The organism is bacterium SCSIO 12827 (genome assembly GCA_024397995.1).
GTDB lineage: Bacteria > Pseudomonadota > Alphaproteobacteria > Rhodospirillales > Casp-alpha2 > UBA1479.
Map to the genome: position 1 here is coordinate 915,015 of CP073746.1, position 57,671 is coordinate 972,685.

The window sequence follows — 57,671 nt, forward strand, 5'->3', positions numbered from 1 at the left end:
CGCGGGACCCGGTAGGAATGGCCTTGCCGTCCTTGCCCTTGTCCGACTGGCGGCTGTCCAGCACGACGATCTCGGGATGTCCCGGCATCAGGATGTTTGTCAGATGTTGCGGCATCAGGTCGCCGAACAGACGTGCGGCGTCCAAGAGCCGTTCGGGCGTGAAATTCTGCCCGCGCACGACCATGACAAGGCGCTCGCTCAGCGCCTTCTGCATGGCGGACAAGTCTTCCGATGCGACCGGACCGCTGAGGTCGATACCTGTCGCCTCGACGCCAAAGGTCGACGACAGGGGATTAAGAGATACAGACATGGGCGTTTCCTCCGATACCGCCCGGCTTTTCCCGCCGGGTCGGATCAAATGCGCCCCCCTGAGAGCATGATAATCACGCCGGCTTGCGCGGCGCAATGCCTGGAATGGGCGATCAGCGTCCTTCGCGCCACCAGGCGGCCATCAGGGTGCCGAGCGCCAGCACGGCCAACAGCAACCCGGACAGCAGCGGAATGTCTTTCAGCCCCGTCACCACATAAGCCTTGTGGGCGACCAGCCCGACCCAGCCGCGCCCGGCCAGATCGCGCCCCGGGTCGACGCGGCGCACGTCGGGCACGCCGTCCGTGAGCCAGCGCACGGACCCGCCGGTGATGTCCGTGACCGGTGTCAGAAGCGCGTCCGTGGCGCGCAGGTCAGACAGTTCCAGCGGGTTCAATTCGCCCGAGGCGACCAGGGCCTGATGCTCGCCGTCGCTTAGTCGGTAGAGCCCGATTTCCGCCGCTGCCAACTCCCCCCGCCACAGGCCGGGCTGGGCGTTCTTCAATTCTAGTTCCTGAACCTCTCCCGATGGCGCGGTGACGGTCACCTTGCTGACGGCGTCCTTAAGGCTGCGCCGCTCCACGGTTAATTTCCCGGCGCGCACGCGGGCGTGCAGGGCCTCTTCCTCAAGATCGGGTTCACGCATCAGCCAATGGGACAGACGGCGCAGCAGTTCGCCCTGCGGCCCGCCGCCGTCGTAGCCCCGCGCCCACAGCCAGATGTGGTCGGACATGACCTGCGCCACGCGGCCCTTGCCGACGCGGTCCAACAACAAGATCGGCTTGTCCTGCAAACCGGTCATCAGCGACACGCCGGCCGAGGCATCTCCCGGAATCTGGCGGAACCAGCGGCCCCAAATGGGATCCGCCTTGGGGTCGATGCCGGGCCGCACCAGGGCCGCGGTTACCGGATGGCGCAGGCCCGTGTCGGACACCCGGGGCCGGAACCCGGATTCCAGCACCTCGCCCGTGGGGGCGGCCGGCAGGATTTCCCGCAGCGGTGTGTGATACAGGCTGGCGCGGCCCGCAAATTCCGGTCCCACGGCCATCAACAGGGCGCCGCCCTGGCGCACCCTGGCGGCGATGTTGGCAAGATGCTGGGGCTGCAGCACGCCGCGCTTGAGATAGCGGTCGAACACGATCAGGTCGAACTCGTCCAGGCGCTCGACAAACAGTTCGTGGGTCGGAAAGGCGATCAGCGCCAGTTCGTTGAGCGGCGTGAAGTCGTCCTTGTCGGGCGGACGCAGGATGGTGAAATGGACCAGATCGACGGAAGGGTCGGACTTCAGCAGATTGCGCCAGGTTCGTTCCGCCGCATGGGGCTGGCCCGATATCAGCAGCACGCGCAGGCGGTCGCGCACGCCGTTGACGGACACCAGCGCCCGGTTATTGACCGTGGACAGCTCGCCCTCGGCCGCCTCCACCGACATTTCGGCCAGCGACGGTCCCGCGTGTTCCAACTTGAAGGTAAAGGTCTGATCCTCACCCACGGGAACCAGGGCGGTCGTGCCCTCGGTCCCGTCGATCTTGAATTCGACCCGGGCCGTGGGCCGGGCCGTGGTGCCGTCGTTTTTGGCGTGCTTGTCCTCGATCCGGTAGGTCAGGGTGACTTCCTTGCCGACGATGCCGTATCCGGGGGCGTTCTTGATGACCAGGCGGCGGTCGATCTCGTCGCGCTTGCCGGTCAGCAGGACGTGCAGCGGCCCCCGCACGCCGGGCACCTTGCCCTCGGCGATGTCCTTGGGCAGGTCGTGGACCTGGCCGTCGGTAATGATGACGGCACCAGCGAAACGGTTCGGCGAGATGTCGGCTGACGCCGTCGCCAGGGCTTCCATCAGGCGCGTGCCCGGGCGGTCGTCGGTTGCGGAATCGGTGATCTCGACAATGCGGTAGTCCAGGTTTTCCTGGCGGTCCATGGCGGCGACCAGGGCTTCCTCGGCGTCGGAGCTTTGCTTGCGCCGCTCGCCCGTCTTCTGGCTCGACGTTCGGTCGATAACGATCAGCGCCTCGTCGGGCTGTGCTTCGCGCTTTTCGTTGACGATGCGCGGATCGGCCAGGGCCAGCAGCATTACGCAAAGGAACAGGAAGCGGAACAAGGATCCCGCCGCCCGCCGGTACAAACCCACGGTGAGCAGCGCCAATCCGGCGATGCCCAACAGCAGCAGCACGGGCACCGGCACCAGGGGGGAGAACTGTACGGCGGCTGCGGACATCATTGGCCGAGCCTCCGGATGATCGCCGGCAGGTGTACCTGGTCGGCCTTGTAGTTGCCGGTCAGAACGTACATCACCAGATTGATGCCGAAGCGGAAGGCCAATTCACGCTGCCGCTCGCCGCCCGGCACGGCGGGGAAAAGGGCCTGCTGCGTGTCTTCGTCCAAGGCCCAGGCGGCGGCCCAGTCGTTGCCGCCGGCCAGCACCGGCGACACGCCGTCGTTGATCCGCGCCCCCGCCCGTTCGACCCACAGGGCGCTTCCGGTCCAGCGTCCGGGAAAATCCTGCAACAGATAGAATGACCGGGTCAGGACATGGTTGGCCGGGGCAACTACCAGGGGCGGGATGTCGAGCTTTCGCGCCAGGGCCCGCAGTTCGCCCAGGTCCGCGCCCCCGGCGCGGTCGCGGGTGTCGAACAGGATCGTGCCGCCGTTCTGCATGTAGGCGTTGACCTTGATCCGCGCTGTTTCGGTCATGTCGGCGGCGCCGGCCGTCACGGGCCAGTACATCAGCGGGAAGAACGACAAGTCGTCACGGTCCGGATTAACCCCTTGCGGGTCCGACAGTTCCGCTGCCGTGCGCCGGCGCACGATCAGGCTGAGGCCTGTCAGGCCGAGGCGGCTGACCCGGTCCGTTTCCGCGTCGCCGGTCAGGACATAAGCCAGACGCGTCTGGGTGCTGTTTTCCAAAGCATAAGCGTCCGTACCGGACAGCGGAGCGGGAGTGGCAGCGCGCGGCGCCACGGTGATTTCCTGAGCCATCGCCGTGCTTGCGGCGCCCCCGGCTAGCGCCAGGGCCAGCAGCGGGGCGGCCAGGCGCGGCACCCGCAACAGGCCGCGCAGCCACAGGCTGATGGCGAAATCGGCCAGCGACAGCATGGCGGCCAGAATGAACAGCCAGGGCCGGATGTCGATGGCCGGGCTGCCGCCGTAGATCGTGCGCTCCGCCGTCACCGAGAGCTCGCCGAGCGGCATCGGCACCGCCGCGTCGCGGCCCAGGTTCAGGGCCCGGCGGTCATTGCCGCGGCCGTACAGCCCCGGCGGGTGCAACGGCGACACGGGTGTTTCGGCAAAGGTGTCCTGGGCGATCGAGCCCGTGTCGGGCGGCGCGTCGCCCAAGGCACCATAGGCATCCAGCGTCTGGATCGGTTCCAGCGGCGGTCCGTGGCCCGTGTCGACCACCCCCTGGCTGAGGCCGACCAGACGTTGCAGCATTTCGACCAGCAGGCCGGACAGGGCCAGGTTGGACCATTGCGTGTTGGCCGTGGTGTGGAACAGCACCAACCAGCCCTTGCCCTGGCGTTCGGCGGTGACCAGGGGCGTGCCGTCGGATAGCCGCGCCCAGGTCTTGCGTTCCAGGTCCAGCGACGGCTGCGCCAGAACCTGACGGGTCACCGTGACATCGGACGGCACGGCCAGGCCGTTGAATGGGCTTTCCGCGCCGAAGGGGGCCAAGCTGGCCGGCTGGGTCCAGGACATGGCGCCGCCGATGACCCGGTCACCCCGGCGCAGCGGTACGGGAACCAGGGGCGTGTCGCCGCCCTGGACGGCCTGGCCGCTGGTCGCCTGGGCCAGCAGCGGCCCGGCGAAGCGCAGCGCGACGCCGCCGTCCTCCATCCAGGTCTTGATCGCCACGCGGTCGGGACCGGCGATGGTGCCGGGATCGGGAAAAATCATCAGGGCAAGCTGGCGGCGCAACAGGCCGCTGATGGTGCCCTGGCGGACTTCGCTGAACGGCTCCAGCGCCCGGGTCAGGTAAAACACGGAGGACAGCAGCGGCAGTTCGGCCCCGCCGTCACCGGTCACGATGCCGACCGGGCGCCGTCGCCAGCGTTCGTCCAGCAGGATCACGGCGGCCGCCGATCCGGCGTCTTCCAGATCCAAACGGACCAGCTTGTTGGCCATTTCCGCCGGCAGGTCGAGGCGCACTTCGGCGGCGGCGTCGCCGGCGTTGAACAGAATTTCTTCCCGCGCGATCAGCCGCCCGTCGAGGGCGAAGGCGCGCAGGAATTGGGTTTCCTCGGCCCGCGCGTCGGCCCGTTCCACCCGCAGTGTGATGGCGCCGCCGTCCAGCACGGGCGGGCGCAGAACCTTGGGCATCACCGTGCCGGGGCCGTCGGTGACGACGGTCAGCGTCCCGAACCTGGCCAAACCCTGGGCGAAGGCGTCGGCGGCTCCGTGGTCAAGCCCGTCGGACAACCAGACGACCTGGGCGCTGCGGTCCTGGGGAAGAAGACCTTGGTCCATCGCTTCAAGGGTTGTCACGTGGTCGGACGGCCAGGGCCGCGGCTGCAGGGTCTGGGCGAATTCCTGGGCTTGGCGCGGGGTGAATACGTGCACCCTGTCCGTGCCGGCCCCGGCCGGCGGGGCGGCCGTGGTGACGATGGTCACCGGGCGGCCGTCGCGCGCCGCCTGATCGGTCAACTGGATCAGCAGGCGCTGACGCGTCGGCCAGCCCTTGGCGGCGGACCAGCCGTTGTCGACGGCCAGGACCAGCGGGCCGGAGCCCTGCCATTGGGTGGCTTGGTTGATCAGCGGGCCGGCGGCGGCCAGGACCAAAAGGGCCGCGATGGCGAGGCGCAGAAGGATCAGCCAGGGTGGTGTCTTGGACGAGCTTTCCTCGCGCGTGACGAGGCCCAGGAGCAGGCGGAACGGCGGGAAGGTGACCCGCGTCGGCGCCGGCGGGGTCAGGCGCAGCAGCCACCAGATGATTGGCAGGGCCAGCAGGCCGAGCAGCGCCCAGGGGGCCAGAAATGCGAAGGAGCCGAAGGCGAGCATGGGGTCAGATACCTCCCCCGCCTAGTGCCGGATGACCTGAGACAGCAGCTGATAAAGCGTCATCAGCACGGTCTCGGGCGGGCGGTGAGTCATATGGCGGGTCAGGCTCCATCCGAAGGACCGCGCCACGGCGTCGAGGCCCGCCTGATGGTGGGCCAGTTCCTCGCGGTAGGCCTGACGCACGCTTTCGACGCGCCCGATCATGATGCGGCCCTCGCCCTCCGGCCCTTCGAATTCGACCCGTCCGTCGAACGGCAGGGTTTCTTCGGCCGGGTCTAGAATCTGTACCAGATGGCCCTCGACCCCGTGGTCCGACAACCGCGCGATGGCTTTGCGGGTCTCGCCGAGCGGGGCCAGGAAATCCCCGAACAGGACGACGCGCCCATGGCGCGGTACGAATTCCGGGCCGGGCAGGCTGCCGGTGGCGCCCGTCTCGGCGCGTTCCAGGGCGGTCGCGATGCGCAACAAGGTGTTGCGGCCCGTAGAGGGGATCATGCCGGTACCCATCAGGGCGATGCGTTCACCCGCGCGGACCAGAAGCGAGGTCAGGGCGACGGCCAGAACCTTGGCCCGCCAGCCCTTGGACAGAGGCCCGCCGTCGGACGCGTAATCCATGGAGGGTGATCCGTCGGCCCACAGCCATACGCTCTGCGCAGCCTCCCATTCCATTTCACGGACATAGACCGGGTCGGACTTGGCCGATTGCCGCCAGTCGATCAGCTGCGTCGAATCACCGAACTCATAACGCCGGAACTGCCAGAACGTTTCACCCTGGCCGACCCGCCGTCGGCCATGCACGCCCTGGCTGACCGTGGACGCCACGCGCTCCGCCGCCACCAGAAGCGGCGGCAGTCCCGAGGCCGCGGTTTCGGCCTGGTGGTGAAGGTCGGGTCTGTCCAGCGGGTTCGCCATGCGTTGTTCGCCCTTGGGCCGCGTTGCGCCGATCGCCTCCTATTCGATGATCTGGCAGAGACGGTCGATGATCTGACCGACGGTCACGCCCTCGGCACGGGCGCCGAAGGTCAGTGCCATGCGGTGGCGCAGGATCGGATGGGCCAGGGCGTAGACATCTTCGACCGAGGGCGACAGGCGGCCCTGGATCATGGCGCGGGCACGAACCCCCAGCATCAGGGCCTGGCTGGCGCGCGGCCCCGGGCCCCAGGACACGTAATTGCGGATTTCCGGCAGGTCCGAGGCATCGGGGCGACCGGCACGGACGACCTTCAGAATCGCCTCGGCCACGCTTTCGCCCACCGGTACGTGGCGGACCAACGTCTGCGCGCGCATCAGGGCCTTGGGGTCCATGACCCGCTTGGCGTCCTGGGTGTCGGCGCCCGTCGTCTTGATCAGGATTTCCCGTTCCGTTTCCAGATCCGGGTGGGTCACGTCGACCTGCATGAAGAAACGGTCGAGCTGCGCTTCGGGCAAGGGGTAGGTGCCTTCCTGTTCCAGCGGGTTCTGGGTGGCCAGCACGTGAAACGGCTTCGGCAGGTCGTGGTACTGCCCGGCGACGGACACCCGATGTTCCTGCATGGCCTGCAGCAGGGCCGATTGGGTGCGCGGGCTGGCGCGGTTGATTTCGTCGGCCATCAGCAGTTGGCAGAACACGGGCCCCTTGACGAAGCGGAAGCCGCGCTTGCCGCTTTCGCTTTCCTCCAGAACCTCGGAACCCAGGATGTCGCCGGGCATCAGGTCGGGTGTGAACTGGACGCGCTTTTCGTCCATCCCGAATACCTTACCCAACGTTTCCACCAACCGGGTCTTGCCCAGGCCGGGCACCCCGACCAGCAGGCAATGGCCCCCGGCCAGCAGGGTGATCAGGGTTTCTTCGATAACCGTTTCCTGGCCGAAGATGACCCGGCCCACGCCGTCGCGGACCTTGGCGATGTCGTCGACCAGGCCGTCGATGGCGTCAACCAGGTCGTCGGTGTTGCCACCGTCCCCGGTTGCCTTATTCTTGGTGTTGGTCGTCACGGAAGACGCCTCCGTTCAATGATATAAGAGAACAGGACGGGGCCGACCCCGTCCACCAGAGATCGCGTAGCTGCGGATAGCGTATCATCGAAACCATGTCTGAAAATACACCCGATCTTCGTTCCTTTATCGGCGCCGTGCCGCCCGCCGGAGACCTCGCGGGGCCCGTGGGTATTCCCCTTGGTCCGCGCCAGTCCCTGTGCGGCGACATCGACATGCGCATCGGCCTGGACGGTACTTGGTATTATCTCGGCTCTCCCATCGGGCGGAAAGAACTGGTCAAACTGTTTTCCACGGTTCTGCACCGCGACGATGCGGGTGACCATTGGCTGCTGACCCCGGCCGAGGCCTGCCGCATTCGGGTCGAGGACGCGCCGTTTCTGGCCGTCGTGGCTGAGGTCACCGGCGGCGGCCAGGCCCAGAACGTCACTTTCCGGACAAATATTGACCAAACCGTGGCGCTTGGCCCTGATCATCCGTTGCGGGTCGATATCGATCCGGAAACCCAGGAACCCCGGCCCTATGTGGGCCTGGATCGGGGGCTTGAGGCCCGCCTGACGCGGTCGGTCTATTATCAACTGGTCGATCTCGCCGTTGAAGAAATTGCCGATGGAGCGCACATGTACGGTATATGGAGTGGCGGCCGGTTCTTTTCCATCGGCCGCGTGGAGGAATGATGGCAGGCATGAGGACCGGCGGCACATGACACCCGATTGGCTGATCGACCGGTTTGATGCGCTGGACTGCGATCCCGAGGTCTTGCGCGGCGACCACGACCTGAATCCCGGCATGGGCATACTGCCGGACCTGACCCCGGCCGCCGTGCTGATCCCGTTGGTCGAGCGCGAAACCGAGCTCACCACCTTGTTTACCCAGCGCACGTCGCATCTGAAGCATCACGCCGGGCAGATCAGCTTTCCCGGCGGCCATTCCGACCCGGAAGACACCTCGGCAGAAGACACGGCGCTGCGCGAGACGGAGGAAGAGGTCGGCCTGCATCGCAGCCGTATCCGCGTTATCGGGCGGCTTGCCCCCTACATCACGCGCACGGGCTTTTCCGTCATTCCCGTGGTCGGGCTGGTCACGCCGCCGTTCGACATCGAACCTGACCCGCACGAGGTCGAGGATGTATTCGAGGTGCCGCTCAATTTCCTCATGGACCCGGCCAACCATCAGCGCCACAAGCGCGAGGTCAACGGCACGCGCCGTGATTTCTACGCCATGCCCTATCAGGAGCGTTTCATCTGGGGAGCCACGGCGGGCATGGTCAAGAATCTCTATGACGTGCTGGTCGGTGACGGCCCGGACCCCAATTTCCGCCGTGATTTCCAGGGCGCGAGGCCGGCGCCATGATCCGGCTATTGCTCAATTACGTGATCCCTCTGGTGCTGCCCACGGCGGCCTATCTCGCCTGGGTCTGGTATTACCGCAAGCGGGCGGAGGCGCTCGGCGGCCAGCCGCCGGAGATCACCCGGGGCGGGCTGTTCTGGTGCATGGTCGTGGGCCTGGGCCTGATGATCGTGACGCTTCTGGTGCTTGCCGCGGTCACCGGCGCCGATCCCGGGGAGGGCGGGTATCAGTCGCCACGCCTTGAGGACGGCCGTATTATCCCCCCCAAATTCAACTGAGTAACGCTGGGCGGATGTCCGGTGTCGGAATGGGACTTGAGTGAGCGCGGTGGAAGACGAGTACGTCGAAATCCGGGGCATCAGCCGCGAACCGCTGGGCAAGCTGGCGATCGACGGCTGGTTGGCCTGGCCGGAAACCCGGCGGCTTGCAGACGTGCTGGGCAGGGATCAGCTGCGCTTCGTCGGCGGCTGCGTGCGCGACGCCATTGCCCACCGCCCGGTGACCGATGTCGACGCGGCGACGCCGCTGCCGCCCGAAGAGGTCATGGCGCGGCTTGAAGCCGCCGGGATCAAGGTGATTGCCACGGGCCTCAAGCACGGCACGGTGACCGCCGTGATCGGTGCGCGAAAATTCGAGATTACGACACTGCGCCGCGACGCGGATACGGACGGCCGCCACGCGCGGGTCGAATTCACGGACGATTGGATCGAGGACGCCAAACGCCGCGATTTCACCATCAACGCCATGTCCTGCACACCTGACGGCGATGTCTACGATCCGTTCGAAGGCATGCCCGATCTGGCTCATGGGGTGGTCCGCTTCGTCGGCCGGGCCGGCGACCGGGTGGCGGAGGACCACCTGCGCATCCTTCGCTTTTTCCGGTTCTGGGGCGGTTATGGCCGCCCACCTGCCGACCGCAGTGCGCTGACCGCCTGCCGCGCGAACGCGGCCAAGCTCAAGGAACTTTCGGGCGAACGGCTGCGCAACGAACTGTTGAAGATTCTCACGGTGCCGCAACCGGCCGAGGTCGTGCGGTTGATGCAGGGATACGGCGTGCTCGACCATATCCTGCCCGAGGCGGGTGAGGTCACGCGCCTGCGCCTGGTCAATTGGCTGACGACGCGGGGCGTGCTGATGGACGGTGTCGGTCCCGACCCCCTGCGCAATCTGGCGGCCTTGCTGGACACGGATGCCGATGGGGCATCGGCCGTCGCCCAGCGCTTGCGCCTGTCCAACGCCCAGGCGGACCGTCTGCTGTCCCTGACAGCACCCGCCGTGGCGCCGACTCTGGATCAGGCTGCCCTTGACCATGAAAAATTGTTGCGCCGCATCGGGCCGGAAACCTTCCGCGATCTGGTGATCCTCGGCTGGGCTGCCGAGATCGGCGCGGCGACGCGCCTGCCGGCTGCGCGGTCGGCGGCCTGGCGCGAACTTCTGGCGGCGGCGGTCGGCTGGCGGGGGCGGGAACTCCCCATCAAAGGGGGGGACCTTATCGACTTGGGTCTTGCCCCGGGCCCCTGTGTCGGCGAGGTTCTCGGCCGGGTCGAAACCTGGTGGGAAGACGGTGGCTTCAAAGCCGACCGCAGTACCTGCTTAGCCAAGGCCAAGGACCTGATCGGGAGAGAAGAATGACCCAACTGCGCATCTGCTTCGTCGGCGACAGCCTGACCAACGGCACCGGTGACCATGCCTTTCTGGGTTGGCCCGGTCGGATATGCCGGCGCGAGGTCCAGGCCGGCCATAACATCACCTGCTACAATCTGGGCATCCGGGCCGAGACGACGGAGATGATCCGCAGGCGTTGGCGGGCCGAATGCACACCGCGTCTGCTCGACAGTTTTCCGGGGGCCTTGGTGTTTTCCTTCGGCACCAACGATACGGCGGAAGAGGCGGGGCAGACTCGTGTCGCCGCCGGACGGTCGATCGAGAACGCACGGGCGATGATCGCCGAGGCCATGGACTGGAAGCCGACCTTGTGGATCGGCCCGCCACCGATTGATGAGAGCCAGCAACCGTTCCAGGCCGGGCCCGGATCACCCGTGCGGATGTTCAGCAATGCCCGCATCGCAGATTTATCCGCTGCCTTCGCCGCTGCCGCCGCCGACATGGGGGTGCCCTATCTGGACCTGTTCACGGCGCTGTCCGGGGACATTGCCTGGGGCGACGCGGTGGGTGACGGGGTGCATCCGCCGGACAACGGATACACGATCATCGCCGACCGCGTGGCCGAATGGGATGCTTGGCGGCGGTGGTTTGCTGCCTGAAACAGCGCTGCGTAAGGCGCGGAACGTCTAGACCATTATGGCTATGACCTCCGGCTATGTTGACACTCAAGGGCGTACGCGCGAGCATTCGATGGTCGTTTCCCTTTGGGATTGTCGTATTTACTTAAGTCGGGCAAATAATAGATTCGCCTCGAACAATATCGGGTGGAAAACACGGGCATGATTGAAATTACGAATGCCTGTATTGCTGTTGAAAATTTGACGACACCCGAACTGCGCGAATTTTTTTCTTATTGGGAAAACTTGCGCGGCGCCAAGTTCGCGCCATCTTGGACCGATGTCGAACTGATCGATATGCCGGCCAAACTGCTGCCTTACCTGGCGGTGGTTGAGGTCCGCCCCGCCCCGCTGGATTTTGTTTATGCGTTTTACGGCACCGGTTACATGGCGCTGAAGGCGCGGGATTTGACGGGCCGCTCCATCATGGAAACGCGTCCCAATGAGAACGCGCAGGTAATTTTCGAGCAATACCGGCGCACCCTTGAAGCCCGCAAGCCGCTGGCGTTCCGCCGCACGGTCGCGGGCGCCATCGCGGGCAAGAACGGAAATCCGACGCAGACCACCTTGCGGTTGCCGCTGTCAGCCGATGGCGAAGGGGTTCAACGGATCATGTCGCTGAGCGACTTGCGGGACAATCCGGCCATGCGTGATTTCTACGAAACCTATGGTCGTGACCGCCCCCACCGCCCGGCCGCCATGATAAGCGGCGCCCACGCCGGTTAGGCAAAGCCTGACCATTAAAAGCGCGCCAACCAGTCCAGGACAATGGCCTGTTCCGCCCGTTCCGCCGCGTCGATCCAGGTAAGGGCATCGGCCTGTGCCGTCGGCCCGTTGCGGGCGGCATCATCCAACGCATCATAGTTGAGCCGCGCCGTCGGGTCGGCGATATAGAGGGCGAAGACCTTCGTCCGCCCGTCCGCCCCCATGAGGTATCCCACCAGTCCCTTGGCGTAGTGGAGCGTGCCGGTCTTGGCCCAGATGCGCCCGGCGGCGGTCTCGGTCAGGAACCGGTCGCGGAACGCCTTGCGGAACCCGGCCGTGGGCAGCAGGCTGGCGAACGGCCAGCCGCCATATCGCCGTCCGTGGGCAAAGCGCAGCACCGCCGCCATCTGGTTGGCCGTGACGCGGGCATGACGCGACAGGCCTGAATGGTTGGGCAGGTCCCAGCCCCGCCAATCGACATTTTTGACGGTGCCGCCGACGGCCTTCCGCAGCCAGCCGGACAGCGCGGCGGCCGAGGCGTCCAGGGTATCCGGGCGCCCACCCAGCAGGCGGGCTGCGGTCAGGCCGACCAGTTCCGAGACGAGATTGTTGGAATGCTCCAAGCCCAGTCGCGCGACCTCGGCCAGCGGCAGACCGGCGATTGCGGTGGCGACGCGGCCACCCTCGGATGTCGGTCCCGGTTGTGGGGCCGGCAGGTCGATCCCGGTTTGCGCCGCCAACCGGCGGAACAGTTCCGCCGTGGCCCTTCCCGGCGCCTTCACGGGCAGGAAGCGGTCACCGTCCAGGCCGGCATCGGCGCCCAGCGTCCAGGCGCGGCCGTTCCATAGAAGTTCGCGGCCCGGGCCTTGTGGGTGGTCATCGGGGGTCGCGCGGTGGCTGTCCAAGGGCGGCAGGCGGGTCAGTGTGGGGGGTGATCCGTGCCCGTTCCGATGCCATTTGAGGCGCCAGCGGTTGAAGTCGACCGAAAGCGCGCTGATGCCCGGGTTGTAGCGGGCCTCGGCCGGCTGGTCCGGGTTGATGGCGGGCAGGGCGGGCAGCAGGGTTTCGTCATAGAGGAAGCGGCCCGTGAAGCGTTTCAGGCCCAAGTCACGAAGCCGCACCGCCAGGCCGTACAGGTCCTGCGGCGTCAGCAAGGGGTCACCACCGCCGGCCAGCACCAGATCGCCCGTAAGCGTTCCGGCGGCATCCGGCGCACCGGTCGCCAGCACGCGGGTCTGGAAGCGGAAATCGGGGCCCAGCAATTCAAGAGCCGAAACCATGGTCGCGATCTTGGCGGTGGAGGCGGGGGGCATCGGCCGGTCCGCCGCTTGGGCCGCTGTTACGGCGCCGGTTTCGGCGTCGATGACGACGAAGGAGATCTCGGCGGTCGGCCCCAGGGCCGTGACGGGATCGGTCTCGACTGCTGCCGGCGACCCGGCGCAGGCCGTCAGCGCCAGTGCGCAGATCGCCGGCAAGGCCAGGCCCCCCGTCTTCCGGGGGGCGCCAAGGGATTGAAATGCTTTAACTTGCGATGATCTGTCCATTACACTAGGGGCCAACAATAACCGGCGAAATGGAGGGATGCATGCCCTATGTGGTGCGTGACGGTGAGGGCAATGTCCGCGCGGTCTTCGATTCACCGGTCGACGGCGCGGAAGAGGTCGCGCCCGACGATCCCGATCTTGGCGCGTTCATCAACCAGAATGCCCAGACCGGCATGGTCCTCGACGAATGGGTCCAGTCGGATTTGGAACTCGTCCGCGTCGTGGAAGATTTGGTCGAGGTTCTGATCGACAAGGGCGTGTTCATGTTCAACGAACTGCCGGGCGGCGCACAGCGCAAATTGAACACCCGCCGTGGACGCCGTAAGGAAATGGACCTGATGGAAAGCCTGTTCGGCGAGATGGCCCTGCCCGAGGACGAACAGGCGGGCGGCACGGTCATCGATATTCCCGAAGACGGTGATGACAATTCGATTTTGTAACAATATACCGGCTGAGGCGGTCGGTGGCGGTATCTTTGAATTGGCCGCATCAGACTGGATTTGAGTGTCGAGGTGGGAATGGCCCATCTGGAAAATCACAAAGTGATGACCACCGCGGACCTGGACGATCTGCGTGATACGGTCAACCGGTTGGCCGGTCCGCACTCGTTTGAGGTCAGGGGGGCGCATCAGGCGCTGCGGGCCGACATGTCGGCCACCACTGTCGGCGACCTGGGTCTTTTCCATCTCAGCTTCGGCGATGTCGAGATCGAAGTCTCGTCCGAGGAGAACGACGCCGACGCCTTCGCCGTCTGCCTATTGACCCGCGGCGTAGCGCGCGTACGCGAAGGCAAGACGGAAATCGACGCGACCGGGGACCGCGCGGTCATCCGAGATTTGAGCAGGGCGATCAGCGGATGGGAGAGAGACTTCGCGTCGTTCGGTCTGGTCCTGCCAAAGGAACGGTTGCAGGCTCAGGCCCGGGCGCTGGTCGGCGAGGGGGTGGGCGTGTGCGACATGGACTTTCGGCGATCGGTCGACTTGACCACGGCGAAGGGAAGCATGTTCGCGCAGACGATCCGTTATGTGGCGGACATGATGGACGGTCCATTGCGGGAATTGGACAATCCGCTGTTGGTAAGGCAGTTGGAAGACCTGCTTCTGACCCAGGCTCTGACGCTGCTGCCCAACACCCTTCAGGATGAGGTGCTCGGGCGCCCGCGCGCGCGTGCCATTTCCCTGCATGTTAAACGGGCACGTGATCATATCCAGGCCCACGCCGACACGCAGCTCAGCCTGGCGGACCTGGCCGCCGTCGCCGGATGCAGCTACCGGACCCTGCAAGAATCCTTTCAAGGCGCCTACGGAATGTCGCCCATGACCTATCTGCGCAACGTGCGCCTGCATCGGGTTCGTGCCGCGCTGCTGTCCCAAGACGGACAAGGTAGCGTTGCGCAAATCGCGTCCACATGGGGCTTCGCGCATATGGGCAGATTCGCCCAGGACTACCGCCGCCAGTTCGGCGAACTGCCGTCGGAGACCCTGCGCCGCGGGAAGTAGCCATTTAACGCGGTCGATATCCGAATAACGCGCGAAAATCCCACAGCACTCGTCTTCGGGCTTCCGGCGGTGGATCGCCCTCTTTTATCTTCCCTCGAAAGAGTCTGCGAAGGCTCGTAAATGCGGGGGGCGGTCATATCCCCATAAAAATAAAACATTGTGCTCATGGTGCGCCGTCCATGCGGATGGACAGGCGCTCACGGTTCAGGTCTTGCACAAGAAAGTCTTACAAAAGGTGTCAATCATGGTTTCTTTTGGAACGTGCGCGCGTCATTCCGGGCGCGGATTTGCCTTGGCATTCATGGGCATACTGCTTGCGGCATGGGTGTCTTTGACTGCCGTCGAGGTGTCGGCGGAGACCCTGCCGGGCCGGCCCATCTGCGGTGGCGCCGTCGGCAACCAGATCCAGCCCGCCTGCGATCGCCAACCGGCGAAATTTATCAGCAAGGCCCGCCGTGATTGCCCCCGGGGCTCGTTCTTCGATATCGGCACCTGGGCGTGCTTCCAATGCCCGCCGGGATATCAGCGCACGGCCAACAGCGTGACCGAATGGGATGCCTGTTCCAAGGACGTGCCCGACCAGACCGCGCGGGCCAAGTACGAAAGCCGTGCGTCCTGCCCGCCTGGCGCCTTCGTCGATCCGCGCAACGGTGGCGAATGCTGGTCCTGTCCGTCGGGTTACGGCCGCACCCTGGCGGCGGTTGATGCCTGGGACGCCTGCGGCGCCGTGTTGAAGGATGCCAAGGCGGCAACCTTCCGCGGCAAGGCCTGCAAGAACGGATGGTATGATCCGCGTAAGGGCGGCGAATGTTGGTCCTGCCCGCGGGGCTTCATCCGCACGGCGGCGGCGGTCGATCAGCACAACGCCTGCCTGCGCGAGGTCGACCTGCAGCCCGCCAAGCGCACCGCCGCGCTGACCTGCGAGGCCGGCGACCATTTCGATCTGATCGACGGCGGCACCTGCTGGCGCTGCCCAACGAACTACGTACGCACGGTGATGGGCGTGAAGACCCGTGAAGCCTGCGAGAACCTGAGCCTTCAATGGGACGTGCCCAATCGCAACCTGCCCGGCCTGTTCCGTCTGAAAGGGGCGGAGGCGCTTGCCATCGAGATCATCCGAGATCGTGATCAGCTGAACCTGATGATCGCCCAAGGCGCCAAGGATTTGAGCAAGAACCCGGATGTCTGGGTCAAGGAGGCCTGGGAGACCATGGCCAAGGATCCGGCGCAAAGCGGGTTTCTGTCCACGGCGATCCTGATGAAGGCGGTCAATGCGTTGGAAAAACCGGCGGCGAAGCGGTCATCGGCCGAACGCGACCTGATCCAGGAGATCGAGACGGGCATCCGCGAAAACCGCATCTTCCTGGCCGATCAGGCGCGGCAGATGTACGAGAACTGGATTCACATGCGGCAACTGACCCTGGCGGCCAACGCCAAACGTGGCGGCATGAGTTCCGTTGCCGCGCGTATCGGCTCACCGTCGGATTTCCATACGATGATCTCTAAAACCGTACGCGGTGCCGCCGCGCCGCTCGCCAATCTGGGGATCGGCATCGTCGCCATGAGCAATGCAACGCGGCATATCCCCACCTTCAAGGTGTTTGCGCCGCATGGCGGCAAGCTGATCAAGCAAGTCCTGTATACGGGCGAGAAGGTGGCAAAAGTGGTGATCAAGAAAGGGGTCACCACGGCCGGCAGCAGTGCCGCCAACATTGCGGCGGCGGCGGCGGGGCCGATGGCGATCCTGACCGCGACCATGATCACCCTTCAGATGGGGATCGAGGAAATCGCCGAAAGCGAAAAGATGCGCATCACCATCGCCGACAACCTGCGTCTGGCGGCCCAGCAGGTGCGTCTGGAAGAATTCATCCAGCAGAAAGACGGCTTCGAACAGGTCATGCACCATTGGGGCATTATCACCTCGGCACCGTCCAAGCCGTCTCCGGCGTTCTTCGCGGCGGTGAAGGGCAGTGCCGGACCGAGCCAAGTGTCGGGTCCCGGGCAGATCAATATCACGACCAACCAGGTAACGATCCCAAAGCCGGGCAGCAGCAGCGTGACCATCCAGCATGGAACGTTCAAGTTGGCGTTGAATGCGAAGCCGAGCCTGTGTCTGGGGTCGTCAGACGGTAAATCGTTGAAGCTTGTAGGATGCGCGGACCGGGCCGCCGTGATGTGGAACCAAAATGGTGATGTGCTGCAGGCGCCCGGTGGAAAATGTATGGACATCGCAGGAGAAAGCACCCGGGCGGGCGCCCAGATCATCCTGTGGAACTGCCATGGCAAGGCCAACCAAAAATGGCAGTTTTCGTCGCGGGACGAGCTTGTCTCGGGCCTGGCCGGGCAATGCGCCGACGTGCCCGGCGGTCGCCTAGTGCCGGGCAACGGGTTGCAGACCTGGGAATGCAATCGCTCGGCCGCACAGAAATGGAAGAAACTGCCCTAGTGGCGGGAGCCGGATGCCCGTTCAGGCATCCGGCTTCTTCCCCTGAGTCACCAGATAATAGCCGCTGCCCGCGAAATGGGGCAGGGGGCTGAGCTTGGCCAGCAGACCCTTGCGTCGGAGATCGAGCAATAGACGGCCGATGGGCTGGAACAGGGTTTCCCCCGTGTCCGGCCCGGCCGGGTCCAACCGCACGATGACCGAACGTGCCGCGCGGAACCGCGACCGTTCGATCATACGTTTCACGGATTCCGTGGCATGGGCAAGGTCGAGCCCGCAGAGGTCGAGCTCGTACTCTGCCGTGTCGTCGTACCCGACCAGGCGTTTCAGGTCGACGTCGTCCAATTCGGGCAGGTCATCATCGGCCACGCTTGGGTTTCCTCGTCAGCAGCCCAGGGCGATGGCCAGATCTTCGACGCTGTCGACGATCACGTCATAGTCGCTGGTCGCTTCGAAGTCCTTGACCTGATCGACGCCGTATTCCGTTGGCCGGTTGATATAGGCCGTGCGCAGGCCTTCCTTGCGCGCCGCCTCCAGGTCGTCGTTATGGGCGGCCCCCATCATCACTTCTTCCGGTTTGACGCCCAGCAGGCGCACGGCGTTGCGATAGACCTCGGGGTCGCGCTTGTAGGCCATGTGCATGTCCGACGAATAGATGAAGTCCCAGGGCAGGCCCGCATGTTTGGCCATGTTGGCCAGCAGCATCAATGACCCGTTGGACAGCGGCGCGATCAGGAACTTGGTTTTCAGGCGCAGCAGACCGGGGATGCTGTCGGGCCAGGGCGACAGGCGGTGCCAGAACATGTTGAGATCGGCCTTTTCGTCCTCCGTGAAACGGTCGGCGATGCCGAATTCGACCAGGATCTCGTCCAGGCGTTCGCGGTGGATGACGTCCAACGGCGTCCAGGCACGCTGACCTGAAATCACCCGATGCAAGCCCGGCCGATAGCCGGCCCGCCAGGCCCGGGCGAAGGCTTCCCAGTCGACGCCCTCGATGCCCTTTTTCTTGGCCAGGGCTTCGCCCATGCGGGTGACCGACCCGCGCCAATCGGTGATCGTCCCGAAGGTGTCGAACACGACGGCCTTCACGTTGTTGAAATCTTTCTGGTCCGCCATGCTGCGACCTCCGTCTTGGTATGCCCACCCCGGCAATTCACATAGCGGGTTCTGGGACGGGATGCCAGCGTCGCTGTCGGGTGGTGCGGTCACGCAGATGTGCGGGCTGTTGCCTGCGGGAATCGCTTTACGCCGTTCCTACGGCGGTGTTTCATATGTTCATGGGCACACGTGGATGGGCGGCGTGCGTGGCGGCAATGCTGACGATGGCGGCGCCGGGCGAGGCCAAAGAGGCCAAGGACGTCGACCTTGAACTGGTGCTGGCCGTGGACGTTTCGGGCAGCATCGATGATGACGAAGCGCGTTTGCAGCGCGAAGGTTTCGCCACGGCCATCACCAACCCGCATATCATGCGTGCCATCCGTTCGGGCCCCTTGGGCCGGGTCGCCGTGATGTATGTGGAATGGTCGGGACTGGACCGCCACCACATTGTCGCCGACTGGACCGTGATCGCCAATGAAAGCGACGCCCGCGACTTCGCCGAAACCATATCCGACGGGTCGCCGTTCCGCGGGCAGTGGACCTCGATCTCAAACGTCATCGACCAGAGCATGAAGTATCTGGAGAACAGCCCTTACCGGGGCGCGCGCCGGGTCATCGACATTTCCGGCGACGGCGAAAACAACAACGGCGATCCCATCATGGGGGCCCGCGACCGCGCCATCGCCGCCGGTGTGACCATCAACGGTCTGCCCATCATCAACGGGCGCACCGGCCCCAACGGCATGGCGCCCCCGGAAGACCTGGACGGTTATTACCGGGATTGCGTGATCGGCGGGCCGGGGGCGTTCCTGGTGGTCGCCCGCGGGTTTTCCGACTTCGCCCGCGCCATCCGGCGCAAGCTGTTTCTGGAACTGTCGGGCTGGCAGCCCGCCCCCCGGCGCGTGCGGGCAGCGCTGCGGCCGAAGGTTGACTGCCTGACCGGAGAGAAACGCACGCTCCGCGAATTGCAGGAACTGAATGACATCCAGAAGGACCGATACAAGGGCGGGCCCTCGAAGGCGCATTGAGGTAGGATAACGGCCATGTGGATTATGCGTCTGTTTCCGATGGTCTTGGCGGCGCTCGTGGCAGGGATGCCCGGCGCGGCCCGCGCCCTTGACGTCGACCTGGAACTGGTGCTGGCCGTGGATGTTTCCGGCAGCATCGAAAAAGACGAAGCCGAACTGCAGCGTGAGGGCTTCGTGCAGGCATTCCGCAACGAGGCCGTGATCCGCGCCGTCACCAGCGGCGAACACAAGCGCATCGCCGTCACCTACATTGAGTGGGCGGGCGTCAGCCATCAACGCATGGGCATTGACTGGCGCATCATCGACAGCGCCAAGGCGGCACATAACTTTGCCGCTGAGTTGTCCAATCTGCCCTTCGCCTCGGCACTTTGGACCTCCATATCAGGGGCCATTGATTTCGGCATGGAGCGCCTTAGCGCCAGCCCCTATCGATCCAAGCGCCGGGTCATCGACATTTCCGGCGACGGCGCCAACAACCATGGCGAGGCGGTTCTGCCGGCCCGCGACCGCGCGGTGCGCCAGGGCGTGACCATCAACGGCCTACCCATCGTCAACGGCCGGCCCAGCCCCTTCGGCATGCCGCAGTTGCCTAATCTGGATTGGTATTTCGAGGACTGCGTGATCGGCGGGCCGGGTGCCTTCATCGTCGTCGCCGACGGTTTTGCCGACTTCGGCCGTGCCATCAAGCGCAAATTGATTCGCGAGATCGCGGACCTGGGCGGGCCGAAGACGACGCGGGGCCTGTACCACCCGGCACGCCTCGACGCGCGCCCGCCCTGCGACGCAGGCGAACAACTGCTTCTGGAAATGGACGATACTTAGACTTCGATCTCGCCGCGCATCACCGCCGCGCAGGCACCGCCGACGCGGATCGCCGTGACCGTGCCGCCGGCGACATCGGCCGCGGTTTCGATCAGCGACGGGCGGCCCATCTCGACCCCCTGGATGATCCGGTAATCATAACTGCCGTCGCCCGTCGTCAGCGTGCCGAGCAAACCCGTCAAGGCCGCCGCCGCCGCACCTGTGGCAGGATCTTCGGCAATGCCCAGGCCTGGTGCGAACATGCGCGCATGGAAGGTCCCGGGGGCATTGGGGGCGGGAACGTAGACAAAGATATGGCCGCCCATGGCGGGATGCCGGGCCATGACGTCGGCGTTGCCCCGGGCCCGGCCCAGAGCGTCGACTCCGTTCAGCCGGGCGATGGGAAAAGTCATGCCGGCGGACCCAAGCAGCGGCGGATGGGCCGAGGTATCGATATCGGCGGGGTCCAGGTTCACGCAGGCGGCGAAATCCGCGGGTGAGAATTCATCCGTGTGGGAAAACCCCTGGGGCGCCGTCAAGCGTGCCCCCACCGGTCCGTCCGGTCCCGTTCGGATGTCGACAAGGACCAGACCGGCCGCTTCCTCGAACCGCAGGATTGATCTCAGGGGCTTGCCGAACAGGCGGCCCTCGCGGGCCAGCACGAAGGCTGTGCCGACGTTGGGGTGCCCGGCGAAGGGCAGTTCACGGCCCGGGGTGAAAATACGCACGCGGGCCGTGTTGGCCGGATCCGCGGGCGGCAGCACGAAGGTGGTTTCCGACAGGTTGAATTCGCGGGCGACGGCCTGCATCGTGTCGTCGGAAAGGCCCTCGGCGTCCAGCACCACGGCCAGCGGATTGCCACCGAAGGCGCGGTCGGTGAACACATCGACGGTGGCGAAGCGGCGTTTCATCACGGGGCCTGCATACAACTGACGGGCGACTTGAAAATTGACCAAGGTCAACATCCGGTCAAGAAACACATTGTATGGGTACAGGGAAAAACCCCCGTATTTGTATAGGCTAGAGCCATTACCAAGAGGAGCCAAATGACAAAAACATCATATGTAACCGGCAAGGAGGCCTTCTTCGGAGACGACGAGATCATCGTGTCGAAGACGGACCTTAAGGGGCACATCACCTATGCCAACGATGTGTTCCTGAAAATCGCCGGCTATACCGAGGCCGAGGTGCTTGGCCAGCCGCACAACCTTATCCGTCATCCCGACATGCCGCGCTGCGTCTACAAACTGCTTTGGGATACGATTTCATCAGGGGCGGAAATCTTCGCCTACGTGAAGAACCGCTGCAAGAACGGTGACCACTATTGGGTGTTGGCCCATGTCACGCCGTCGTTCGACGCGAATAAGGCCATCGTCGGCTACCACTCGAACCGCCGCGTGCCCGACCGCCAGGCGTTGGAGCGCGTGATCATCCCGCTGTACCGGGACTTGAAGAAAAGGGAAGACGCCTTCGAGAACCGCAAGGACGGTATGAACGCCGCCTTCGATGACATCACCGCCCTGCTGCAGGGCAAAGGCGTCGCCTACGACGAATTCATCGCCACGATTTAAGTTTTCCCAATCTCTTTTTGCACAACCGCGCGACGCAGTACCGCGCACGCCCGTGCCTTTGGCCCGGCATACCAAGCCGAAGGAACGTCAGTCCGTGTTTATGTTCACCAACCACAAGAAGTCGAAAATCGCCGAGGCTTTGAGGGTCTGCAACGCCGTCGCCGACGGTGATTTCGAAGCCCGCATCATCGGGATTAACGACCGTGACGGCGAGATCGCCGAACTTTGCCATGCCATCAACCGTTTGATCGACCGCACCGACGCCTATGTGCGTGAATCCACCGCCAGCCTGGAATATGTCAGCCAGAACAAATACTTCCGGCGCATTCAGGAACGCGGCATGGTGGGTGCCTTCCGCACGGCGTCCCGGGCCATCAACACGGCCACGCAGTCGATGCAGGACCGCATCAATGCCTTCCGCGAGGTGACCAGCGATTTCGAAACCCGCATGGGCGGCGTGACCGAGGCTGTGTCCGCCGCCGCGACAGAACTCGAATCCTCCGCCGGCGCTATGAGCGCCACGGCTTCGGCGACCAGCGAGCAGGCGGCGACCGCCGCCAGCGCCGCCGACCAGGCGACCGCCAATGCGCAGACCGTTGCCTCGGCGGCGGAAGAACTATCGAGCTCGATCTCTGAAATCGGCCGCCAGGTCACGCATTCCACGTCGATTTCCCAATCGGCCGTGGCCCATGCCCGCGAGGCCGACACCCGCATCGAAAACCTGTCTCAAGGGTCGGAACGCATCGGGGAGGTGTTGAAGCTGATCGCCGATATCGCGGACCAGACCAATCTTCTGGCGCTTAATGCGACCATCGAGGCCGCCCGCGCCGGCGAGGCCGGTAAGGGGTTCGCCGTGGTCGCGTCCGAGGTCAAGAACCTGGCCAATCAGACGGCCAAGGCCACCGATGACATTGCGGTTCAGGTCGAGAACATCCAAACGGTGACCGCGGAGACGGTGACGTCGATCGCGGAGATCAGCGCGACCATCGACCGGATGGAAGAGGCTGCCGCCAATATTTCCGCCGCCGTCGAGGAACAGGATGCGGCGACGCGCGATATCGCGGTCAATGTAGAACAGGCCGCCGCCGGCACGGCGGAAGTCACCCGTAACGTTTCATTGGTGACCGAAGGAGCGCAGGAAACCGGTTCCGCCGCCCAGCAGGTGCTGGCCGCATCGGGCGAACTGGCGCGGCAGTCGACCGTCCTGGAAAGCGAAGTTCGGGGCTTCCTGGATCGCTTGCGCGCGGTTCTTTAACAGCGGTCAGTCGGCGGCGTCCGCGTAGGCCTCCAGCGGCGGGCAGGTGCAGACTACGTGGCGGTCGCCGTAAACGTTGTCGACACGGCCCACGGGCGACCAGTACTTACCGTGATAAAGCCCCGGCACCGGGAAGGCCGCCTGTTCGCGGCTGTAGGCATGGGCCCAGGCGCCGGCCGTCACCGTATCCACCGTATGGGGGGCGTTGACCAGGGGGTTGTCGTCGGCGGGCCAGTCACCGGCACCGACCTTTTTCGCTTCCTCGGCGATGGCGATCATGGCTTCGACGAAGCGGTCCAGTTCCTCCTTGGGTTCCGATTCCGTCGGCTCCACCATCAACGTCCCGGCGACGGGCCAGGACATGGTCGGCGCGTGAAAGCCGTAATCGATCAGCCGTTTGGCGATGTCGTCCACGGTGATGCCGTGCTCGTCCTTCAGCGGTCGGGTGTCGATGATGCACTCATGAGCGACGAAGCCCAGCTTGCCGGTGTAGAGACAGTTGTAATACCCGGCCAAGCGCTTGGCCACGTAGTTCGCGTTGAGGATCGCGACCTGGGTCGCCCGCATCAGTCCTTCGCCACCCATCATGGCGATATAGGCCCAGGAAATCGGCAGGATCGACGCCGACCCCCAGGGCGCCGCCGACACGGCGCCCACGGTTTTGGCACCCCCGGCGGCGGGCACCACGGGACTTCCCGGAAGGTACGGCGCCAGGTGTTTCTTGATGCCGATGGGGCCGACGCCCGGCCCGCCCCCGCCGTGGGGGATGCAGAAGGTCTTGTGCAGGTTCATATGCGCCACGTCGGGGCCGAAGGTCCCCGGGCGGCACAGGCCGACCATGGCCTGCAGATTGGCGCCGTCCATGTAGACCTGACCGCCGTTGGCATGAATGATGTCGCAGATTTCCTCGATCGCTTCCTCGAACACCCCGTGGGTCGAGGGATAGGTGACCATCAGCGCCGCCAGCGCGTCCTTGTGCGTCTCGGCCTTGGCCTTGAGGTCGGCGACGTCGACGTTGCCGTGATCGTCGCAGGCGACGACGACCACCTTCATGCCCGCCATGACGGCGGAGGCCGGATTGGTGCCGTGGGCGCTCGACGGGATCAGGCAGACGTCGCGCGCGCTGTCGCCGCGGGCCAGATGATAAGCCCGGATGACGAGCAGGCCCGCGTATTCGCCCTGGCTGCCCGCGTTGGGCTGCAGGGACACTGCGTCGAAGCCCGTGATCTCGCACAGCATGCGTTCCAGGTCGTCGATCATTTCCTTGTAGCCCTGAACCTGATCGGCGGGCGCGAAGGGGTGAATCTGGCCGAACTCGGGCCAGGTGATGGGAATCATCTCGGCGGCGGCGTTCAGCTTCATGGTGCAGGAACCGAGCGGGATCATCGCCCGGTTCAGCGCCAGGTCCTTGCCTTCCAGTTTGCGCAGATAGCGCATCATGGCGGTTTCCGACCGATGGCCGTGGAACACGGGATGGTCGAGGAAGCCCGTCGTGCGGGCGAGGTCCTTGGGAATGCCGCCGGGGGCGTCCAGGTCGAGCTTGGCGTCCGTGACGCCGAAGGCGGCGAGCACGGCCAGAACGTCTGCCTCATCCGTCGTCTCGTCCAACGCCATGCCGACCCGACCGTCACCGAAGTCGCGCAGGTTGATGGTCTTGGCCCGGGCCGCGGCGATCACCATGTCCGCCTTGCCCTTGTCGCCCAGGTCGGCGGTCAGGGTGTCGAAGAAGGTATCGTTGGCGAGCGTCACGCCGCCCGCCTTCAGTCCGGCCGCCAGGGCCGCCGTCAATTGATGGACGCGTCTGGCGATGCGGGTCAGGCCCTCGGGCCCGTGATAGACCGCGTACATGCCCGCGATATTGGCCAAAAGAACCTGCGCCGTGCAGATGTTGGATGTCGCTTTTTCGCGGCGGATGTGCTGTTCGCGGGTTTGCAGCGCCATGCGGTAAGCGGGCTTGCCCCGGCTGTCGATGGACACGCCGATCAAGCGCCCGGGCAGGGTGCGCTTGAAAGCATCCTTGGCCGCCATGAAGGCCGCGTGAGGGCCGCCGAAGCCCATGGGCACGCCGAACCGCTGGGCCGAGCCGACGACGATGTCGGCCCCCCATTCCCCCGGCGGCATCAGCAGGACGAGCGACAAAAGATCCGCCGCCACGGTGACCAGCGCGCCCGCGTCATGGGCCTGTTCCGTCAGGGTTCGGAAGTCGCGGACGGCGCCGTCCGTCGCAGGGTATTGCAGGACCAGGCCGTAAATATCGTCGCCCAGGCCCGCCAGATCCGCAAAGGGATCGCCGACTTTGACCGGAATACCGAGGGGAGCGGCCCGCGTTTCGATCACCGCGATGGTCTGCGGATGGCAGGCGGCGTCGACGAACAGGGTCTCACCCTTGGCCTTGCCGACACGCCGCATCAGGGTCATGGCTTCGGCCGCCGCCGTGCCTTCGTCCAACAACGACGCGTTGGCCAGTTCCATTCCCGTCAGGTCGATGATCGTCTGCTGATAGTTCATCAGGGCTTCCATGCGGCCCTGGCTGATTTCCGCCTGATAGGGGGTATAGGCCGTGTACCAGCCCGGGTTTTCCAGCACGTTGCGCAGGATCACCGGCGGTGTGATGCAGCCGGAATAGCCCATGCCGATCATGGTCTTGGCGATCACGTTGCGATCGGCCATGGCGCGCAGGCGGGCCAACGCCTGGGCCTCGGACATGGGGGGGGCCTCATAGCCGCCCGGCTTCAGGATCGACGGCGGCACCGTTTTTACGGTCAGGTCGTCCAGGGTGGCGAGCCCCAGGGTCTTGAGCATGTCGTCGACCTCGCCCGGGCGGGGCCCGATGTGACGGTCGGCGAAGCTGTCGCCCGATTGCGATGCGGCCATGAGTGCGGTTCCTTACCTCGGTTCGGGGATCAGTCCAGGTCGACCAGCAAAGTGCGGTAGGCCACGTCGTCCAGCATGCCGTCCATCTGCGACAGGTCGTCGGGCTTCATCTTGAAGAACCAGCCGGCCCCTTCGGGATCGGAATTGACCAGGGACGGGTCGTCGGCCAGGGCCTGGTTGCCTTCGACGATCTCGCCGGTCAGGGGGGCGTAAACCTCACTCGCCGCCTTGACGGATTCGACCACGGCGGCCTCGGCCCCGGCGTCGAAACGGGCACCCGCCTCGGGCACTTCGACGAACACGACGTCGCCCAACTGTTCCTGGGCGTAATTGGTGATGCCGATGGTGGCGACGTCGCCGTCCAGACGGATCCATTCGTGGTCCTTGGTGTACTTCACGGTCATGCCGGTCTCCCTGCCTAGAGTGTTCGGTTGTTGATTGCTGTGGTGTTCGGGGGTCAGTCCTTGACGTAGTTCTGTTTGACGAAGGGCGGTTTGACGACCTCTGCCGGTTGCGCTTTGCCGCGCACCATCAGGTTGACCCGGGTACCGGGCACCGCCAGTTCCGTGCGCAGGTAGCCCATGGCGATGGGGCCGTCGACGGTGGGGCCGAACCCGCCCGAGGTCACGGTTCCGGCGGCGGCGCCGTCCAGGTCTTGAATTTCCGTGCCGGCGCGGGCCGGGGCCCGGCCTTCGGGCACCAGGCCGACACGCTTGCGCGCCGTGCCGTCCTTGATCTGGCCTAGGATCACGTCGGCCCCGGGGAACCCGCCTTCGGCCCGCCGGCGCTTGCCGATTGTCCAGTTGAGGGCAGCTTCGATGGGCGTGGTGGTCGTGTCGATGTCGTTGCCGTACAGGCAAAGACCAGCCTCCAGCCGCAGCGAATCCCGCGCGCCCAGGCCGATCGGCATGACTTCATGTTCCGACAGCAGCAGGCGGGCGAAAGCGTCGGCATCCTTGTTGGGGATTGATATTTCGTATCCGTCCTCGCCGGTGTAGCCCGACCGGGTGATGAAGCAGGGCACGTCGTTGATGCGGAACGATGCGCCGGTCAGGAACACCATGTGGCGCACGGCCGGCACATAGCGGGCCAGGACTTCGGCCGCCTTGGGCCCCTGCAGGGCGAGCAGCGCGTGGTCCTCGATGATTTCGAGCTTGGCGTCCGTCAGCTTGGCCCGCATATGGGCGAAATCAGCATCCTTGCAGGCGGCGTTGACCACGATATAGAGCGAATCACCACAATGGGTGACCATCAGGTCGTCGAGGATGCCGCCGGCGTCGTTGGTCAAAAGGGTGTAGCGCATATTGCCGGCACCCAGCCCGGCGATATCGCCCGGCACCAGGGTTTCCATGGCTTCCGCCGCCTTTGATCCGAGCAGGCGCGCCTGACCCATGTGGGAGACGTCGAACAGGCCTGCCTGGGAGCGCGTATGCAGATGTTCCTGCAATACGCCGGCCTTGTACTGGACAGGCATGGAATAGCCGGCGAAGGGCACCATCTTGGCACCGTATTCACGGTGAAGCGCATCCAGCGGCGTGGTCTTCAGAGTTTTCGTATCGTCGGCCAACGGAGCCTCCCCGGGCTTGGTCCTAAGGCGCCGCCCGAAAAGACGAGACGGCAGGGTTCAATGGCGTTCCTACGGCAAAACCACCGTCTGAACGCCCCCTCTGTCTCGGAACCTGAAAGATTGATCGGCGAAATCGCTGCCGCCGACTTACATCTTCGGTGGGGCACGGCCATATCAATCGGCCAGCCTGCCCACTTTCCAGAGCCTCATCCTGCTGCGGTCCGGGTGCCTGAGAGTTTCCGGGGCGGTTGCTCCTTCGGCGCCGGCCATACGTGGACCGGACTCTCCCACAGCGATCAACTGAGGTTGTGCCCCCATTCTATCGACGGATGGGCCAAGGTCAACCGCGACCGCGGAACATCCGACGGAAGCGGGCATGGGGATGGAATGAAAATTGGCGCCTACAGTCGCGGGCGGCGGTCCCGGCGGTTCATTTCCAATTGTTCACGGGTGATCACCAGACCGACCAAAATCCGGTAGTTCTTGCCCGTCTGGCCAGCCTGGATCGGCAGAATCAGGGGCACGGGTGCACTTGCGACCTCGCGCCGGCTTTCGTTTTCGGCGAAGGCCAGATTGATGGTGAAGGCCTCGCGATACAGCACCTTGTTGGCGCGGTCGGTGACGGAGACGAAGAATTCGATGTCGGTCTTGCGGTCCTTGTTAGCGGGTCCGCGCACCGCCTCCATGTGGGTGGTGACGGCAACTTTCATGGTGCCCGCGTGGGTGCTGCGGTCAACGCTCGAATCGCAGACCAGGGAGACTCTGTTGACGATGATCTCGTTGTCGATGTCGATCAGGTCGCGGCCCGGGCCCGGCTGGTAGGTCAGGCGGCGCGACGCGTCCGCCACGATGTTCTGGGGCGGGCAGGCGAGCTGAACTTTGCCGGCAACGGTGTTCATTACGGTGTCGGTCAGGCTGCTGCAGCCGCCCAGGGCGAAGATGCTCAACAGGGCCGTGACGGCACCGATGGAGGCGCGGGGGAACATCACGGGCTAAGGCCTGCCGCTTATGCCGCGGACGGCGCGGAAATGGGTAGGGGCGCAATGAAGCTCGGGCATCGGGGGCTCCGTCTTTGGCTGTCCGCGCCCGGCGGGTCGCCGGGGTGCGGGGGAATCTAATGGACCGGCGTCCGGGCGGCAAGCCCACCCGCCCGGACCGTGTGGGTTGCCGGTATCAGGGCGAGTCCTTGGACATTTCATCGGCGGTCGCCGCCGTTTTCGGGGTCACCAGATCGATCAGCGTTTGCGCCATCTTGGCCATGGTGCGGGCGCGGGCCCAGGAATTGTCGATTTTGCGGGCCTCGGCCATGGCGCGGTGGAAGGCGCCCCAGGCCAGATCGCTCTCGCCGGCTCGCGCGTGCAGGGTGGCGACGTCGCCGTGGATCCAGACGCGGCTGATGACGCTGGGAATGGCGTCGGCGGCGGCGATGGCGCGGGATTCGCTGGCCTGGGCGTCTTCAACCGCCATGCCGGCCCGCCGCTGTTGGGCGGAAATCTCGAACAGAACCTGGCCGCGTAGGCGCGGATCGTTAATGCCCTCAGCGGCGTCACGGGCGCGGACGAAGCGTTCGGCCAGAACGTCGGACGGCTGATCCTTGATCCGCGCCATGTCACTAAGGGCCAGGACCAGGCGGCTGACGGCGTAGGACCGGGCGAACGGCAGGCCAATCGCCTCGGCATCGGCGAAGGCTTCGTCGATGACGGCGTTGGCGCCGGGGCGGTCGCCCGTCCGCGCCATGGCCACCGCGATTTCGCCCAGGACCAGCACCCGGTAGCGTTCGGCGTCAATGTCGTGTGCCAGGTCGATGGCCTTGTCCAGCCGCGCCGCGCGGATCGCCGATTGCGCGGCGGCGATCATCACCGTCTCCTTGTCGGAACGCTGGTTGACCACATCGGCCACGACAAGGGCATCGTCCAACCGGTCCAGATCGGCGAGCGCCCCCGCGACCTGACGCCAGGCCGCGACCTGTTGGGGGGGTGGCACTTTGTCGGTGACGGTGACCCGCGCCAAATACAGGGCTGCGTTGGCGGTTTCCTGGTCGCCAGCCCGGTAGAGCGTCACCGCGGCACGGGTGGCGAAGGTCACCTGATCGGACGGCGCCTTGAGGTGGCGGGCCATGCTGTAGAGCAGCCCTGCCGTGTCCTGGGCGGCCTTGAAATATCCGTGCCGGGCCTGGGTATCAGCGATCACCGCCAGGGCCTCGATCTGGGTTCGCGATTCGGGGATGATCTCGGCGGCGGCCAGGGCCTCTTCCCCGCGACCGGCGCGGGCTTGGGCCTGGGCGATGTCGCGAAGCGCAACCATGATCAGGCGCGGGTCCTGGATGCGCCGGGTGGTTTCCATGGCCTGCGTCATCAGCCCGGCGCGGGCTTGGGCCGCAAGAATTTCGCCGAGCGCCCAATCGCGTAGGTCGCGCTTGGTCACGGCCTTCGCACTTTCGAAGGCTTCGGCCAACAAACAACGTACGGTCGGTTTGTCGAAGCAGGGGGTCGGGTCGCGGGCCGCATCGGCGGACGGGACGGCACCGTCTTCGACCAGATCGCGGGTCGCCGGATGGGCCATCAGCGCCTTGCGGGCATCGTCCATGGCTTTGCGCCGGGTGTCGTCCAGGTCCCGCAGCAGGCGGCTGACGCGCAGGCTGCGATCGAGATGGTCGCGCAGCGCATCGGTGATGCGGCCGGTAACCTTCAGGCCGGCCTGCTGTTGGTACAGGCGGATGGCCGACGTCAGATTCTGGTTCAACTTGCCGTCGATGAAACCGGCATAGAGGCCCAGGCTGGCCAGCGCCGTCTGCACCTGGCGCACGGCGGCGATGTCCGGGGCTTCCGTCTCGCCGCCCAGGCTGGGCCGGTCGGGGGCCTCGCGGGCGGCCTGCGCAGGCAAGGAAGTGGCGGCCAGGGTCAGGCCTGCCAGAATCGCCGCTCCAATGATTGGCCGTGTTCGATACATGGCGATCCGTTTAACCGTTGCGGTTGGCGCGATGCCAGCGGGTTGCTGGCGCCTCTTCGGGAATTGCTGTTTTATGGGCCCGCACCCAACAGACCGAACGCGTCGGCGTTCGTGGCCCGAAGTCCAAAGATATTACCGCCATGGCTGTCTACACGGAAGTCTCTGACGAGGAACTGGTCGAATTTATGACCGCCTATGACCTGGGGGAGGTCGTCGCCTTCAAGGGCATCGCCGAAGGCATCGAGAATTCCAATTTCCTTCTGACCATGTCGTCGGGGGCTTACATCCTGACACTCTATGAAAAGCGGGTCGATCCCCGTGACCTGCCGTTCTTCGTGGCGTTGCTCGATCATTTGGCGGCGGGCGGCGTGGCCTGCCCGCTGCCCGTGCGGGCGCGGGACGGCGAGGCGCTCCGCACCCTTTGCGGCCGGCCGGCGGCGATCGTCACCTTCCTGCCGGGCCTGTGGCCCAGGCGGGTGACGCCAGATCATTGCGCGGGCGTCGGCCGCGCCCTGGCGCAGATGCACCTGGCGGGGGCGGATTTTCAGGGCGGGCGGGAAAATGCGCTCAGCGTCGGGGCCTGGCGGCCGCTTCTGAATAGCGCCGGGGATGGGATCGACACCGTGCAGGTGGGTCTGGGGGACAAGCTGAACCGCGACCTTGACGCGATCGAGGCCGCCTGGCCCAAGGACCTGCCGCGGGGCATCATCCATGCCGACCTATTTCCCGACAACGTGTTCTTTCGCGGCACGGAGTTGACCGGGCTGATCGATTTTTATTTCGCCTGCCGGGATTTCCTGGTCTACGACTTGGCGATCTGTCTCAACGCCTGGTGCTTCGAGGCCGATTACAGCTTCAACGTGACCAAGGCGCGGCGTCTTGTCATGGAATACGCGCGCACCCGGCCGCTGGGCGCCGACGAGATCGCGGCCCTGCCGCTGCTCGCCCGGGGGGCGGCCATGCGATTCCTGGTGACCCGCCTGTACGACTGGCTGAACACTCCGCCGGGGGCCCTGGTGACGCCCAAGGATCCCCTGGAATACGTGGCCAAGCTGCGCTTTCACGAACGGGTGGCAAGTGCCGCCGAATATGGATTGGACGTGGACTGAATTGATGACGGCATCAGACGAAACCATCGAAATCTTCACCGACGGGGCCTGCTCGGGCAATCCGGGACCGGGCGGCTGGGGCGTGTTGCTGCGCTGGCGCGACCATGAAAAGGAACTCTTTGGTGGCGAGGCCCAGACCACCAACAACCGCATGGAGCTGATGGCGGCGATTCGGGGCCTGGAATCCCTGACCCGGCCGTCCCGGGTGCGGCTGGTCACCGATAGCACCTATGTGAAGGACGGCATCACCAAGTGGATCCACGGCTGGAAACGCAACGGCTGGAAGACGGCGGCCAAGAAGCCCGTGAAGAACGAGGATCTGTGGCGCCGCCTGGAGGCTGCCCTGGCCCCCCACGACGTCGAATGGCAATGGGTCAAGGGCCACGACGGTCATGCGGAGAACGAGCGGGCGGACGAACTGGCCCGCCGCGGCATTTCGGAAATTTAGGCCCGGGCCGGCCAGACGCCCTTTCGCCGCACTGCGTCACCTGATTTTCCCTATATCTGACGGCTTATTGCGGTCGGCTATGTTGCAGTGCATTATATGGCTGCCGGACGCGCCTTCTGCGCGCGGGAAAGGACACCATTCATGCTTTACTACATGCACGAAATGCAGCGTCTCGCGATGGCCCCGTCACGGGCTGTGGCGGATGCGCTTAAGTTCGCCGCCAACAATCCCATGAACGCCTTCAGCCACACCCCCGTCGGCAAGGCCATGGGGTCCGCCGCTGAAATCTATTCGCGGATGACCAACAAGTACGGCAAGCCCGAATGGGGCATCGACCATACGATCATCGACGGTAAGAAAGTGCCGGTCGAGATCGAGGTGACGATCCATCGGACCTATTGCGATCTGGTCCATTTCAAGCGCAAGACCGACCGTAACGATCCCAAGGTTCTGATCGCGGCCCCCCTGGCGGGACATTTCGCGACCCTGTTGCGCGGCACGGTCGAGGCCATGCTGCCGGACCATGACGTCTACATCACCGACTGGATTGACTGTCGCAATGTGCCGGTCATGGCCGACATGTTCAACCTCAACGACTACATCGATTACATCATCGATTTCCTGCATTTCCTGGGCCCCAACACCCACGTCATCGCCGTGTGTCAGCCCAGCGTTCCGGTGATGGCAGCGGTGTCCGTCATGTCCGGCTGGCAGGACATCTGCGCGCCCGCGACGATGACCCTGATGGGCGGGCCGGTTGATACCCGGGTCGGCAAGACCGCGGTCAACAAGCTGGCCAAGGAAAACGACAAGAAGTGGTTTGAAAAGAACGTCATCACCACCGTGCCGCCGCCATATCCGGGGGCTTTCCGCCGCGTGCTGCCGGGCTTCGTGCAATTGTCGAACTTCATTTCCATGAACCTTGAACGGCACATGCTGTCCATGAACGAGCTGTTCGATCATCTGGTCGAAGGCGACGACGAGGCGGCGGACAAGAAATCGGCGTTCTACGAGGAATACCTGGCGGTCATGGACCTGCCGGCGGAATATTTCCTGCAGACGCTGGAGGTCGTATTCCAGGAACACGCCCTACCGAAGGGCGAAATGATGTTCCGCTGGCAGAATGTCGATCCGGGCAAGATCACGGAAACGGCGATTCTCTGCGTCGAGGGCGAGTTGGACGACATTTCCGGTGTCGGCCAGACCAAGGCCGCGCTCGACATCACGCCGAACCTGCCGGATGCGAAGAAGAAATATCACTTGGAAAAAGGCGTCGGCCATTACGGCGTGTTCAACGGCCGCAAATGGCGCGAGAACATCGCGCCCACGGTGAAGGACTTCATGCGCACCCACGCCAAGGCGGCGGCCAAGGCTTAAGCGCCCCGGCGGGCCAATACCTCGGCGACCAGGGCGACCGGACCTTCCAGGGGCCGCCCGAGGGCGTGGACAAGGATCATGCGGCGAAAGGCCTCGGGCTCAGACAGTCTTCGGGTGACCAGCACCCGGTCCGTCGTCGTTGGCGCCGCCAGTTCCGGCAGCACGGCGATCCCCATGCCGGCGGCGACCAGGGCGCAGACCGCTTCCGGGCGGGACATTTCCTGCACGGGACGCACGCTCACCCCCTGATCCCGCAGCACACCGTCGATCAGCGCCCGGCTGCCCGTGCGGGCATCCAGCATCACCATGTCCTGGCCGTCCAGATCCCGCCATGTCGGGGTTCGCTTGCGCACCAGGGGGTGTCCCTGGGGGCAGACCAGGCAGAAAATATCATTGCCGAGCGGCGTCGCGGTCAGGGGGGTGAGATCCTGCCGTCCTTCGTTAAGCACGCCCAGGTCGGCGCGGCCGTCCAATACCGCCGCCGCCACGTCCTCGGCGGCCATTTCTTCGATCCGCAGGTCGATTTCCGGATAACGGCCCCGGCATTCGGCACAGCAGGGCGGCAGCAGCCGCGTCACCGCCGTCGGCACGGCGGCAATGCGTGCGCGCCCCCGCCGGCGCAGGGCGGTGCTGCGGGCGCTTTCCAGGACATTGTCCAGATCATTCAGTAGGCCGCCGATGCGGGTCGCCAGGTCGCGCCCGGTTTCCGTCGGGCGCACGTTGCGGGTGTCGCGGTCGAACAGGGGCAGGCCCAGTTCGGCCTCCAGGTGGCGCACGCTGGTGCTGACGGCGGATTGGGTCATGCCCAAGTCCTGGGCCGCACGGGTGAAGCTGCCGTGGCGGGCGACGGCGGTCAGGACCTGTAATTGGCGGAGCGTAAAATTCATAAATTAAATAGATGAATAATTATAATTTATGAATTTGAATTAAGCAACGGCACGGCAGATCATGGGCGTCAAATCAACAAACACCCGCCCCCCAGATGGAGGATCTCCCCATGTCAGCCCAATCAGCACCCGTCCGTATTCTTGGCCGCTCCAATTCTTTCAACGTGCGCAAGATCCTTTGGGTCTGCGACGAGATGGAGATGCCCTATGAGCGCGAGGATTATGGCCGCGGCTTCCGCGCCTGTACGGACCCGGAATTTCTCGCCCTCAACCCGGTCGCCCAGGTGCCCGTGGTGATCGACGGCGGCGCGGTGATGCGCGAATCCAATGCCATTGTCCGATATCTCGCGTCCAAGGCGGGGCGGGACGATCTGTACCCCGCCGATCTGGTCAAGCGCCAGCAGGTCGAACAATGGATGGACTGGATCGCCTACGACCTGACCCATGCCCTGCGCGGCGCCTTCCTGGGCGGGGTGCTCAAGGAAGCGCCCTGGGACAACGACTGGTTCGTCAATCAGGGCCGTAAGGACCTGATCCATGACATGCTGATCGTCGAAGCCCATTTGGCGGCGGGCGGCCCGTACGTTACGGGCGATACCTTCACCGTCGCCGATATTTCCATGGGCCTGGTGGTCAACCGTTGGTTCAAGGTCGAAGGCTTCGAGAAGCCGGAGACACCAGCGCTTGCGGCCTACTACGAGCTTCTCAGCCAGCGTCCGGCCTATCTTGCCCACGGGCGCAACGGCCTGCCCTGAGGCAGGCCGAATTCCCGCCGAAGCCACGAAAATACGGTCGGAATCTGTAATTCGGGATGCTACAGTTTTGTTACGGTTTTGTTACATGGTTAACTGAGCCGTCCTGCCCGCGATGAACGGCGCAGGGGCGCAAAAACTGGAAGATCATCGATCTTCACGTCTCGGAGGACATCAAGACTATGAAACGCAAGGATTTCCTGCGTGCGGTTTCCGGCGCGCTCGCCGTGCTGGCCGTATCGGCATTACCGACGTTCGCCGCGGATCTGGAAGGCAAGCTGGTGATCGTTACGTCGTATCCGCCGGATACCACAGTGACGGTCAAGAAGGCATTCGAGGCCGCCCATCCCGGCGTCGAAGTGGAGATGCTGAAGAAAAAGACCACGGCCGGCATCAAGTTCCTTCAGGAAACCGCCGCGAACAACAAAGCCGACATGTTCTGGGCTTCGGCGCCTGACGCTTTCGAGGTGTTGAAGGGCGACGGCCTGCTGGCCAAGTACGAGGTCAAGGTGCAGGGCATCCCGGAAAAGGTCGGCGCGTTCCCGATCAACGATCCCGACGGCTATTACAAGGGCTTCGCCGCGTCGGGCTACGGCATCATGTGGAATACCCGCTACCTGAAAGCCAAGAAGCTGCCCGTGCCCAAGACCTGGGCGGAATTGGCCGATCCCGTCTATTTCGGCCATGTCGGCATGAGTGCGCCATCGCGCTCGGGCACCACGCATCTGACCGTGGAAACCATTCTGCAGGGTATGGGCTGGGAAAAGGGCTGGGCCCTGATGAAAGCCATGTCCGGTAACTTCAAGACCGTCACCGAACGCAGCTTCGGCGTGCCGGACGGCGTCAACTCCGGCCAGTTCGGGCTCGGCATCGTCATCGATTTCTTCGGTCTGTCGTCGCAGGCTTCGGGCTTCCCGGTCGATTTCCTGTACCCGCCGATCACCACGCTGGTGCCGGCCAACATCGCGATCGTGAAGAACGCGCCGCACCCCAAGGCGGCGGCGGCCTTCATCGAATTCCTGTTGTCGCCGGAAGGCCAGGCAGTTCTGCTTGATCCCAAGATCCGTCGCCTGCCCGTGAACCCCGCGACTTACGCCAAGGCACCTGCCGGGTTCCCCAACCCGTTCAAGGATCCGTCCCTCGGCTCGGCCGTCAAGTTCGACCTGGATTTGTCCAAGAGCCGCTACAACGTGGTCAATTCTCTGTTCGACGTGATGGTGACCTATCGCCTGGACGACTTGCAGAATGCGGTCAAGGCGATCCATGACGCCAAGGCGAAGGCCAAGGGTAAATCCAATGCTGATGCGGACAAGCTGATCGCCGAGGCTGAGGCCTTGGTCGCCAAGATGCCGATCACCGAGGCCGAGGCCGGCAAGAAGGAGTTCAATGCGATCTTCAAGAAGAAGCGCAAGAAAGCCGACACCAAGGTCACCGGCCGTCAGGCCGAGGTTGAGCAGCAGTGGGACGAAGAGGTCAAAGCGAATTACGCCAAGGCCAAGGAACTGGCGGATAAAGCCGCCTCCATGCTGTAGGCCGATCCTTTATTCAGGCGCCCGGTCCGGCCGTGGGCCGGGCGCCTGTTTATTCCGACGCTGACTTTTCTGATACCGACCGGGGGATGTCTTGACCACCGTATCGCGCAGCCTTTGGGGTCCCGGCGCCGTTGCCTTGTCCTTGGCCCTATTCCTGATCGTGTTCCTTGTCATTCCGGTTGCCAAGGTCATCTATGTGGCGTTCCAGGACCCCAACACAGGTGCCCTGACGCTTATTAACTTTGTCGATTTTTTCAACACCTCGCTGTTTCAGGAATCCTTTTTCAATTCCTTTTACGTGGCGTCCATGTCCGTGGTTCTGGCGTCGGTGTTCGCCCTGCCGCTGGCCTATTTCACGACCCGCTTCAATTTCGGCGGATCGATCCTGATCCAGACGCTGGGCGTCATTCCCCTCATCATGCCGCCTTTCGTGGGGGCGGTGGCCATGGTGCTGCTGTTCGGGCAGAACGGGTCGATCAACCTGCTGCTCGATGAATACCTCGGCTTTACCATTCCTTTCATGGAAGGGCTGAACGGCGTGATTTTCGTCGAAAGCGTCCACTATTTCCCCTTTATCCTCATCAACCTGTCGGCGGCATTGAACAACATCGACCGCTCCATGGAAGAAGCCGCTCAGAACCTGGGGGCCAGCCGCGGGCGGCTGTTCCGCCGCATCGTGTTTCCGCTCGCCATGCCGGGCTATGTGGCGGGGGCATCCCTGGTGTTCCTCAAGGTGTTCGATGATCTGGGCACGCCGCTATTGCTGAACATCAACAACATGCTGGCGCCGCAGGCGTACCTGCGTATTTCATCCATCGGCATCAACGATCCCATGGGCTACGTGATTTCCGTGATCCTGGTGGCGTTTTCCCTGTTGGCCCTGTGGACGTCGTTCCTCGCCCTGCGCGGCAAGGATTACGCCACCGTACAGAAGGGCGGCGGCGGTCTTATGAAGCGCGACCTGGCGGGTTGGGAAAAGGCCGGCTGCTACGCCGTGGTGATCCTGATCCTGCTGCTGGTGTTGTCGCCGCATATCGCGCTGACGCTGCTCAGCTTCGGGACCGTGTGGTCGTTCAGTCCGCTGCCCGACGCCTATACGGCGCAGCACTATGTCGACGTCGTTTCGACCTCTTCGACCTACATCACCAACACGCTGCTGTACGCGGGCTTGGCCGCCGGGATCGATGTGGTGTTCGGCACGGCCATCGCCTATGTCGTGTGGCGCACGGGCCTGCCCGGGCGCAAGCTGCTGGATTACATGGCCATGGGCGCGGTCGCCATTCCCGGCGTCGTGTTGGGCATTGGCTATCTGCGCACCTTCTATCAATTCGACGTGCCGTTCATCGACAAGCCGCTGGCGTCGTGGTGGGTGATCATCGTCATCGCGCTTGCCATTCGGCGACTGCCCTATGCGCTGCGGGCCTGTGTTGCCGCCCTGCAGCAGGTCAGCGTAATGCTGGAGGAAGCGGCGGAGAACCTGGGGGCGACCAAAAGCCGCACCGTGCGCCGCATCGTCGTGCCGCTGATGATGGGCGGTATCGTCGCCGGTTTCGTCACCAGCTTCGCCACCGCCGCCGTCGAACTGTCGGCGACGATCATGCTGGTGTCCCAGGAATCGGACGCGCCGCTTGCCTACGGCATTTATGAATTCATGCAGTCCGCATCCGGACGCGGGCCGGGGGCGGCGTTGGGCATCATCGCGGTGCTCATCATCGGGATCGCGACCTACCTGTCGCACCGCATTATCAACAAGAAGGAAACCGAACGGGCGCCCCAGCAGGCGGCGGCCCCGGAAGAAAAAGTCCAGGGAGCATAAGCATGGCATTGCAGAAAACCAGCGGCGTCACCGTCACGGTCGACAACCTCAGCCTGTCCTTCGGCAAGACCGAGGTGTTGAAGGGCGTGAATCTGGAGATCAAGCCGGGCGAGCTGTTCACCTTCCTGGGTCCGTCGGGATCGGGCAAGTCGACTTTGCTGCGCTCCATCGCCGGGTTCGGGCCACGCCCGGGCGGGCGCATCCTGATCGACGGCGACGACATCGCCGGCCTGGCACCGTGGGACCGCAATGTCGGCATGGTGTTCCAGTCCTATGCCTTATGGCCGCATATGACCGTGCGCAAGAACGTCGCCTTCGGGCTGGAGGAACGCAAGGTGCCGGCGCGCGAGATCGCCGGGCGGGTCGAGGCGGCGTTGGATATGGTCGGGCTTGCCGCCTATGGCGACCGCCGGCCGTCGCAACTATCCGGTGGTCAGCAGCAGCGCGTGGCCCTGGCCCGCACCATTGTGGTTGAGCCGCGGGTGTTGTTGCTGGATGAACCGCTGTCGAATCTGGATGCCAACCTGCGGGTTCAGATGCGCCGCGAAATTCACGATCTGCAACGTAAATTGAACCTGACCACGATCTTCGTGACCCACGATCAGGAAGAGGCGAACACCATTTCCGACCGCATGGCCGTGCTTGACCAGGGCGTGATCCAGCAGACGGGCACGCCGCTGAACCTGTATGACAATCCGGCCAACCGTTTCGTGGCCAGCTTCCTGGGCACGGCGAACCTGTTGGAAGGCCGGATCGAGACCGGGGACGGGGGGCTTTGGTTCATCGTCGATGCCGGGCCGCGCCTGCGGCTGATGCCGGATGCCGGGGCGGACGGTGACCGAACGGCGGCCATGATGCGGCCGCAAAACCTGACGATCACAGATGCGGACGGTGTCCTCGGAGAAGACGCAGCGGTATTGGAAGGGACGGTGGAGATGTTGGAATTTCTCGGCACCATCGTACGCTACGCGGTGCGGGTCGGTGGGGTATCGATGCTGGTCGATGAAACCCACCGCGTGGGCCGGGCGGTCCATGCCGTTGGCGATAACGTGCGCCTGGGCGTCGAGGCCGCTGATATCCGGCTGCTGTCGGCGTAGAATTAAGCAAACGGCCCCCGGGCGGTGCGGAACACCTCCCGGGGGCTGCGTTTGTATTACAGGCTGGAAAGCACGCTTTCGGCGCTGGTCTTCTCGAACGCGCCGGCGGCGTCGATTTCGATCGACTTCACCGTGCCGTTGTCGACGACCATGGCGAAGCGCTGGCAGCGCAGGCCGAGACCGCGGGCGGTCAGGTCAAGCTCCAGGCCGGCGGCCTTGGTGAATTCGGCCGAGCCGTCACCGACCAGCAGAACCTTGTCGTCTGCGCCCTGATCCTTGGCCCAGGCACCCATGACGAAGGCGTCGTTCACGGACATGCAGACGATCTGGTCGATCCCCTTGGCTTTGAGTTCATCCGCCTTGGCGACGAAGCCGGGCAGATGCTTGGCCGAGCAGGTCGGCGTGAAGGCGCCGGGCACGCCGAAGATGGCGACCTTCTTGCCGTTGAAAATGTCGTCCGTCGAAATGGCGGCCGGGCCTTCACCGGTCATGTGGTAAAGCGTCGCCGCCGGAATTTTGTCACCAACACCAAGCGTCATTGGATTTCCCCTGAATCTGATTTTTCAAAGATGGCTGCATGCGGCGCTAAGGACGCGCCGCACGGGCCGTTCATGCCAGCATGAAATAGTGCATTCCGGCGAAGAGTCCATGAAAAACCGCCCCATGGCGGGCCCCGGCCTAGTTTTTCGCGATCACCACGTTGCCTGCTCGGGCGACGGCCTCGGTCACTGCGTTTTCCGTCAGCAGTTCCGGCAGGGGGATGCCGTCCGGGGCCTGCGGCCCGTAGATCGCATTGAACGGAATGCCGTAGCGCCCGAATTTGGCCAGATAGGCGGCGATCACCGGATCAGGGCGGGTCCAGTCGGCGATCATGGCGACGATGCGCCCGTCGGCGATGGCCGTATGTACAGCCCCCTGGTTGAGGACCAGGCGTTTGTTGACCTGACAGGTGATGCACCAGTCGGCGGTGACGTCGACCAGCACGGTCTTGCCTTCGGCGACCAGTTTGGCGATCCGTGCCTCGTCGAACGGCTGCCAATGCCGGCGTGCGTCCACATTCTTGGTGCCACGCAGGTTGGTCTCACCGGCGGCCCGGGGCGGAGTCTCGCCCGCCGTCGGCAGCACGGCAGTGGCCAGCACCATGGCGACGCCGAGCGCGATGGGAACCCCCGGCACCAAGGCGCGGGCCGGTTTCATGCCGCGTCCGGCAAGCCACAGAATAAGGCCCAGAATGGCCAGCCCAGCAGCCAGCCCGGTCGTGACTGTGGTCCCCAGGATGCCCATGATGACCCACAGCAGCCACCCGGCCGTGGCCAGTAGGGCGAGGCCCATGATCTGGCGCAGGCGGATCATCCAGGGGCCCGGGCGGGGCAATCGGGTGGCGGCGGCGGGCACGGCCGCGATGGCCAGATACGGCAGGGCCAGGCCCAGCGCCAATCCGGCGAAGATGGCATAGATTTCCAGCGCCCCCCGGGCCAGGGCAAAGCCCACGGCTGTGCCAAGGAAGGGGGCGGAGCATGGCGTCGCCAGCAGGGTCGCCAGGGCGCCCTGAAGGAAATGCCCCATCGGGCCGGTATGGTGGCTGGGGTCGGCGGCATGGGCGCCCAGGTCGCCGATGGCCTGGGGCAGGGCGATTTCGAACAGGCCGAACAGGTTGCAGGCGAACACGAAGACGATCACCGCCATGGCGGCCAGAAACCAGGGTTGCTGGAACTGAATGCCCCAGCCGATGGTCATGCCGGCGGCTTTCAACGCGACCAGGCCGGAGGCCAGCACCATGAAAGCCGCGAAAATCCCCAATGCCGAGGCGATGAAGCCGCGGCGGACCTGCCCTTTGTCACCGCCGCCATGCCCCATGACGCCCAAAACCTTGATCGACAGCACGGGCAGCACGCAGGGCATCAGGTTGAGGATCAGACCGCCCAGCACGGCCAGGGCGATGAACAGCAACAGATTGGGCTGTGGTGCCGGGGTCGTTTCCGCGATGCTGAGGACCGGCGCGTCGGCGGGCGGGGCCAGATCGCCGGGGGTCAGCATCAACTGCCGTTCGGCGCTGCGCCCACCATCGACCAGGGTCGCGGTCAGGACTTCCTTGGCCAATTGTTGCGGCCCGCCGTTCAGGTCCTTGACCCCGTAGACGGTGATGTCCAGGCGCGCCTCGCGTCCGTTGTCGGAAAAGGTCACATGGGGTTTGGAATAGGCCAGGACCTCGGGCCCTTCCAGATAGATGTCCGGGGCCGAGAACGGGGTTTCTGATTTCGCCCGCACGCTGATCAGCATTTCGCCCTTGGCGGTGTCGCCGGGGCTTAGTGCTGCCGCATCGGCGAGCATCAGTCCGTGTCGGGCGCCGTCGCCGGGTACGGTGGCGGCGTAGCGGTTGATCAGATGGGCGAATTCACTGGGCTCGGCCGTGCCCGCCGGCAGGGTCAGGCTCAAGTTCGCCGTGTAGGGGATGCAGATATCGTCGGAGGTGAGGTAAGGGATCACCGCCTTGACCATGACCGGTTTGCCCGGTTCGGCCGGGACGGCGTCGATGGGAAACACGACCTCTTTCTTGTAGCCGAGGGTTTCCAGACCAAGCACGCTGAACCGTTCCGGCGCCGGCCAGAGAATTTTCGCGGACGCAAGGTTGTCCGAACCGTCCCAGTTGGGCCGGGGTGGGATACCGGCGTCGCCGGGCGAGCGCCAATAAATCTTCCATCCCGGCTGCATGTGGAATTCCAGGCCCAGGCGCAGCATCGCCGCCGATCCGGTGCGGGTCACGGCGGCGACCAGGCGGGCCTTGGTCTGTTCCGTTTCATGCCAGGCGGATTGCGCTGTGCCCGCAGCCTGCGCGATGGTCGCGGAGATCAGCAGCAAGAGGGTCGCGATCAGGGCGGTCGGGCGGACGGCGCGAAAAAGGGATGCAGCGGTCATGGAGCGATTCTTGTTTCCCGGCGGGTTGGTTGTGGTGACTGCGGTGCCCATATTATGGCACGGTGTCGGCGGACACAGCCAATAAATGGCGCGTGATTGCGGCGGTTTCCGGGCAGTGTGAGATGCTTTTTTCACGGGCGTGCGCTTGCGGGGGTGCCGTCACGACGCCATAATTATCGGGCGCGGTTGTGCTATAGATTGGTGAAACTGGACGGATATTCGAGGCTCATCCCATGCCCCGGACCCTAGACGACGAAGCCTATCTGGCCGGGCATTTGCTGATCGCCATGCCCAACATGCCGGACGAACGGTTTTCCAAGACGGTGATTTACATGTGCGCTCATAATGCCGAGGGCGCGATGGGTCTGGTCGTCAACAAGCCTTTGGAAACGCTCAGCTTCCCTGACCTTCTGGAGCAGTTGGACATCGTGCCGTCCGGGCTCAGTGAGCCCATCAACGTGCATTTCGGCGGCCCGGTCGAATCGGGTCGAGGCTTTGTTCTGCACACTCCGGACTATGTCCAGGAAGCCACCATGGTCGTCGACGATCAGATCGCCCTGACCGCCACGGTCGATATCTTGCCGGCCATTGCCGAAGGCATCGGCCCCCGGCAATCGTTGCTTGCGCTTGGCTATGCCGGGTGGGGGCCGGGACAACTGGATTCCGAAATCAAGGCCAACGGTTGGCTGCATGTCGCGGCCGACCCCGCCCTTGTGTTCGGCGGCGGCATGGACGACAAGTGGGAACAGGCGATGCTCAAGATCGGTGTTGATCTGCGCATGCTGTCGGACGAAGCCGGCCACGCCTGAACGCCGCCAACCACGCCGGAACCGTTAATATGAGCCGCCCCCCCAAACGCAAACCCGCGGACGACCTGCGCAAGCTTCTTCTGGAGCGTATGGAAGCCTGCCAGACCGCTGAGGCCCTGAACGACCGGGTCATCCTGCCGTTCATCCAGGCGCTGGAGGATGTGTGCGGCGCCCGGGGTTATGTCCTGAACATCTATGGCGAGCAGGCGAACCTCACGTTCACCGGCGACGAGGATGCGGCCGAGGAAATCTACGCCCTGATCGAAAGCTATCTGGACAGCCGCACCGAGGTTTGATGCCCGCCGGTCTGGAACTGATCGGACGGCGCTGCCTCGCGGACAAGGTCAGGGGCTACGGCGAACCGTTTTCAGATGGGCCACGTATCGACCGGGCAGCCATCCCGCGGTGGAAACACGTTGAATTTCCGGACCAAGCGTCCCACGATGGGGGTGACGGGGCAACGGGGCCTGCGGTAGGTGGTATAACCTTAGGTCTCCCCAAGCATGTTCGAATCCATCCGGGATCAACGCGTTGCCTATATCGTCGATAAGGAAATCCTGGACCTGGACGGTATGGATGATCCAGGACATGTCGCCGTCTTTGAATATTGGGACCGGGTGCGCCGTGCCCGCGTCGGTCCGCCGGTTGGTGAATTTCGCCTGGAAGCCCTGCCACCGGCGATCATCCCAAGCATCGCCGTCATCGATTTTCTCGGTCCGCCCATGGATTTCCGCTACCGTTTTTTCGGAACCCATATGGTCCAGGTTGCTGGCCAGGAACTGACCGGAAAACGTTATTTCGCCGACAACATCGAGGGGTTCGGATTCGTCAATGCGGAGGTGTTGCCGATGATGATCGAGCGGCGCGAGCCGGTCTATTCGCGCACGCGCTGGATATCGGTGAAGAACCTGAAGTTCACCACGGCATCCATCCGCCTACCCCTGTCAGAGGACGGTGAAACCATTACGGGCGGAGTGGTGGTCGATCGCTTCACCCCCGGTCACGAAGCATGAGCGGGACGCGTCGGATCAGGCGCTGAGCCGGGCCGCGAAAGTGTCGCCGGCTTCCAGGTTGGCGAGCGGCCCGATCGCCGACAGGGTCGGCTTGGTGCTGAACAGGCGTTCGGCCACGTGCACGACGTCACCCGCCGTGACGGCATCGACCTTGGCGACGATTTCCTCGGCCGGAACGGGGCGGCCGTAGATCAGCATCTGGCGAGCCAATTGTTCGCAGCGCGACGAGGTGCTTTCCAGGGACATCAGGATCGATGCCTTCAACTGGGCGCGGGCACGGGCGACCTCGTCCTCGTCGACGGACAGGCGCACCTTGTTCAACTCGTCCGCGATCAGCGGCATCAGTTCGGTCACTTCGCCCGATCCGGTGCCCGCATAGACGCCGAACAGGCCGCCGTCCGCATAGGCGGATTGGTAGCTGTAGATGGAATAGACCAGGCCGCGTTTTTCGCGGACTTCCTGGAACAGGCGCGACGACATGCCGCCGCCCAACAACGCCGACAGCACGGAGGCTGCGTAATAATCGTCGTCGTCGTAGGCCAGGCCTTCGAATCCCAGGGTGATGTGGACCTGTTCCAGGTCACGGTCGACGCGCACGTCGCCGCCGCCGTAGCGCGCGGCCTCGCGGGCCGCCGGGGCCCCCGCGGGCAGGTCCGCGAAGGTGTGCCGCACCATGTCGACCACGCGGTCGTGGTCGAGGGCCCCCGCCGCCGAGACGACGCTGACCGGGGCCGCGTAATGGGTGGTCATGTAGTCCAGGACCGCGTCGCGGGACATGCCTTCGATCAGGGCTTCCGAACCCAGGACAGAGCGTCCCAGCGCCTGGTCAGGAAAGGCGACGGCCTGGAAGTTTTCGAACACGATGTCGTCGGGTGTGTCGTGAAGCTGGTGGATTTCCTGGATCACGACATGGCGTTCACGTTCCAGTTCGTCCGCGTCCAGGGTCGCGTGCTGGACCAGGTCGCCGATGACGTCCATGGCCAGGCCCAGGTCTTCCTTCAGCATCTTGGCGTAATAGGCCGTGTGCTCGCGCGCGGTATAGGCGTTCATATGCCCGCCGACGGCTTCGATCTCCTCGGCGATGGCGCGGGCGCTGCGTTTTTTTGTGCCCTTGAACACCATGTGCTCCAACAAGTGGGACACGCCGTTGACGGCTTCCGGCTCATGCCGGGCGCCGACGCCGACCCAGGCGCCGACGGACACGGTTTCGACCCGATCCATGCGTTCGGTGACGACGCGAAGGCCGTTTTCAAGGTCGGTGATCTGTACGGACACTCAGGATTCCCTTAGGCGAGGGTTGATTCGATGGTGCGTTTCAACTGGTCTAGATCGTTGGCCAGGGTTTGGCAACGCTTGGGCCGGTCCAATAAATCCGCGAGGCGCGCGGGCAGGGCAGGGCGCAGGCCCGTGGCGTCCTCGACCGCGTCGGGGAATTTCGCCGGATGGGCGGTCGCCAGAATGACCATGGGGGCATCGGTTTCGCCCCGGCATTCCCGCGCCGCGCCGACGCCGACGGCGGAATGGGGGTCGATCAGTTCGCCCGTCTGGTCGTGCACCTGTTTGATGACCGCCTTTGTCGCCGCGTCGTCGAAGCGCGCGCCGGCGAACACCTTGCGCGCCCGGGCCAGTTGGTCGGCGGAGACCTCGAACCGGCCGGTCTTGCGGAAATCGGTCAGCACTTCGGCGCAGGTCGCCCCGTCGCGCCCGACCAGATCGAACAGCAGGCGTTCGAAATTGGAGGACACCTGAATGTCCATGGACGGGCTGGTGGTCGGCACCACACCTGCCATTTCCATGGCGCCGGAGGCAAAGAAGCGGGCCAGGATGTCGTTGGCGTTGGAACCGACGACCAGTTTGGAAATCGGCAGGCCCATCTGCATGGCGCCGTAGCCCGCGAACACGTTGCCGAAATTGCCCGTGGGCACGGAAAACGCGACCGGCTTGTCAGGGGCGCCCAGCTTCACTGCCGCCCAGAAATAATAGACGATCTGCGCCATCACCCGTGCCCAGTTGATGGAATTCACGGCGGACAGGTTGTATCGGTCGCGGAAAGCGGGGTCGTTGAATAGGTCCTTCACCCGGTCCTGGCAGTCGTCGAAGGTGCCTTCGATCGCGATGTTGTGGACGTTGGCGGCCTGCACCGACGTCATCTGCGCTTCCTGCACGGGGCTGACGCGCCCCTTGGGATGCAGCATGAAGATGTCGATGGCGGCCTTGTCACGGCATGCCTCGATGGCGGCGGAGCCGGTGTCGCCCGAGGTGGCCCCCACGATGGTGATACGCTGTCCGCGTTTCTTCAGCACGTAATCGAAGAACCGTCCCAGCACCTGCATGGCCACGTCCTTGAAGGCCAGGGTCGGCCCGTGGAACAGTTCCAGCAGGTATTCACCGTCGCCGATCTTCTTGAGCGGCAGCACATCGGGGGCGTCGAAGGTCGCATAGGCGTCCTCGATCAATGCCTTCAGGTCCGCTGCCGGAATGGCGTCGCCGATGAACGGCGCCATGACCTTCTGCGCCAGGGCCGGATAGGACAGGTCCTTCATGGCGCGGATGTCATCGGCGGAAAACTGCGGCCAGGTCTCTGGCACGTAAAGGCCGCCGTCGCGCGCGAGGCCGGCCAGCAGGACGTCCTCGAAACCAAGCGCGGGGGCCTGGCCCCGCGTGGAGATGTATCTGGGGTTTGTCATGTCAGGGCGCTAGATAGCGCGTTCTGAGGTGGTTCTCAAACACCTTCGGGTCGAGCGGCTTGCCCGTGGCGCTGATCAAAAGCTCTTTCGCGCTGACGGACGACCCCTTGCCATGCACGTTGGCGCGTAGCCAAGCCATCAGCGGCGCGAAGTCGCCGCGGCCGATGGCGGGCTCGATTTCCGGGTTCTGGTCGCGGGCGGCGGCGCAAAGCTGCGCCGCCGTCATGGCGCCGAGCGTATAGGTCGGGAAATAGCCCCAGGCCCCATCGTACCAGTGGATGTCCTGCAGGCAGCCGAGCGTGTCCGTCGGCGGGCGGATGCCGAGCAGCCGTTCCATGCCGTCGTTCCACGCACTCGGCAGGTTGGCGATTTCCATGTCGCCTTCGATCAGCGCCTTCTCCAGGCGGTAGCGCAAGATCACATGGGCCGGATAAGTCACTTCGTCGGCGTCGACGCGAATGAACGAGCGTTCGACCTGCGTGTAGAGACGGAACAGGTTGTCCGCGTCCCAGGCGGGCCCCGTGCCGCCGAAGGTCTCGACCATGATCGGGGCCGCGAAATCCAGGAAGGTCTTGGACCGGCAGACCTGCATCTCGATCAGCAGGGATTGGCTTTCATGGACGGACATGCCGAGCGCATGGCCCACGGGCTGGCCGCGCCAATCCTTGGGCAGGCCGCGTTCGTACATGGCATGGCCAGTTTCGTGCAGCACGCCCATGAGGGCCGAGGTGAAATCGTTTTCATCATAGCGCGTGGTAATGCGCACGTCGTCCGGGGTGCCGCCGCAGAAGGGATGCAGGCTGACGTCGAGCCGCCCGTGATGGAAGTCGAAGCCCAGCATTTCCATGAACCGCTGGCCGAGCGCCTTTTGCTTTTCCTCGGGAAACGGGCCGTCGGGCAGGATCACCTTGGGCGCCTTGGCCTGGTGTTCCAGAACCTCGCCCAGGAACCCGGGCAGGAAGGCCTCCAATTCGTCGAACACGGCGTCGATCTCGGCGGACCGTCCCCCCGGCTCGTAATCGGCCAGCAGTGCGTCATACAGGCCGACGCCCAGAACCTCCGCCTTGGCGGCGGCCTTTTCGCGGACCAGGGCCAGAAGTTCCGTCACCAGGGGCTGCACGGCCTTGAAGTCGTTGTCGGCGCGGGCGTCGCGCCATACGGCCTCGCAGGCCGAAGATGCGCGGCTGAGCCGCGTCACCAGGTCTTCCGACAGGGCCGTGGCCTTGACGTAATTGCGTTTGATCTCGCGCAGATTGGCGCGCTGCCAGTCGTTCAGGTTCGCTGCATCGGCCTCGGCGGCATTGATCAGGTCGCCAGTTTCGTTGTCCGTCAGCATGCCGTGATAGACGGCGGCCAGTTCGGCCAGCTGTTCGGCCCGGGATTCGTGGCCGCCCCTCGGCATTACCGTGGACATGTCCCAATGCAGGACTTCCTGGGCCTCGCCCAGCGCGTTCAGACGCCGGAAACGGTTTTCCAGGCGGGTGTAGGCGGGGGTGTCAGGGGATTGGCTGTCCGGCATGTCGCCTATATGGGGTCAAAAGACAGCGACGAACAGGGTGCGGTCGGCCAGCAGGGCCAGGAAAATCCCGAACAGGTAAAGGATCGTATAGAAAAACATCGGTCGGCAGGGGCCCTGCTTGGCGTCGGCGACGTTTTCCGCCCGCCAAACCCGCGCCATATGCACGACAAGGCCGACGTTCAGGCCCGCGACGGCCAGGGTATAGAGCCAGCCGGACAGGCCGAGCATCACGGGCGCGAAGGTCGCCGGAATCAGCAGCGCCGTGTAGACGGCCATCTGGATCTTGGTCCGGTGTTCGCCGACCACCACGGGCAGCATGGGCACGCCCACGGTCTGATAGTCCTGGCGGCGGAACAGGGCCAACGCCCAGGTATGGGGCGGCGTCCACAGGAAGATGATCGAGAAGAGTGCTACCGCACCCCAGGGGTCGGCCAGGAATCCGGCGTTTCCGGTCACGGCGGCCCAGCCGATGACCGGCGGCAGAGCGCCCGAGGCGCCGCCGATGACGATGTTCTGCGGCGTGCGGCGTTTCAGCCAGACCGTGTAGATGAACACGTAATACAGGATCGTGAAGGCCAGCAGACCGGCGGAAATCAGGTTGACCCAGACCGCCATGGCGGCGACCGAGGCGACGGCCAGCACCGTGCCGAACACCAGCGCGTTGCCGGGGTCCATGCGGCCGGCCGGGATCGGCCGGTTCATGGTGCGCTGCATGTGCAGGTCGATGTCGCGGTCGTACCACATGTTGATGGCGCCCGAAGCACCGGCGCCGATGGAAATGCACAGGATCGCGACGAAGGCTTCCCAGGTGCCGATGGCGCCCGGTGCCATGACCAGGCCGACCATGGCCGTGAACACCACCAGGGACATCACCCGGGGCTTCAGCAACAGGGCATAGTCGGCCAGCCGGAACTGGGGTTCCGGGCGGGGCGCGGTCTCGGCCGAAGCGTTGATATGCGGGGCGACGGTGTCGCTCACGGGTGTCCTCATGGCGTTGGTCGGTGTGCGTTGCCTGGGCGCTTTATATTTTAAGTTCGCGCCGAGGGCCAGTGTCCGTTGGTCCAGGTCGGCGTAAAAGTGCCCGCCCGACGATCCAGATGAACATGACGCCGCCGGCCACGGCGATCACCGCACCCACCCCCATGCCGTACAGCCCGACCTGCGCGCCGAACGCTTCCAGCCCGGCGATGTCGCCCGCCACCTTGCGCGGCGCGCCGTATCCGCCGGCCAGGAACAGGCCCGCCGAATGCAGCGCCTGCCCCAGGCCGTAAAGCCAGAACAGGGCGAACGCGGCGCGGCCCAGCTTGGGGGCGCGCTCCAGCGACGGCAGCAGGGCGCAGAACACCAGGCCCATCAGGGCCAGGTTCACGCCGCCGATGACGCCATGGTAATGGGCCGGCGTGCGGGTATCGGCGCCGTCGACGAACAGGCCGAGCAGCCCGCCCAGGAAAAACACCGCCATGGACAGATAGAGGGCGGACCGCGCCAGACGCGCGCGGTCGTCGGCAGGCGGCGTGCCGCCGCCGGTGAACAGGAAGGCGGCGGCCAACACAACCGGGGCCGGGGCCAACAGGTATTGCAGGTTGGTGAAGGCCTGGGTCTGTTCGGCGCTGAACGCGGGGAATATCCAATAAAGCGCCGGGCCGATCAGCGCGAACAGGGTGAGGGCGGCCAGGGCCCAGAAGAACAGACTGCCCGAAAGCGGCCGGCCGGCGGCCCCGGCCAGCGCCCACCAGGCGCAGAGCATCAGGCCGGTATTGACGAACTGCAGGACATGCCCGCCGCCCCAGAACAGGCGTTCGTTCAGTTCCACGGATGTCGGCTCGCCCGAGGCGGCCTGGAACGTCACGGCGAAGCAGGCAAAGGCGGCGACATAGATCAGCCCCGTCAACAGAACGCCGAGGCCCCCCGGACCCGGTTCGTTGACGCGGCGCAGGAACGCCGCCGCCAGGCGCAGGACGACGAACAGCACGCCCATGAACATGAACACCAGACCCAGGTAGTAGAGCGGGTCGATCACCGTCGGCACGTAATTGTTGAGGGACGGTTGGGTGTCGTGCTTGAGGGCCGGGATCATCAGCAGGATTTCCCCCGCCGCGACCAACCACACGGCAGAACGCCCCGTGGACCGGCCGCGCGACCGGCCGCCGTCCAGGTGATAGGTGGTCGCCGCCACCAGGGCGCCGAGCAGGCAGAGGAACCATACGACGAAGGAATAGACGACGTGGATGACCAGGCCTTTTTCAAAGAAATGGAGCGGCCAGGGGATCATCCGTTCCGCACCCGGTACGCGGGACACGGCCAGCATCAGGGCGAACACGCCGGCGATGGCGAGGGCGGCCAGGCCCAGCAACAGCCAGGCGCGGATTTCCCAGCGCGCGTCTTCACTGTTGGCGGCGGTGCCCAGGGTTCCGTCAGGGGTTTTATCGTTGTCTGTCATTGGCCTGTATAAGGATAAAGGTGGACGGCCATGACATAAACCACGACGCCGGAAATGCCGACATACATCCACAGCGGCCAGACCCAGCGCGCCAGCGCCTTGTGGCGCGCGAACTGGCCGGTCAGGGCTCGCCAGAAGGTCATGGGCACCAGTGGCGTGATGGCGATGGCGCCGATCACGTGGACGATCAGGATGGTGAAATAGACGGGCCGGATCATGCCTTCGCCGCCGAATTTGGCGAACCCGGAATTGAATTTGTAGATTACGTAAACCACCAGGAACAGGGCCGAGGCGGCCGCCGCGCAAAGCATCATGGCGCGGTGTTTGTCTTTCGCACCCTGCCGGATGAAGACATAACCGACGGTCATGAACACCACGGACAAGGCGTTGAAGCCGGCGATCAGGTGGGGCAGGTCTTGAATGGTCATGACGGCGAGTGGTCTAGCGGGTCGTCATGTTAAGCCAGAAAAGCAGGTACATCGTCACCGCCACGACGCCCAGGATGGCGCCCAACTGCCAGTTCTTCATCATCTTGCATTCCTTACTCAATTCGCGCCGCCGACCCGATGGGGCGGGGTGCCGCCATGTCGCGGGGGGCAAGGCGGCGCCTGCCCCAGATTGGACCTTGATGGCGGAAAATCAAGGCTATTAGGCCGATTGTCCAGGGTAAAAAAGCCTTTGCAATGCTGCCGGGGGATGCTAGCTAAGACCTCTCGTCTCCCCGGTGGCGAGGCGCCATCGCGCGCGGCCGGGCGTAGGCAGAATGGGTTAAGAAACAAGGGCCTAACGGATTAACTTCTTTTGAGTGTAAATCCCAATGCCCGGTAATTTCGGATGAGGACCATGACCTTGAGATTGCACGCCCTGATCACAGGTGCCGCACTTTTCCTTCTTTCCTTCGGCGGCAGCGCCCTGGCGGACGGCATCGCGACGCCCTGGCAGATGAACTTCCAGGAAGCCGCATCCCCGGTCATGGAGCAGATCGAGGATTTCCATAATTTGCTGTTCTGGATCATCACGATCATCACGCTGTTCGTGTTGGTTCTGCTGATCTACGTGATCGTCAAATTCAACGAAAAGGCCAACCCGGTCCCGTCGAAGACGACGCACAACACCTTTATCGAGGTGGTGTGGACCGTGGTGCCGATCATCATTCTGGTGGTGATCGCCGTGCCGTCGTTCAAGTTGCTGTTCTATCAGGACAAATACGAAAACCCGGACATGACCCTCAAGGTCGTCGGCCATCAGTGGTACTGGTCCTACAGCTATCCGGATCAGGGCGGTTTCGGGTTCGACAGCCAGATTGTCCAGGAAGAGGATCTGAAGCCGGGTCAGCCGCGCCTTCTGACCGTGGACAACTCGGTGGTTCTGCCGATCGATACCAACATCCGCGTGCTGCAGACGGCCGATGACGTGATCCATAACTGGGCCATGCCGGCCTTCGGCATGAAGCTGGACGCCGTTCCCGGCCGGACCAACGAAAACTGGGTGCGCATCACCAAGACCGGCGATTACTACGGTCAGTGTTCGGAGCTTTGCGGTGTCGGCCATGCCTACATGCCGATCCATGTGAAGGCGGTCACGAAGGAAGAATTCGCGGCCTGGGTGGCGACGGCCAAGGCGAAGTATGCCGACTCGATGCCTGCCCCGGCGGCCGAAGAGGCTCAGGTTAAGGTCGCCCAGGCCAAAAACTGACCAGGCGGTTTGATAGCGCATTCAAGGATTCACGGCACGCTGCGGCGGCCGCAATACAACGGAACGAGAAGAGGTTGACCCATGGCCAGTGAAGTGAGCGCCCACGACGGACACGCCGGGCACGACGATCACAACCACGCTCCCAAAGGCATCGGGCGGTGGCTCTATTCCACCAACCACAAGGACATCGGGACCATGTATATGGTCCTCGCGATGATCTGCGCCATCCTGGGTGGGACCGCATCCTGGCTGATCCGCTTGGAACTGGCCGAGCCGGGCATTCAATTCATCGCCGACGCGCATTTCTACAACGTGCTGGTCACGGCGCACGGCTTCCTGATGATCTTCTTCTTTGTCATGCCGGCGCTGATCGGCGGTTTCGGCAACTGGTTCGTGCCGATGATGATCGGCGCGCCGGACATGGCCTTCCCGCGCATGAACAACATTTCGTTCTGGTTCTTGGTCGCTTCGACGGTGCTGCTGGTCATGTCCGGTCTCATCGGCGGCGGTGCCGCGACCGGCTGGACCGTCTATCCGCCGCTATCCGGTATCGACTTCCATCCGTCCATGGCCGTGGACTTCGCGATCCTGTCGCTGCACGTGGCCGGGGCGTCGTCGATCCTGGGCGCCATCAACTTCATCGTCACCATTCTGAACATGCGCGCGCCGGGCATGACGATCCACCGCATGCCGCTGTTCGTCTGGGCGATGCTGATCACCGCCTTCCTGCTGCTGCTGTCCCTGCCGGTTCTGGCCGGTGGTCTGACCATGCTGCTGACCGACCGTAACTTCGGCACCACGTTCTTCGTGCCGTCCGGCGGCGGCGATCCGATCCTGTGGCAGCACCTGTTCTGGTTCTTCGGTCATCCCGAGGTCTACATCATGATCGTGCCGGCCTTCGGCATCATCTCGCAGATCGTGTCGACCTTCTCCAAGAAGCCCGTGTTCGGCTATCTCGGCATGGCCTATGCCATGGTCTCGATCGGCGTTATCGGTTTCATCGTGTGGGCCCACCACATGTATACGGTCGGTCTGAACGTGGAAACGCGGGCCTACTTCGTGGCCGCCACCATGGTCATCGCCGTGCCCACGGGGGTAAAGATCTTCTCGTGGATCGCGACCATGTGGGGCGGATCGATCCGCTTCGACACGCCCATGCTGTGGTCGATCGGCTTCATCTTCCTGTTCGTGGTCGGCGGTGTGACCGGTGTGGTGCTCGCCAACTCGGGCGTCGACCTGGCGTTCCACGACACCTACTACGTGGTCGCCCACTTCCATTACGTGCTGTCGCTCGGCGCCGTGTTCGCCATCTTCGCCGGCTGGTACTACTGGATCGGCAAAATGTCCGGTTACCAGTATCCGGAAGGCCTGGGCCGCCTGCACTTCTGGGTGACCTTCGTCGGCGTCAACGTCCTGTTCTTCCCGCAGCATTTCCTGGGCATGGCTGGCATGCCGCGTCGTATCCAGGATTATCCCGACGTCTATTCGGGCTGGAACATGGTGTCGTCGGTTGGCGCTCTGATCACCATCCTCGGGACCCTGATCTTCTTCGTCGGGGTGTGGCGGACCTTTGCCGCCGGTAAGGCCGCGGCCGCCAATCCGTGGGGCGAAGGGGCCACGACCCTCGAGTGGACCGTCGCCAGCCCGGCGCCGTTCCATACCTTCGAGGACGTGCCCGACATGACCGGTAAGGTCGAGGCCCACTAAGGCCCGGCTCTGGAACTGGCAACGAGGATCCCGCCCGTGTCACGGCAACCACGTAAATCCAACAATCGGCGGACGGCGCTTGCGCTGTTCGCCGTTGTCGGCGGCATGGTCGGCCTGTCCTATGCGTCGGTCCCGTTGTACCAGTTGTTCTGTCAGGTCACCGGCTATGGCGGCACGACCCAGGTATCGACCACCGATGCCGCAGCCGTTCCGGCTGGGCTCCAGGGCAAGACGATCACCATTGCGTTCGATGCCAATGTGTCGCGTGACCTCAACTGGACCTTCCGTCCGGAACAGCGCCGGGTAACCCTTCATCCCGGGGAACAGGCGCTGGCTTTCTATTCCGCCAGGAACGACGAGAGCGCGCCGGTGACCGGCACGGCCAGTTTCAATGTGACGCCTTACAAGGCCGGTATCTATTTCACCAAGATCGAGTGCTTCTGCTTTACCGAGCAGACGCTGCAGGCCGGTCAACAGGTCGACATGCCGGTTCAGTTCTATGTCGATCCGGAATTCTTCACGGACCCCAATACCAAGGACGTAAGCGAGATCGTGCTGTCCTACACGTTTCACCGGGCGGCTGACGCGGCCCCTGCCGTTCAGAAAACCAGTGCCGTCGCCAAGGGCGACGCGCGCACGGGTGGTTGAGCGGTTTCATCAGACAGGTTTAAGGGAACCTCGGTTCCTTCTACGAACGACCAAAGGGAGTAAAAATAATGGCGAGTGGCGGTAATCATCCCTTCCACATGGTGGAGCCCTCGAAGTGGCCCCTCGTGGGATCGGTGGCGGCCTTGATAACGGCCTGCGGCAGCATCTGGTTCATGCACGGCGGCCCCTGGTACCTGATGGCGGCCGGTTTCGTGATCATGTTCTATACCTTCTTCGGTTGGTGGAAGGACGTGATCGCCGAAAGCCTGACCCGCAAGTACCACACGGACGTGGTCTCGCACGGGCTGCGGGTCGGCATGCTGCTGTTCATCGCTTCAGAAGTGATGTTCTTCTTCGCCTTCTTCTGGGCCTTCTTCCACGCTTCGGTGCCGTTCCTGTCGAACGTCGCGACCGTGCCCTGGCCGCCGAAGGACATCCTGCCCTTCAACCCCTGGAACATCCCGTTCCTGAACACCCTGATCCTGCTGACCTCGGGTGCGACGGTGACCGTCGCCCACCATGCGATCCGCCACGGCGACAACAAGATGTGTGCGCGCTGGCTGGTCTACACGGTCATCCTGGGCATGATCTTCACGGGCTTCCAGGCCTACGAATATCACCATGCGGCCTTTGGCTTGAAAGACGGCATCTATCCGTCGACCTTCTATCTGGCCACCGGCTTCCACGGCTTCCACGTCATCGTTGGGACGACGTTCCTGCTGGTCTGCCTGATCCGCGCGTCGAAAGGCCATTTCACGGCGGAAAAACACATCGGCTTCGAAGCCGCAGCCTGGTACTGGCACTTCGTTGACGTGGTGTGGCTGTTCCTGTTCGTCGCCATTTACTGGTGGGGCAAGGGGTCCGCGACCCAGTTGCTCTAAGTCGGCGACATTCCTTTGGTATCGGAAACGCTCCCCCCCGGGGGAGCGTTTTCTTTTGTGGGTTTTCATCAGCGGTTGCTGGTAATCGGCGCACCGCACCCTTATCTTCAATTCACGACTGGGAAATGTAGAATTTTCAGGAGTTGGCCATGAACGACCTTGCGAGCAATCCATCCCCCGTTACGGACGACGACGGCGCCTCGCCAGTGGTGCGTGGCATCAAGGGCCGTTGTCCGCGCTGCGGCGAGGGGCGGCTGTTCAAGGGCTACCTCAAGGTCGCTGATACCTGCGATGTCTGCGGCATGAGCTTTCATGGCCACGACACGGGCGATGGGCCCGTGGTGCCGGTGCTGCTGATTATCGGCGGGATCATCGTCGGATTGGCATTGGCGCTTGAAGTTGTCTACGAGCCCCCTGTCTGGGTCCATCTGTTGCTATGGATTCCCCTCGGCACACTGCTGACCCTCGGCATCATGGTGCCCTTGAAGGGTATGGCCGTGGGGCTACAGTACAAGTATCGGTCGACTGAGGAAGACACTCGACTGGGCGGTATTTAAATCCTGCCTTGGCGGTTCAGGCTCCGCAAGGTGGGCCGTTGAAGGGTTGTTCTTCCTATCGGCTGCGTAGTGCCAGGAAACTGGCGGTTCCACGAATTCGCGGATCGGCCGATTCTTCGAAAATATATTCGATACGCGAGAATCCAAGGCTGCGAAGCATCAGTTCGTAGGGATTGGCGAACAGGTAATGCGTATGTCCGGGCACCAGTTCGAACATGACCGGCCGATTGCTGGAGATTTCGCCGCCTTTGTTCGCCAGGTAATCGCGACAAACAATCATATCGGAAATCTCGCTGGCCTTGCGCAGGACCATGAAGGCGAGATCGGGCAGCAGCATGCACAACACACCCGAGGCGAGAAACATATCGAACCGCTCCCGTCCCAGATCTTCGGTGGTCAATTCAACAAAATCTTCCGCGGTCCCGGCCTGAAAGCGGTGCTGCGGGTACTTCTTTGCCCCATCCTCAGCCAGCAAAGGAAGGGCTTCCATGCCGTAGAAGCCAAGGTCGACTTCCGGGTTGAACTTCTCGAAATGGCGCACGGTGCCACCGTTGGCGGCGCCGATTTCGACGATAGAGAGCCCTGTTTGCCCTCGGTCTTGAGTGAGTCGAACCGCGCGGTCGAGGATCGGTTTGGTGGTTTCGAAGCCTGGGCCGCTGTATTCCGAAAGCTGATCCGCGATGATCTCAGCCTCCATTTCGGGTGAAATTTTACCGTCGCAGCCCTGGTTTCGGGTGACCCAAAATGCCTTTTGCTGCTCGTAGAGCTGCGTAGCCTGCATCGGGTTGCTGAGTTCCATATAGGTACGACCTAATCCGTCGTCCCAACGGGCGCCTATTTGAAAAGCCATGTTTATTGCTCCAAGGCGTGAAATGCTGAAACACTGAATTTTCAAGTAGAATCAAGGCAAGCTACGTCAAAGTCCAATTAAAACGATGGCTGTCGAAGCCGTCAATTAACTACGTTAGAGGGATTGAAAATTACCGCATAGTTCGAATTAAAGTCTCGGTAATCGCTAGAGGCTAGGGTCGTGGCATCGTTCGCAAAAAAATGATCTGGAGGGGCGGTTGTCCCGGGAATTCTATTTACACGTCGGGCTGCAGAGATGTGCTTCAACCTTGATTGAAAACACGTTCCTGGCACCTGGGCACGATGTCTCCGCCGCGCTTAGGGGAGGCGGAATACTCCCGTTGCTCGACCTTCATCTGCACCTCAGGGATCATCGGGAAGACGTCCATTGGACCGGCGAATTCGTCGGCCAGTTAAGACGTAGGTATGTAATGCCGCAAACCCGTGACGCTGCCTGGCGAGGCTTTTTCCTGACAGAGGAAGGCCTTTCTGCCTCTTGGCTGGCCAGCGGCCCCGGGATCGATATAAAGGCGCGGGCAGGGCACCTTGCCGCCCTGCTTGAGGGTTTCAAGGTGCGGATCCTGCTGTTGGTCAGGGATCAGGCGTCGTTTGTCCGCTCGCTCTATGCCTTGCATCTTCAGAACGGCGGAACGCAAGGGTTCGCGGAATTTGTTGGCGGCATCCCGCTGTCCGCGC

The 57,671-nt window shown here is 64.1% G+C and carries 53 protein-coding genes and 2 riboswitches (2 of these 55 cut by a window edge); of the genes, 29 read left to right on the forward strand and 24 right to left on the reverse strand.

What is annotated here, in order from left to right:
* From KFF05_04340 to KFF05_04360, 5 genes are all read right to left on the reverse strand, one after another.
* Positions 1-310: the 5' portion of a TauD/TfdA family dioxygenase gene (locus KFF05_04340; GenBank protein UTW52608.1), read on the reverse strand. It extends 527 nt beyond the left edge of the window; the window shows 310 of its 837 coding nt (coding positions 1-310); the start codon lies at positions 308-310; the stop codon falls past the left edge of the window.
* 112 nt (positions 311-422) lie between these two features.
* Positions 423-2,519, reverse strand: coding sequence for a hypothetical protein (locus KFF05_04345; GenBank protein ID UTW53576.1), 2,097 nt, complete (start codon positions 2,517-2,519; stop codon positions 423-425).
* The gene (locus KFF05_04350; protein ID UTW52609.1) at positions 2,519-5,296 is read right to left on the reverse strand and encodes a DUF4159 domain-containing protein; all 2,778 of its coding nucleotides are present in this window, start codon (positions 5,294-5,296) and stop codon (positions 2,519-2,521) included. The genes KFF05_04345 and KFF05_04350 overlap by 1 nt, the downstream gene beginning before the upstream one ends.
* A 21-nt stretch (positions 5,297-5,317) precedes the next feature.
* A complete protein-coding gene (locus KFF05_04355; protein UTW52610.1) occupies positions 5,318-6,208 on the reverse strand; it encodes a DUF58 domain-containing protein in 891 nt (296 codons plus the stop codon).
* A 39-nt stretch (positions 6,209-6,247) separates the two neighbouring features.
* Positions 6,248-7,270, reverse strand: a complete 1,023-nt coding sequence (locus tag KFF05_04360; protein ID UTW52611.1) for a MoxR family ATPase — start codon at positions 7,268-7,270, stop codon at positions 6,248-6,250.
* 95 nt (positions 7,271-7,365) lie between these two features.
* Here KFF05_04360 and KFF05_04365 point away from each other — a divergent pair, with 95 nt between their 5' ends.
* The 6 genes from KFF05_04365 (at position 7,366) to KFF05_04390 (ending at position 11,628) form a co-directional block, all read left to right on the forward strand.
* On the forward strand, positions 7,366-7,947 hold the full coding sequence (locus tag KFF05_04365; protein ID UTW52612.1) for a DUF1285 domain-containing protein: 582 nt from the start codon (positions 7,366-7,368) through the stop codon (positions 7,945-7,947).
* The gene (locus tag KFF05_04370; GenBank protein ID UTW52613.1) at positions 7,880-8,623 is read left to right on the forward strand and encodes a CoA pyrophosphatase; all 744 of its coding nucleotides are present in this window, start codon (positions 7,880-7,882) and stop codon (positions 8,621-8,623) included. The genes KFF05_04365 and KFF05_04370 overlap by 68 nt, the downstream gene beginning before the upstream one ends.
* Complete coding sequence (locus tag KFF05_04375; protein UTW52614.1) at positions 8,620-8,898, forward strand: hypothetical protein; 279 nt, start codon at positions 8,620-8,622, stop codon at positions 8,896-8,898. The genes KFF05_04370 and KFF05_04375 overlap by 4 nt, the downstream gene beginning before the upstream one ends.
* Before the next feature lie 79 nt (positions 8,899-8,977).
* Positions 8,978-10,252 carry a CCA tRNA nucleotidyltransferase gene (locus tag KFF05_04380; protein UTW53577.1) on the forward strand — a complete coding sequence of 425 codons (1,275 nt, stop codon included), beginning with the start codon at positions 8,978-8,980 and terminating at the stop codon, positions 10,250-10,252.
* 5 nt (positions 10,253-10,257) lie between these two features.
* Positions 10,258-10,884: a lipase gene (locus KFF05_04385; GenBank protein ID UTW53578.1), complete on the forward strand. Its 627-nt coding sequence runs from the start codon at positions 10,258-10,260 to the stop codon at positions 10,882-10,884.
* Positions 10,885-11,049: 165 nt separating this feature from the next.
* Complete coding sequence (locus KFF05_04390; GenBank protein ID UTW52615.1) at positions 11,050-11,628, forward strand: PAS domain-containing protein; 579 nt, start codon at positions 11,050-11,052, stop codon at positions 11,626-11,628.
* 14 nt (positions 11,629-11,642) lie between these two features.
* On the opposite strand, the gene dacB is transcribed toward KFF05_04390, so the two are convergent.
* Positions 11,643-13,082 (reverse strand): D-alanyl-D-alanine carboxypeptidase/D-alanyl-D-alanine-endopeptidase, encoded by a 1,440-nt coding sequence (gene dacB / locus KFF05_04395; GenBank protein ID UTW52616.1) that lies wholly within the window; start codon positions 13,080-13,082, stop codon positions 11,643-11,645.
* A 110-nt stretch (positions 13,083-13,192) separates the two neighbouring features.
* Between dacB and KFF05_04400 the strand changes: the two genes are divergently transcribed.
* From KFF05_04400 to KFF05_04410, 3 genes are all read left to right on the forward strand, one after another.
* Entirely contained in the window at positions 13,193-13,591 is a 399-nt protein-coding gene (locus tag KFF05_04400; GenBank protein UTW52617.1) for a hypothetical protein, read from the forward strand.
* Between the two features lie 78 nt (positions 13,592-13,669).
* Positions 13,670-14,650: an AraC family transcriptional regulator gene (locus KFF05_04405; GenBank protein ID UTW52618.1), complete on the forward strand. Its 981-nt coding sequence runs from the start codon at positions 13,670-13,672 to the stop codon at positions 14,648-14,650.
* 325 nt (positions 14,651-14,975) lie between these two features.
* On the forward strand, positions 14,976-17,096 hold the full coding sequence (locus KFF05_04410) for a ricin-type beta-trefoil lectin domain protein (GenBank protein ID UTW52619.1): 2,121 nt from the start codon (positions 14,976-14,978) through the stop codon (positions 17,094-17,096).
* Positions 17,097-17,117: 21 nt separating this feature from the next.
* Here KFF05_04410 and KFF05_04415 read toward each other — a convergent pair whose 3' ends face one another.
* Together KFF05_04415 and KFF05_04420 are read right to left on the reverse strand one after the other, a co-directional pair.
* Entirely contained in the window at positions 17,118-17,438 is a 321-nt protein-coding gene (locus tag KFF05_04415) for a hypothetical protein (protein ID UTW53579.1), read from the reverse strand.
* Between the two features lie 39 nt (positions 17,439-17,477).
* Positions 17,478-18,209 (reverse strand): haloacid dehalogenase type II, encoded by a 732-nt coding sequence (locus KFF05_04420; protein UTW52620.1) that lies wholly within the window; start codon positions 18,207-18,209, stop codon positions 17,478-17,480.
* A 197-nt stretch (positions 18,210-18,406) separates the two neighbouring features.
* Between KFF05_04420 and KFF05_04425 the strand changes: the two genes are divergently transcribed.
* Both KFF05_04425 and KFF05_04430 read left to right on the forward strand, forming a co-directional pair.
* Complete coding sequence (locus tag KFF05_04425) at positions 18,407-19,219, forward strand: DUF1194 domain-containing protein (protein UTW53580.1); 813 nt, start codon at positions 18,407-18,409, stop codon at positions 19,217-19,219.
* Between the two features lie 24 nt (positions 19,220-19,243).
* Positions 19,244-20,041 carry a DUF1194 domain-containing protein gene (locus tag KFF05_04430; protein UTW53581.1) on the forward strand — a complete coding sequence of 266 codons (798 nt, stop codon included), beginning with the start codon at positions 19,244-19,246 and terminating at the stop codon, positions 20,039-20,041.
* Here KFF05_04430 and KFF05_04435 read toward each other — a convergent pair.
* A complete protein-coding gene (locus tag KFF05_04435) occupies positions 20,038-20,931 on the reverse strand; it encodes a PhzF family phenazine biosynthesis protein (protein ID UTW53582.1) in 894 nt (297 codons plus the stop codon). The genes KFF05_04430 and KFF05_04435 overlap by 4 nt on opposite strands.
* Before the next feature lie 135 nt (positions 20,932-21,066).
* On the opposite strand from KFF05_04435, the gene KFF05_04440 reads away from it, so the two are divergent.
* Positions 21,067-21,591 carry a PAS domain-containing protein gene (locus KFF05_04440; protein ID UTW52621.1) on the forward strand — a complete coding sequence of 175 codons (525 nt, stop codon included), beginning with the start codon at positions 21,067-21,069 and terminating at the stop codon, positions 21,589-21,591.
* A 100-nt stretch (positions 21,592-21,691) separates the two neighbouring features.
* On the forward strand, positions 21,692-22,846 hold the full coding sequence (locus KFF05_04445) for a methyl-accepting chemotaxis protein (GenBank protein UTW53583.1): 1,155 nt from the start codon (positions 21,692-21,694) through the stop codon (positions 22,844-22,846).
* Between the two features lie 6 nt (positions 22,847-22,852).
* Here KFF05_04445 and gcvP read toward each other — a convergent pair whose 3' ends face one another.
* From gcvP to KFF05_04470, 5 genes are all read right to left on the reverse strand, one after another.
* Positions 22,853-25,720, reverse strand: a complete 2,868-nt coding sequence (gene gcvP, locus KFF05_04450) for an aminomethyl-transferring glycine dehydrogenase (protein UTW52622.1) — start codon at positions 25,718-25,720, stop codon at positions 22,853-22,855.
* Positions 25,721-25,749: 29 nt separating this feature from the next.
* A complete protein-coding gene (gene gcvH, locus KFF05_04455; GenBank protein UTW52623.1) occupies positions 25,750-26,124 on the reverse strand; it encodes a glycine cleavage system protein GcvH in 375 nt (124 codons plus the stop codon).
* 53 nt (positions 26,125-26,177) lie between these two features.
* Positions 26,178-27,287 carry a glycine cleavage system aminomethyltransferase GcvT gene (gene gcvT / locus KFF05_04460; GenBank protein ID UTW52624.1) on the reverse strand — a complete coding sequence of 370 codons (1,110 nt, stop codon included), beginning with the start codon at positions 27,285-27,287 and terminating at the stop codon, positions 26,178-26,180.
* A gap of 98 nt (positions 27,288-27,385) precedes the next feature.
* Positions 27,386-27,491: riboswitch (glycine riboswitch) on the reverse strand.
* 3 nt (positions 27,492-27,494) lie between these two features.
* Positions 27,495-27,587, reverse strand: a riboswitch (glycine riboswitch).
* 101 nt (positions 27,588-27,688) lie between these two features.
* Positions 27,689-28,276 (reverse strand): hypothetical protein, encoded by a 588-nt coding sequence (locus KFF05_04465; GenBank protein UTW52625.1) that lies wholly within the window; start codon positions 28,274-28,276, stop codon positions 27,689-27,691.
* Between the two features lie 184 nt (positions 28,277-28,460).
* A complete protein-coding gene (locus tag KFF05_04470) occupies positions 28,461-30,236 on the reverse strand; it encodes a peptidoglycan-binding protein (GenBank protein UTW52626.1) in 1,776 nt (591 codons plus the stop codon).
* A 140-nt stretch (positions 30,237-30,376) separates the two neighbouring features.
* Between KFF05_04470 and KFF05_04475 the strand changes: the two genes are divergently transcribed.
* The 3 genes from KFF05_04475 to KFF05_04485 all read left to right on the forward strand — a co-directional run bounded on the left by KFF05_04475 (position 30,377) and on the right by KFF05_04485 (position 33,170).
* Positions 30,377-31,345 (forward strand): homoserine kinase, encoded by a 969-nt coding sequence (locus tag KFF05_04475; GenBank protein ID UTW52627.1) that lies wholly within the window; start codon positions 30,377-30,379, stop codon positions 31,343-31,345.
* 4 nt (positions 31,346-31,349) lie between these two features.
* Complete coding sequence (gene rnhA / locus KFF05_04480; GenBank protein ID UTW52628.1) at positions 31,350-31,793, forward strand: ribonuclease HI; 444 nt, start codon at positions 31,350-31,352, stop codon at positions 31,791-31,793.
* Positions 31,794-31,934: 141 nt separating this feature from the next.
* Positions 31,935-33,170 (forward strand): polyhydroxyalkanoate depolymerase, encoded by a 1,236-nt coding sequence (locus KFF05_04485; GenBank protein UTW52629.1) that lies wholly within the window; start codon positions 31,935-31,937, stop codon positions 33,168-33,170.
* On the opposite strand, the gene KFF05_04490 is transcribed toward KFF05_04485, so the two are convergent.
* On the reverse strand, positions 33,167-34,057 hold the full coding sequence (locus KFF05_04490; protein UTW52630.1) for a LysR family transcriptional regulator: 891 nt from the start codon (positions 34,055-34,057) through the stop codon (positions 33,167-33,169). The two genes, KFF05_04485 and KFF05_04490, sit on opposite strands and share 4 nt — an antisense overlap.
* Positions 34,058-34,152: 95 nt before the next feature.
* Here KFF05_04490 and KFF05_04495 point away from each other — a divergent pair, with 95 nt between their 5' ends.
* The 4 genes from KFF05_04495 (at position 34,153) to KFF05_04510 (ending at position 39,254) form a co-directional block, all read left to right on the forward strand.
* The gene (locus KFF05_04495) at positions 34,153-34,812 is read left to right on the forward strand and encodes a glutathione S-transferase family protein (protein UTW52631.1); all 660 of its coding nucleotides are present in this window, start codon (positions 34,153-34,155) and stop codon (positions 34,810-34,812) included.
* 179 nt (positions 34,813-34,991) lie between these two features.
* Complete coding sequence (locus tag KFF05_04500) at positions 34,992-36,341, forward strand: extracellular solute-binding protein (GenBank protein ID UTW52632.1); 1,350 nt, start codon at positions 34,992-34,994, stop codon at positions 36,339-36,341.
* A 91-nt stretch (positions 36,342-36,432) separates the two neighbouring features.
* Entirely contained in the window at positions 36,433-38,157 is a 1,725-nt protein-coding gene (locus KFF05_04505; protein ID UTW52633.1) for an iron ABC transporter permease, read from the forward strand.
* Positions 38,158-38,159: 2 nt separating this feature from the next.
* Complete coding sequence (locus KFF05_04510) at positions 38,160-39,254, forward strand: ABC transporter ATP-binding protein (protein UTW52634.1); 1,095 nt, start codon at positions 38,160-38,162, stop codon at positions 39,252-39,254.
* A gap of 56 nt (positions 39,255-39,310) precedes the next feature.
* Here the strand turns inward: KFF05_04510 and KFF05_04515 are convergent, their stop codons facing one another.
* The gene (locus KFF05_04515) at positions 39,311-39,793 is read right to left on the reverse strand and encodes a peroxiredoxin (GenBank protein UTW52635.1); all 483 of its coding nucleotides are present in this window, start codon (positions 39,791-39,793) and stop codon (positions 39,311-39,313) included.
* A gap of 139 nt (positions 39,794-39,932) precedes the next feature.
* On the reverse strand, positions 39,933-42,170 hold the full coding sequence (locus KFF05_04520) for a thioredoxin family protein (protein UTW52636.1): 2,238 nt from the start codon (positions 42,168-42,170) through the stop codon (positions 39,933-39,935).
* A gap of 233 nt (positions 42,171-42,403) precedes the next feature.
* Between KFF05_04520 and KFF05_04525 the strand changes: the two genes are divergently transcribed.
* The 3 genes from KFF05_04525 (at position 42,404) to KFF05_04535 (ending at position 43,992) form a co-directional block, all read left to right on the forward strand.
* Positions 42,404-42,979, forward strand: coding sequence for a YqgE/AlgH family protein (locus tag KFF05_04525; GenBank protein UTW52637.1), 576 nt, complete (start codon positions 42,404-42,406; stop codon positions 42,977-42,979).
* 29 nt (positions 42,980-43,008) lie between these two features.
* Entirely contained in the window at positions 43,009-43,275 is a 267-nt protein-coding gene (locus tag KFF05_04530; GenBank protein ID UTW52638.1) for a hypothetical protein, read from the forward strand.
* A gap of 207 nt (positions 43,276-43,482) precedes the next feature.
* The gene (locus KFF05_04535; protein ID UTW52639.1) at positions 43,483-43,992 is read left to right on the forward strand and encodes a hypothetical protein; all 510 of its coding nucleotides are present in this window, start codon (positions 43,483-43,485) and stop codon (positions 43,990-43,992) included.
* A 15-nt stretch (positions 43,993-44,007) separates the two neighbouring features.
* Here KFF05_04535 and KFF05_04540 read toward each other — a convergent pair whose 3' ends face one another.
* Genes KFF05_04540 through KFF05_04565 form a run of 6 tightly spaced genes read right to left on the reverse strand, consistent with a single transcriptional unit; the run spans position 44,008 to position 51,066 of the window.
* Positions 44,008-45,267, reverse strand: coding sequence for an insulinase family protein (locus tag KFF05_04540; protein ID UTW52640.1), 1,260 nt, complete (start codon positions 45,265-45,267; stop codon positions 44,008-44,010).
* Between the two features lie 11 nt (positions 45,268-45,278).
* Complete coding sequence (locus KFF05_04545; protein UTW52641.1) at positions 45,279-46,679, reverse strand: threonine synthase; 1,401 nt, start codon at positions 46,677-46,679, stop codon at positions 45,279-45,281.
* A gap of 1 nt (position 46,680) precedes the next feature.
* Complete coding sequence (locus KFF05_04550; GenBank protein UTW52642.1) at positions 46,681-48,198, reverse strand: carboxypeptidase M32; 1,518 nt, start codon at positions 48,196-48,198, stop codon at positions 46,681-46,683.
* A 15-nt stretch (positions 48,199-48,213) separates the two neighbouring features.
* The gene (locus tag KFF05_04555) at positions 48,214-49,188 is read right to left on the reverse strand and encodes a heme o synthase (GenBank protein UTW52643.1); all 975 of its coding nucleotides are present in this window, start codon (positions 49,186-49,188) and stop codon (positions 48,214-48,216) included.
* A 31-nt stretch (positions 49,189-49,219) separates the two neighbouring features.
* Complete coding sequence (locus KFF05_04560) at positions 49,220-50,638, reverse strand: cbb3-type cytochrome c oxidase subunit I (protein ID UTW52644.1); 1,419 nt, start codon at positions 50,636-50,638, stop codon at positions 49,220-49,222.
* Entirely contained in the window at positions 50,635-51,066 is a 432-nt protein-coding gene (locus KFF05_04565) for a DUF420 domain-containing protein (GenBank protein UTW52645.1), read from the reverse strand. Before KFF05_04565 ends, KFF05_04560 begins: the two co-directional genes overlap by 4 nt.
* Positions 51,067-51,472: 406 nt before the next feature.
* Between KFF05_04565 and coxB the strand changes: the two genes are divergently transcribed.
* The 5 genes from coxB (at position 51,473) to KFF05_04590 (ending at position 56,126) form a co-directional block, all read left to right on the forward strand.
* Positions 51,473-52,333, forward strand: a complete 861-nt coding sequence (gene coxB / locus KFF05_04570) for a cytochrome c oxidase subunit II (protein UTW52646.1) — start codon at positions 51,473-51,475, stop codon at positions 52,331-52,333.
* Between the two features lie 81 nt (positions 52,334-52,414).
* A complete protein-coding gene (gene ctaD / locus KFF05_04575; GenBank protein ID UTW52647.1) occupies positions 52,415-54,040 on the forward strand; it encodes a cytochrome c oxidase subunit I in 1,626 nt (541 codons plus the stop codon).
* A gap of 27 nt (positions 54,041-54,067) precedes the next feature.
* Positions 54,068-54,688, forward strand: coding sequence for a cytochrome c oxidase assembly protein (locus tag KFF05_04580; protein ID UTW53584.1), 621 nt, complete (start codon positions 54,068-54,070; stop codon positions 54,686-54,688).
* A gap of 68 nt (positions 54,689-54,756) precedes the next feature.
* Positions 54,757-55,569, forward strand: a complete 813-nt coding sequence (locus KFF05_04585) for a cytochrome c oxidase subunit 3 (GenBank protein UTW52648.1) — start codon at positions 54,757-54,759, stop codon at positions 55,567-55,569.
* Between the two features lie 149 nt (positions 55,570-55,718).
* The gene (locus tag KFF05_04590) at positions 55,719-56,126 is read left to right on the forward strand and encodes a DUF983 domain-containing protein (protein ID UTW52649.1); all 408 of its coding nucleotides are present in this window, start codon (positions 55,719-55,721) and stop codon (positions 56,124-56,126) included.
* Between the two features lie 55 nt (positions 56,127-56,181).
* Here the strand turns inward: KFF05_04590 and KFF05_04595 are convergent, their stop codons facing one another.
* The gene (locus KFF05_04595; GenBank protein ID UTW52650.1) at positions 56,182-56,976 is read right to left on the reverse strand and encodes a hypothetical protein; all 795 of its coding nucleotides are present in this window, start codon (positions 56,974-56,976) and stop codon (positions 56,182-56,184) included.
* Between the two features lie 340 nt (positions 56,977-57,316).
* Between KFF05_04595 and KFF05_04600 the strand changes: the two genes are divergently transcribed.
* Positions 57,317-57,671: the 5' end (the start) of a hypothetical protein gene (locus KFF05_04600; protein UTW52651.1), read on the forward strand. Its footprint extends 518 nt past the window's final position; the window shows 355 of its 873 coding nt (coding positions 1-355); its start codon is at positions 57,317-57,319; its stop codon lies off the right edge, out of view.

Bases quoted from the DNA above. Each gene is read 5' to 3' on its own strand.
- KFF05_04345 (UTW53576.1), bottom strand. From the start codon at position 2,519: ATGTCCGCAGCCGCCGTACAGTTCTCCCCCCTGGTGCCGGTGCCCGTG.
- KFF05_04350 (UTW52609.1), bottom strand. From the start codon at position 5,296: ATGCTCGCCTTCGGCTCCTTCGCATTTCTGGCCCCCTGGGCGCTGCTC.
- KFF05_04355 (UTW52610.1), bottom strand. From the start codon at position 6,208: ATGGCGAACCCGCTGGACAGACCCGACCTTCACCACCAGGCCGAAACC.
- KFF05_04365 (UTW52612.1), top strand. From the start codon at position 7,366: ATGTCTGAAAATACACCCGATCTTCGTTCCTTTATCGGCGCCGTGCCG.
- KFF05_04370 (UTW52613.1), top strand. From the start codon at position 7,880: ATGGAGCGCACATGTACGGTATATGGAGTGGCGGCCGGTTCTTTTCCA.
- KFF05_04375 (UTW52614.1), top strand. From the start codon at position 8,620: ATGATCCGGCTATTGCTCAATTACGTGATCCCTCTGGTGCTGCCCACG.
- KFF05_04400 (UTW52617.1), top strand. From the start codon at position 13,193: ATGCCCTATGTGGTGCGTGACGGTGAGGGCAATGTCCGCGCGGTCTTC.
- KFF05_04405 (UTW52618.1), top strand. From the start codon at position 13,670: ATGGCCCATCTGGAAAATCACAAAGTGATGACCACCGCGGACCTGGAC.
- KFF05_04420 (UTW52620.1), bottom strand. From the start codon at position 18,209: ATGGCGGACCAGAAAGATTTCAACAACGTGAAGGCCGTCGTGTTCGAC.
- KFF05_04425 (UTW53580.1), top strand. From the start codon at position 18,407: ATGCTGACGATGGCGGCGCCGGGCGAGGCCAAAGAGGCCAAGGACGTC.
- KFF05_04430 (UTW53581.1), top strand. From the start codon at position 19,244: ATGCGTCTGTTTCCGATGGTCTTGGCGGCGCTCGTGGCAGGGATGCCC.
- KFF05_04435 (UTW53582.1), bottom strand. From the start codon at position 20,931: ATGAAACGCCGCTTCGCCACCGTCGATGTGTTCACCGACCGCGCCTTC.
- KFF05_04440 (UTW52621.1), top strand. From the start codon at position 21,067: ATGACAAAAACATCATATGTAACCGGCAAGGAGGCCTTCTTCGGAGAC.
- KFF05_04445 (UTW53583.1), top strand. From the start codon at position 21,692: ATGTTCACCAACCACAAGAAGTCGAAAATCGCCGAGGCTTTGAGGGTC.
- gcvP (UTW52622.1), bottom strand. From the start codon at position 25,720: ATGGCCGCATCGCAATCGGGCGACAGCTTCGCCGACCGTCACATCGGG.
- gcvH (UTW52623.1), bottom strand. From the start codon at position 26,124: ATGACCGTGAAGTACACCAAGGACCACGAATGGATCCGTCTGGACGGC.
- KFF05_04470 (UTW52626.1), bottom strand. From the start codon at position 30,236: ATGTATCGAACACGGCCAATCATTGGAGCGGCGATTCTGGCAGGCCTG.
- KFF05_04475 (UTW52627.1), top strand. From the start codon at position 30,377: ATGGCTGTCTACACGGAAGTCTCTGACGAGGAACTGGTCGAATTTATG.
- rnhA (UTW52628.1), top strand. From the start codon at position 31,350: ATGACGGCATCAGACGAAACCATCGAAATCTTCACCGACGGGGCCTGC.
- KFF05_04485 (UTW52629.1), top strand. From the start codon at position 31,935: ATGCTTTACTACATGCACGAAATGCAGCGTCTCGCGATGGCCCCGTCA.
- KFF05_04490 (UTW52630.1), bottom strand. From the start codon at position 34,057: ATGAATTTTACGCTCCGCCAATTACAGGTCCTGACCGCCGTCGCCCGC.
- KFF05_04495 (UTW52631.1), top strand. From the start codon at position 34,153: ATGGAGGATCTCCCCATGTCAGCCCAATCAGCACCCGTCCGTATTCTT.
- KFF05_04500 (UTW52632.1), top strand. From the start codon at position 34,992: ATGAAACGCAAGGATTTCCTGCGTGCGGTTTCCGGCGCGCTCGCCGTG.
- KFF05_04510 (UTW52634.1), top strand. From the start codon at position 38,160: ATGGCATTGCAGAAAACCAGCGGCGTCACCGTCACGGTCGACAACCTC.
- KFF05_04515 (UTW52635.1), bottom strand. From the start codon at position 39,793: ATGACGCTTGGTGTTGGTGACAAAATTCCGGCGGCGACGCTTTACCAC.
- KFF05_04520 (UTW52636.1), bottom strand. From the start codon at position 42,170: ATGACCGCTGCATCCCTTTTTCGCGCCGTCCGCCCGACCGCCCTGATC.
- KFF05_04525 (UTW52637.1), top strand. From the start codon at position 42,404: ATGCCCCGGACCCTAGACGACGAAGCCTATCTGGCCGGGCATTTGCTG.
- KFF05_04530 (UTW52638.1), top strand. From the start codon at position 43,009: ATGAGCCGCCCCCCCAAACGCAAACCCGCGGACGACCTGCGCAAGCTT.
- KFF05_04535 (UTW52639.1), top strand. From the start codon at position 43,483: ATGTTCGAATCCATCCGGGATCAACGCGTTGCCTATATCGTCGATAAG.
- KFF05_04545 (UTW52641.1), bottom strand. From the start codon at position 46,679: ATGACAAACCCCAGATACATCTCCACGCGGGGCCAGGCCCCCGCGCTT.
- KFF05_04550 (UTW52642.1), bottom strand. From the start codon at position 48,198: ATGCCGGACAGCCAATCCCCTGACACCCCCGCCTACACCCGCCTGGAA.
- KFF05_04555 (UTW52643.1), bottom strand. From the start codon at position 49,188: ATGAGGACACCCGTGAGCGACACCGTCGCCCCGCATATCAACGCTTCG.
- KFF05_04560 (UTW52644.1), bottom strand. From the start codon at position 50,638: ATGACAGACAACGATAAAACCCCTGACGGAACCCTGGGCACCGCCGCC.
- KFF05_04565 (UTW52645.1), bottom strand. From the start codon at position 51,066: ATGACCATTCAAGACCTGCCCCACCTGATCGCCGGCTTCAACGCCTTG.
- coxB (UTW52646.1), top strand. From the start codon at position 51,473: ATGAGGACCATGACCTTGAGATTGCACGCCCTGATCACAGGTGCCGCA.
- ctaD (UTW52647.1), top strand. From the start codon at position 52,415: ATGGCCAGTGAAGTGAGCGCCCACGACGGACACGCCGGGCACGACGAT.
- KFF05_04585 (UTW52648.1), top strand. From the start codon at position 54,757: ATGGCGAGTGGCGGTAATCATCCCTTCCACATGGTGGAGCCCTCGAAG.
- KFF05_04590 (UTW52649.1), top strand. From the start codon at position 55,719: ATGAACGACCTTGCGAGCAATCCATCCCCCGTTACGGACGACGACGGC.
- KFF05_04595 (UTW52650.1), bottom strand. From the start codon at position 56,976: ATGGCTTTTCAAATAGGCGCCCGTTGGGACGACGGATTAGGTCGTACC.